Below are 56,577 nucleotides of genomic sequence, written 5' to 3' on the forward strand. Positions count from 1 at the left end.
GAGCAGCTTTCTGCTCGACTCGCTGGGCAAGATGGTCTTCCCCAAGCACATCGACATTCTGGAAGACCCCTTTGTGCCGCGCGGCAAGGGCAGCTCGCCCTTTGACGAAGAGGGCGTGCGCGTGGCGCCGCGCAAGGTGGTGCAGGGCGGGCGCGTGCAGGGCTATTTCCTCAGCAGCTACTCGGCGCGCAAGCTGGGCATGAAGACCACGGGCAACGCCGGTGGCTCGCACAACCTGGTGATGACCTCGCGCCTCACGCAAGCCAGCGACAACCTCGACGCCATGCTGCAAAAGCTGGGCACGGGCCTGTTTGTGGTGGAGCTGATGGGCCAGGGCGTGAACTATGTGACGGGCGACTACTCGCGCGGCGCCAGCGGTTTTTGGGTGGAAAACGGCCAAATCGCCTTCCCGGTGCACGAAATCACCATCGCTGGCAACCTCAAGGACATGCTCAAGGGCATTGAGGCCGTGGGCGCAGATGCCTACAACTACGGGGCCAAGACGGTGGGCTCCATCCTGGTCAACCGCATGAAGGTGGCGGGCAGCTGAGCCTTCGCTCTGCCACGCTCTTCACCGCAGAAGCAGCCTTTGGGCTGCTTTTGTTTTGATAGCTGTCAGCGCTTGATGGGTAAGCGCTAGAGCCCGATTTGGCTTGAATATTAGGTCGAAATCCCTGAGGCCGCAGCGCTACCGTGGCAGTGCGCCCCGCGCGCGGGCCTCTTGGCGGCACGCAACGCACGGGCTTTGTAAAGCATCGAACTGCCGCGCTCGCGTACCCCGGTAAAATGCACGGTTCGTCGAAAGAACCGTCATGGCCGCGGCCATGGAAGGCTTTCATTCTTGAAACCAAAGGTGGTGAAGATGAACAAGCCTTTCATTTCCCTGTGTCCCGAAATCACTCGGGCCAATGCGCTCACTCTGATGGACTGGTTGGAAGATGAGGAAGTTACCCGCTTCCTGAGCGATTCGCGCCATGTCTCCCGATTCATCGAGCAGGTCATCGGCCGGGTCCAGTTGCCGATCCTGACCCATCTGTTCAACCAGGGCGGCCGGTTCTTCATGGCCTACGACCGGCATGACGTGCCGATCGGCTTCGTGCGCCTCGTCAAGGCGGGGCCGGACTGCGAAATGGTCCTGGTCGTCGGCAACCGCGACAACTGGGGCCGCAAGCTCGGCGCCAGCACCATCCGTGAAGGCATGAAGCTCGCCTTCTTCGACATGCGGGCCGAGAAGCTCATCGCCAAAATCCACCCGGACAACGGGCGATCCATCAAGGCCTTCCTGCACAGCGGCTTTCTGCTGGAAAACGAAACGCCTGCGATGAAGTCGTTTGTCATGAGCTCGGAGCGCTATCTGCGGCTCTTGCGCGAAAGCCCTGCAGTTCATGCCTCGGATATCTACATCACCGAGATCGACAAGGCCCGGCTCAGGAGCCTGGTCGAGCTCGAACGGGGTTCGGATATTTTTGAGCTGGAGCATGAGATCGAGCGGGCCATCGTCGTCGATCCATGGAATGTGGCGGAGGATGTCGTGACGATGAACTCCAAGGCCTTGCTGCAGGTGGACGACGAGAAGGTGGAAGTTGCGCTGGTTTACCCAGAGGATGCGGACGAACGTGCCGGGAAACTGTCGGTGAGCTCCGGCATCGGCACCGCGATCCTGGGCTACAAGGAGGGCGATGCCTTCAGCTGGCGGATTCCGAACCGAACCTGCCATATCCGGATTGACAAAGTGCTTTATCAGCCGGAAGCCGCGGGTGATTTTCACCTCTAGCTTGGCACGCTGCGCAGACCCGGATCCGGCATGTGCGGCCTCGCTGTGATGGCGTTCGCAGACTGCGGCGGCGCAGGCGCTGCAGATCACGCGAAATGAAAGCGAAAATAGCCGCTAGCCCTTGTCTAGCAAGCGCTGGCAGCTATCAAAATAATACCGACCGTTGTGTGGCCAGCCGGGGTTATCTCCATCAATCAGCCCGCCAGCGCGGCCTTCACAGCCGCCGAGACCTGGCCCATGTCGGCCTTGCCGGCCAGGCGGGTCTTGACCACGCCCATCACCTTGCCCATGTCGCCGGGGCCCACACCGCGTCCAAGTTCAGCGCCCAGCTCGGCCACGATGGCTTTCACGGCGGTCAGGGTTTCATCGGCCGACATGCGCTCGGGCAGGTAGGCCTGCAGCACGGCCATTTCGGATTTTTCCTTGTCGGCCAGGTCCTGGCGGCCCGCGCCTTCAAAGGCGGTGATGCTGTCCTTGCGCTGCTTGATGAGCTTGTCCACGATGGCGACGATGGCCGCATCGTCCAGCACGACGCGTTCGTCCACTTCCTTTTGCTTCATCGCGGCCTGCAGCAGGCGGATGGTGCCCAGGCGCTCGCTGTCCTTGGCGCGCATGGCGGTTTTCATGTCTTCGGTGATCTGGTCTTTGAGGCTCATGGCGGCTTCCTTCAGAAAGAGGGTGGAAGGGACAGGGTTTGCCAAAAGGTTTTCTGGCTAGGCGCAACGCCGCAGACAGTAGTCCAGCTACGGCAAGGCGTTGCAACGACGCCAGAAAGCCTTTTGGCAAACCCGAAAAAACAAAAACCCGCGCTTGGCGTCCCTAGCGCGGGTTTTGGGACCCAAGCAGGCTTGGGGTCCGAAGATCAGTACATCTTCTTGGGCAGTTGCATGCTGCGAACGCGCTTGTAGTGGCGCTTCACGGCGGCGGCCTTCTTGCGCTTGCGCTCGGCGGTGGGCTTTTCATAGAACTCGCGGGCGCGCAGGTCGGTCAGCAGGCCGAGCTTTTCAATGGTGCGCTTGAAGCGGCGCAGTGCAACGTCAAAGGGTTCGTTTTCTTTTACGCGGATCGTAGTCATTAGCTAATGTTTTCCAAATGGTGCCTGCAGAGGGGCTTGGGGAGATCGGGCCTCAAGTCCGTACAAAGCGGTTTCCCCGTCTGTAACTAGTATTTGGCCGACGGGGCATTGCCAGCAAAGCCGGAGATTATAGCCTTTATCCGCGCCTGTACAAGGGCCGCCCGTCGGTCCGCAGACACCGCGCCAGGATGGCATCTCGCGGGCGGCGCTGCAATGGCGCGGAAGTTGCTTCATGCTGTAACACTCTTATTCATCGGTGGGGTGCCCTGGCCAGCTGCCCGGGCGGCTCCCGCCGCAGACACCATGGCATTCACGCACCGCGTATCGGGTTGGCTGGGCCGACTCAGTGTGGGCCGCAAGCTCATGCTCATCTATCTGCTGGATCTGACGGCGGTGATCTACGTCTCCAGCATCCTGATTCACGAAAAATACCTGGCCATTGACTTCACGCGCAAGGAAGTGGTGGGCACCACCTATGCCGCCGTGGTGCGCGACGGGCTGATGGGGCAGTTTCTGGACGCATCGCAGCAGCCACCGCTGGTGGCCGATGTACTGACCCGGCTGGACACTGTGCGTGCGGCACACGACGAGCAACTGCGCACGGCCGATGCCGGGCAGCGCTTTGGTTCGGCGTTGAAAGCGCTGGTGGGGCGCGCAGCCGAGGGTGGTGCGGGCGGTGATGGGCAGTCGCTCACCCACCTGCGCAGCCAGCTGCTGCGCGAGGGGCGCGAGCTGCTCACCACCGTGGGCAACCAGTCCAACCTGATCCTGGACCCAGACCTGGACAGCTACTACGTCATGTCGTTGGTGGTGCTGCGGTTTCCCGAGCTGCTGCAGGCGGTGCATGACACCGTCAGTTTTTTGAACGCGGCGCCGTCGCGGCGCGGGCCGCAGTGGTCATCGGAGCTGCTGACGCTGGTGGGGCGGCTGGATGCGGTGATGCTGGGCATCGAGTCGGACTACAACCAGGCCTTCATTGCCGGATCGCCCGAGATGCGCGCCGCGCTGGTACGCCAGCGCGAGGCGCTGAAGGCGGCACAAGAGGGCTTTCAGGCACTGCTGCAAGGTATTGCTTCGGGCGAGTCACGCCTGACGGTGGCGCAGGTGGGCGTGCAGGAGGCCCTGGTGCTGGGTGCGTTGCACGATGCCTGGTCGGTGGGCATTGTGGACCTGGAGCGTTTGCTGAACCAGCGCGTAGACAGCCTGTTTGCCCGCATGTGGCTGCACCTGGGCACGGCGCTGGTGCTGCTGGGCTGCATCCTGAGCCTGGTGACGCTGGTGGCCCGGCAGATTGCCAAGCCGCTGCAGCAGCTGGCCCGCGTGGCCGACGAGGTGCGCAAGAGCGGCGACCACACGCTGCGCGCGCACTGGGTCAGCCGTGACGAGATTGGCCGCCTGGTCACGGCCTTCAACGAAATGCTGGCCCAGCTCGACCGCGAACGCCTGCTGCAGCAGGAGCTGGCCGCCAGCGCCCGCGCGGCCGAGGCCCAGCGCGAGCTGGTGGAGGCCTTCCCTATCCCCATGGTCGTCACCTCGGTGCCCGAGCATGAGGTGTTGCACTTCAACGCGCCCGCCGCCCACTGGCTGGGCGGCCGAAAGACCGACCCCTGGGCCGTTGGGCTGGAGCCTGGCGTGCGTGCGCGCTTCTTCCAGCGCCTGGCGGACCATGGCTCGGTTGATGAATTTGAAGTGCGCTGGAAGGGCAGCCCCGAGCCATCGTGGGCCGTGCTGTCGGCGCGGCGCCTGCAGTTCCAGGGGCGCGACTCGGTGCTCACGGCGTTCACGCCCATCAACGTGCTCAAGGTGATGGAGCAGCGCCTGGAGCTGTGGGCCAAGGTGTTCGAGGCCTCGTCGGAGGGCATCATCATCATGAACGCCGAGCAGCAGATCATCAGCGTGAACAAGGCGTTCTGCCGCAGCACGCACTACGACTTCTACGAAGTCATCGGCGAGGACCTGGGCTTTTTGCTGGACGAGGCGGGCGCCGAGCCGCTGTCGGCGCAGATCCAGCGCACCATGCTCGACAAGGAGTCCTGGCAGGGCGAGGTGCGGTTTCGCCGCCGTTCGGGCGAGACCTATCCGGCCTGGCTCATGGTGTCGGCCGTGCGCGAGGGCAAGGGCCATGACAACAGTGCAGGCGTGGCCAACCACATCGGCATTGCCATCGACATCACCGACCGCAAGCGCAGCGAGGAGCGCATCCAGTTTCTGGCCCACCACGACGTGCTCACCGAGCTGCCCAACCGTTCACTGTGCGTGCAGCGCCTGCAGCTGGCGCTGGCGCAGGCGCCCATCACGGGCGAAAAGGTGGCCGTGCTGTTCATCGACCTGGACCGCTTCAAGGCCATCAACGATACGTTGGGCCACCACATTGGCGACGGCCTGCTGCGCTCGGTGGCGGCGCGCCTTACCCAGGCCGTGCGCAGCCGCGACACCGTGAGCCGCCTGGGGGGCGATGAGTTCGTGGTGGTGATGCGTGACGTGACAGGGCGCGAGGATGTGCAGCAGCTGGTGGAGCGGCGGCTGATCCCGCTCATCCGCCAGAGCCATCCGGTGGAAGGGCACGAGCTGAACGTGTCCTGCAGCGTGGGCATCGCCGTGTACCCCGAGGACGGCAGCGACATCGACGAACTCATGCGCCGCGCCGACGCCGCCATGTACGAGGCCAAGACCACCGGGCGCGACATGGCGCGGTTCTATTCGATGGAGACCGACCAGCGCGCCGTGGCCCGCCAGACCATGGAGCAGCACCTGCGCCGTGCGCTGGAGCGCAACGAACTGAGCCTGCACTACCAGCCCCGCCTGAGCGCCAAAGGCGCCCAGCTGCTGGGCGTGGAGGCCCTGCTGCGCTGGACCAGCCCGGTGCTGGGCGCCATCCCGCCCAGCGAATTCATCCCCATCGCCGAAGAGACCGGCATGATCCGCGCCATTGGCAGCTGGGTGCTGCAGCAGGCCTGCGAGCAGTGGGTGCGCTGGCAAAACCTGGCGCTAGACCCGGGCCCGGGCGACGCCGTGGCGCTACACCCCTTGGCCCAGGTGTCGATCTCGGTCAACCTGTCGGCCGCGCAGATGTCCGACCCATCGCTGGTGACCGACATCGAGGCGCTGCTGGCCCGCACCGGCATGCCCGCCCACCGGCTGGAGCTGGAGATCACCGAGTCCCAGTTGATGGACAACGCCCATGCGTCCGAGCTGCAGCTGGCGGCGCTCAAGCTGCTGGGCGTGCAGCTGTCCATCGACGACTTTGGCACGGGGTATTCCAGCCTGGCCTACCTCAAGCGTTTCGACGTCGACCGGCTCAAGGTGGACAAGTCCTTTGTGCACGACATGCTGACCAACCCCGCCGACATGGCCATCACCCGCGCCATCATCGCCCTGGGCCATACGTTGGGCCTCAAGATCGTGGCCGAGGGCGTCGAAGACCTGGCCACGGCCCAGGTGCTGAGCGCGCTGGACTGCGAGGAGCTGCAGGGCTACCACTTCAGCCGCCCGCTGCCGGTGCCAGAGCTTGAGGCCTGGGCCTGCCAGCACTGGCCGTCGGGAGTGCCGGTGCGCGAGGTGCTGGCGGCCGCTTGACGGAGCGTTGACTTGTCAGTGCGCCATGGCCTCCGCCATTGGCAGCGCCTGGGCGCATGCATGGGCGCTGGCCCAGGCCCACTGGAAGTTGTAGCCGCCCAGCCAGCCCGTCACGTCCACCACTTCGCCGATGAAGTACAGGCCCGGCTGCGTCTTGCACTCCATGGTCTGCTGCGACAGCACGCGCGTGTCCACGCCGCCCAGTGTGACCTCGGCCTTTTTGTAGCCCTCGGTGCCGGTGGGCGTCAGCTCCCAGCGCGCCAGCTGCTCGGCCAGACGGGCTAGCGCCTTGTCGCTGGCCTCGTTGATGGGCCGCTGCCAGTCGGCCTCGCGCCCCGCCCAGGCATCGGCCAGACGGCTGGGGACCAGCGTGGCCAGCTCGTTGGCAATCAGCTTCTTTGAGCGGGCCTTGCCTTGCGCCAACGCAGCGGGCAAATCGACCGTGGGCGCCAGGTTGATGGCCAGCGGTGTGCCCTCTTGCCAGTAGCTGGAGATTTGCAGCACCGCAGGGCCCGACAGCCCCCGGTGGGTGAACAGCAGGTCTTCGTCAAAGGCCATGCGATTTTTCTTGGCCCCCGTGCTGATCTGCACCGGCAGCGCCAGCCCGGCCAGCTGCGCATAGGGCGCCCAGCCCGCGCCGTCAAAGGTCAGCGGCACCAGGCCCGGACGGCGCTCGATGAGCGGGACGTTGAACTGCTGCGCGAGCCGGTAGCCAAAGTCGGTGGCGCCGATCTTGGGAATGGACAGCCCGCCCGTGGCAATCACCAGCGAGTGCGCCCGCACCGGGCCCCGGTCGGTATCAATTTGATAGCTGCCAGCGCTTGATGGATCTGCACTTGAGGCCAAAAACACTATATTTTTTACACCGCAAGGCTGCCAGCGGGTCACGCCACCCGCCGCGCACTCGGCCAGCAGCATGGCGATGATGTCCTCGGCCGAGCGGTCGGCAAACAGCTGGCCCTTGTGCTTTTCATGAAAGGCGATGCCGTGCTTTTGCACCAGCGCGATGAAGTCCGCAGGCGTGTAGCGCGACAGCGCCGAGCGGCAGAATTGCGGGTTTTGCCCCACGAAGTGTTTGTGCGGCGCCGAGGGGTCGAGGTCGCGGTTGGTGAAGTTGCAGCGCCCGCCGCCCGAGATGCGGATCTTCTCGGCCACCTTGTCGGCGTGGTCGATGAGCAAAACGTTCAGGCCGCGCTGGCCGGCCTGGGCGGCGCAGAACAGGCCGGCGGCGCCGGCGCCGATGACGATGGCGTCGTAAAAAGGAATGGGCACGGGGGTGATGGGGGTGGAAGCGGAAACGGCAATTTTGCCCGGTGAGCGCGGGCGGGCTTTTAAAATCAGAGCATGAACATCCCATCCCACCAGCTCAGCATGACCGTGCTGATGACCCCCGACATGGCCAATTTTTCGGGCAACGTGCACGGCGGCGCCATTCTCAAGCTGCTCGACCAGGTGGCGTATTCGTGCGCCAGCCGCTATTCGGCCTGCTACGTGGTCACGCTGAGCGTGGACCAGGTGATGTTTCTGCAGCCCATCCATGTGGGCGAGCTGGTGACGTTTCTGGCCAGCGTCAACTACACGGGCTCGTCGTCGATGGAGGTGGGCATCAAGGTGGTGGCCGAAGACATTCGCTCGCAGGTGGTGCGGCATGTGAACAGCTGCTTTTTCACGATGGTGGCGGTGGACGAGGCGCGCAAGCCCGTGCAGGTGCCCCGGCTGTCGCCGTCCACAACGGACGAGCACCGCCGCTGGAATGCGGCCGTCATGCGCAAGACCCTGCGCAAGGAGCTGGCCGCGCGCTTCGAGCAGGCCCGTTCGGCGCCAGTGCCTGCACCCTTGGGCTGACCTTGGGCTGAGGGCTTTCAGCCTGCGCGGCGGTCGGCGCTAAGCCGTGCGGGCAAAGTGCCTTGCCTTCAAAGCGGGCGCACCCGTTTCGCTATGGCGCCTTCTGTCGCCCAGACTCCAGGGGCAAACATTGCGCGGTACGTGAATTCGTCCAATGCCTGGCGCTGTCTGCCAGCTGCGCGGCGAGATCGGCCAGTGCGCTTTGCTGCGCCTGTACCACCTGGGGATAGGCGGGGCCGGCGGGCACCACTTGCCGCGTGCTGCACACCAAACGCGCGCCATTGGGCTCGTCCGCGAACCCCAGGCTCCAGTCCGCATCGAGTTGCACCTGTTGGCCAGGCCAGGCATCGAAGCGGCGGATCTGCACCTTGATGCGCAGGACCGGCCTGCCCTTGGGGGGCGCCAGCCCTGCGACGTCGGTCGTGCCAAGGCGTTGCGTCAACTGTGCCGACAGTGCGCTGCGCGCTTCGTCGGCAAACGGGCCGATCCAGCGCTCGTCATTCAGGGCGACGACGGTGCTGTCGCCCTGGCGCACCAGCAGTTGGGACGTATCCAGCTGCGCCGGTATGCCGACGGGCAGCACGTCGATGAGGAAGGGGGGCGATGCGGCGGAGGTCGCGGCCGGGGGCGCTGAGGCTGCCGGTTGGGCTGTCGAATGGACCGCCGGTTGGGCTATGGGCGATGCCAGCGTGTGAAAGCGTATGGGGGTCGGGGCCTGGCAACCCAGAAGGCCGCCCGTGAGCGCAAGCAGCCCGATGCCGAAAAAGCGGTTCATTGCGAAGATTCCCGAAGATTGGAGGGTGATGAAGCGCCTGGTGCGGGCTGGGGGTCGCTGGGGCGGCCGCGCAGCAGGGAGTCGGGATTGCGCCCCAGCAGGTCGGTCAGGGTGCGCAGCGACCTGGCCGCGCGCTGGGTTTCGAGCAGGGTTTGCTCCAGGTTTTGCTGCAGGGGGCCGTCCTCGGCGGTCAGGCCCTGTGCCGATTGCGTGAGACCCTGCACGGATTGCGCAGTCTGCTGGAACTCTTGGGCCATTTGCTGGAGCCGCTGCAGCGTGCGCGTGGTTTCGGGCAGCATCTGGGTGTTGACCTGTGTCAGCGTCTGGTTGAGCCCCGATAGCGAGGCGTCGAGGTTGCGGCCGATCGAATCCAGCGGCATTTTCTCGACCTTTGTGATGATGTTGGCCAGCTGCTCCTGCATCTTGTCGAAGCTGCCGTCGATCGTGGGGATGGAGATGGGCCGTGCGCTGGCATCAAATGCCACCTTGGGCGCATTGGGCACGAAATCCAGGGCGATGTAGAGCTGGCCCGTGAGCAGGTTCCCCGAGCGCGCCTGGGCGCGCAGGCCGTTATCCACCATGCCCTGCAGGAGCCGCGCTGACGTCTCGTCGGGGGAGTCCGTCTCGCGTTTCGGGAGCTTGTCCAGCACCCGTCCCAGCCGCTGGGGATAGATGAGCACACCGACGATGGTGGGAAAGCGGTGGGCGTCGGCGTCGTAGTCCACACTGATCGACACCACCCGGCCCAGGTCCACGCCGGCGAACTGCACGGGGGCGCCAGTTGACAGGCCGCGCAAAGGCTGGCGGAAACGCAACTGGATGAACTGGGCTGGCCCGTCCGGGGGCGCCATGGCTTCGGCCTGGTCCTTGGAGACGGTGAACTCCGTGTTCTCGGCAGCCGCTGGAGCGTCGCGGTACGCGGGCGTGGCAAACGCCAGGCCGCCGGCAACGATCGTGGCCACGGATTGGGTCTTGAGCTTCAGGCCATCGGCGCTGATCGACAGGTCGACGCCACTGGCATTCCAGAAGCGCGTGTCGGTGGTGACAAACGCGTCATAGGGCGCATCGACAAAGACCAGCAGCCTGACATGCTTGCCCGCTGGGTCCAGTTGGTACGAAGCGACACGGCCGACCGGGATGCGTCGGTAGTAGATGGGCGAGCCGACATCCAGGGAGCCGAGGTCGTCGACCAGCAGGGTGAAGGACTTGCCGGCCGCGCCGCCCACGATGGTGGGTGGGGTCTCCAGGCCGGCAAAGTCCGTGGCGGACTCTTGCTTGCTACCCGCGTCCGCCGAGATGTAGGCGCCGGAGAGCAGCGTGTCGATGCCCGATATGCCGCCCGTGCCGATGCGTGGCCGCACCACCCAGAAACGCGTGTCCTGGCGCGTCAGGCGTTCGGCGCTCTTGTCCAGCGCTACCGTGGCGACCACGTGCGAGTCGTCGTCGCTGAGCCGGATGGCCGTGACGGTGCCGACGGTGACGTCCTTGTACTTCACGGGCGTCTTGCCTGCCTCCAATCCCGCTGCGGTCCTGAACGTGATGGTGATTTCGGGCCCAGCGGACATCCAGGCATGCACCAGCATCGACACGCCGATCAGGGCCGCAACGGCCGGCACCAGCCAGACCAGCGATGGCCGCATGGTGCGCTGTTGAATGGTGGGTGTGGCGGGGGAGGGTGTTGCGCCGTGGGGATCATTCATCTTTATTACCGTCCCAGATCAACCGAGGATCAAAACTGATGGCCGACAGCATGGTGAGAATCACCACCATGCCAAAAAAGAGGATTCCAATGCGTGGCGCGATGTCGGCCAGACCCTGGAACTTCACGAGGGCCGCAATCACGGCGACGACCAGCACATCGAGCATCGACCAGTAGCCGATCACTTCCACCATGCGGTAGAGCTTGCTGCGCTCACGTCTGGCCCAGGAAGTGCCACGGCCCGTGGTCACGAGCAGCAGGCCGAGGGTGAGAAACTTGGCACAAGGCACGGCAACGCTGGCAATGAAAATCACCAGCGCGATGCCATAGGAGCCCGAATTCCAGAACGCCACCACGCCGCTCATGATGGTGCTGTCCATGCCGCTGCCGAGCAGGTTGGTGTACATGACGGGCAGCACGTTCGCGGGGATGTAGAGGATCAGGGCCGCGATCAGGAGCGCCCAGGTGCGCCCCAGGCTGTTGGGCTTGCGCCGGTGCAGCGGCGCACCGCATCGGGGGCAGTGGACGTGGCCTTGCCGATCCAGTACATCCTCGCAGACCAAGCCGCATGCATGACAGGACACCAGCCCCGTCTCCAGGGCGCGCGCATGCGTGCTCATGGCGCCACCTTGCCGCAGGGCCTGTCACTGTCGGTGAAGTCCCAGAGCCAGTGGACGTCGCGGTTGGCCACGAGCGTGATCAAGATCATCAATGCCGTCGTCGCCCAGATGCCCGCGCCAGGCACGACGTCCACCATGCTCAACAGCTTGATGACGGACACCAAAATGCCCAGCAGGGCCACTTCAACCATGCTCCAGGGGCGCAGTCCCACGAGCATGCGCATGGCCAGGGAAAAACCTGGGGCGCGGCGGCCGCCGCGCGCATGGCCCAGCACCCACAGCAAGAGGCTGATCTGCATGAACGGGATCACGATGATGGCGATGGCGGTGGGGACGGCGATCGGGGCCGCCTGGCCTTGGGCGAGTGCCGCAGCCGATTGCCACAAGGTGGCTTGGCTGTGCAGTCCCTGCAGGCTGATTTTCACCACCGGACAGACATTGGCGATCACGAAGGCGACCGCCGCGGCAACGGTAAGTGCCAGCCACCGGTCGATGTCGAGCCGGCTGGCGCGATAAAGAACCGCATCGCATTGTCCGCAGCGAGCCAATTCGCCGGGCGCCAAGGGCGCGCGCGCGTAGATGGTGTCGCAGTGCTCGCAGGCAACCAGATTCGTGAACGTTTTCATATTTAACGTGCCACTGTTGTCGGGATGTCGCGCCAAATCTCGCTTTCAGTCTTGAAGTTCGAACCATCGGGCCATGCGCGCATCGAAAAAATGGCTTCCATTTGTTGCGTCGCACATGGCGCAATATATTCTCTGTTCGCTTGACAGAAGTCATGTCCTTGCGCGGCAGGATGGTTCAGAGCCTGCAAGCATTGAGCGGCACGGATGCAGCTTGCCGATGGGCATGGGCAGCATTTCCACCGAATCGGCATCGAACGGACGCACAGGCGCACCAGGCGCGCTCCGTCTGGGCCTTGGTGCAGGCGCTCGATCTTCAAGCCCTGTACGCGCAGTTCCGCGCCGTTTTCAGGGGCAAGCGCAGTTGGCGGACTTGGGGGGCTCAGCCCGCGCGCAGCGCCATCGACGGCACATCGGACGACGCCAGCGCCACGCCCTGCACCACATCGCCCACCACGATCACCGAGGGGCTGGCCAGCTTTTCACGCGTGATGGTGGCGTGCAGCCGGCCCAGCGTGGTGATGGCATGGCGTTGCTGGGGCAGGCTGGCGTGCTGGATGATGGCCACGGGGGTGTCGGCCGGCAGGCCGGTGAGCAGCTCTTGCTCAATGTGCCCCGCGCCGCTGACACCCATGTAGATCACCAGCGTCAGCCGGGCGTTGCGCGCGGTGGCGGCCAGCTGGCGCCAGTCGGTGCCAGCGTCGCCGGGCTTGGCGTGGCCCGTGATGAAGACCACGCCATGCGCATGCGCGCGGTGCGTGAGCGGTGCGCCAAGCGAGGTCAGCCCCGCTAGCCCCGCCGTGATGCCGTTGACCACCGTGACCGGCACCCCGGCGGCACGCAGGTGCTCCACCTCTTCGCCGCCGCGGCCGAAGATGAACGGGTCGCCCCCTTTGAGGCGCACCACGTTTTCGCCTTCGTTCACGGCCATGAGCATCAGCTTTTCGATGAAGGCCTGCGGCGTGCTCTTGCAGCCGCCGCGTTTGCCCACATAGACGATGCGTGCCGTGGGCGATGCGTGCGCCACGATGGCATCGCTCACCAAGTCGTCCACCAGCAGCACGGTGGCCGCCTGGATGGCCTTGAGCGCCTTGATGGTCAGCAGTTCCGGGTCGCCAGGGCCTGCGCCGACCAGAGTGCAGCTGCCGCCGGTGCCCAGGTGGGGTTTGGCTGTGGGCGATGTGGTGGAAGGCGTGGGGCGGCTCATGGGGATGTCTCCGAAACGGTTTGATCAGCAAGTCGCAAGATATGTTCCACCTGCCGTTCGATGGCGGGCGGCACGGGCAATTCACCGGCCAGCACGCGCTGTGTGTAGGTGGCGGTAGTGGCCACGTCGATGTCGGTGGGCAGCCCGGTGACCTCGCTGGCCGTGCCCGGCTGTTGTTCTTCGAGCACGGTGTGCACGCCGTGCACAAAGCCGTCATAGCGGGGTGTGCGGCGCGGGTCGGTGGCCACTTCGCCTTCGAGCCCGCGCGAGAGCAGCGCGCTGGTGCCCAGCGTGCAAAAGGTGGTGCGCAGCATCTCGAAATATTCGGGGTGGGTGTAAGCCGTGACCACCACCGAAGGCCCCGCGCAGGGCGCCATCAGCTTGACGACGCTGTGCCCCGGGTTGCGCAGGCCCACCACTTCGCGCACCGACAGCAGCCGTGCCAGGCCCGCATGCAGGTGCTGCGTAGGGATATGGCGCACCGTTCCATTTGCTATCTTTTCGGGAGCTGCTAGCGCAAGTACATCAAGCGCTGCAAGCACATCCGATGCCAAAATTCGCCGCGCCTCGGTGCGCATGCCGTGCAGCAGCACGGGCAGGCCCTTGCGCGCCAGCAGCAGCGCCAGCAGCGGCGTCAGCACCGGCAGCTTGCGTGCGCCGTTGTAGCTGGGCAGCACGATCAGCGGCCGGTCGCTGGCGGGCAGCAGCGCCAGGCGCTGGTGGGTGGCATCCAGAAAGCCGCACATCTCCTCGGGTGTTTCGCCCTTGATGCGCATGGCGATGCAGAACGCACCGATCTCCAGGTCGCTCACCGTGCCGTCCAGCACCTGGCCGAACAGGTCGGCTGCCTGCTCGCGCGACAGCGGCTTGGCGCCGCGCGCGCCGCGCCCGATCTCTTTGATGTACTGGCTAATGCCCATGGTTTTGGTTGGCGGGATGGGTGCAACAGGGCTCCAGCGTCGTTATCTCGGCTTGCCGTACGCAAGTACTGTCTGCGCCGAGATGCCTAGGAGCCCTGTTGCACCCATCCTGATGCTGTGGGTGATTTGTTTGCTATTTTCCTTGAGTGCAGACAACTTTTGGTTATATGGTGGCCTGCGCCGTTGCAGGGGTTGCGAGCGGCCCGGTGGCGCGCACCATGCGCTTGAGCTCGGGCACGCACGAGCCGCAGTGGGTGCCGCAGCGCAGCTTGCCTTGCAACTGGGCCAGGCGGTCGTCGTCGGTGCCGTGGCAGTGCGCCAGTTCGGCGGTGATGGCGGCGTCCGTTACGTTCAGGCAGGTGCACACCGGCTTGCCGCGCGACTGCACGGCCACGGGGGCCTTGGCGCCGGGCACGAGCAGCAGGCGGCCGTAGGTCTGTGCGGGCAGTTCTTCCTGCAGCAGGGTCTTGAGCCATCCTTCGGCGCTGGTATCGCCTGCGAGCACGACGCCTTCGAGCGTGGTGTTGTCGCCCTGGCGCGCCAGCCGTGCGGCCCGGCGCTGGCCGCGCTTTTTGTCGGCATAACGCAGCGTGTCGGCGCCCGCCATGCCCAGCAGGGTTTCGATCTGGGCGATCAAGGCGTCGGGCGGTGCTTCGTGAGCGGCGGCGCGCAGCAGCACGCCGGTGCGCTCGCGGCCCGGCTCGTCCAGCGGGGTGTTGTTGCTGAAGGGCATGCAGCTCGTGAACTGGAATGCGGAGAACTGCGCCATCAGCGCAGACAGCGCCTCGCGCGTGGCCTGGGCGCTGTCGGCGGGCAGCCACGCCATGGCCAGCAGCGTCCACGGCAGTTCGGCCTTGAGCACCTTGACGGCGGCGTGTTTCAGCTCCGGCTGTTTGGAGGTGGGGCAGAACGCAGACGTGGTGAGCGCATTCACACCCGCCAGCCGCTCGCCGGTGGACGAGATGCCGCTCAAGAATTCGCTGCCCCAGTGCATCGCCATGAACACCTGCGACAGGCCCAGCGTGGTGTCGGCCTGCACGGGCACCACGATGGAGCCGCGCTTGCTGGTCACATGCACCAGGTCGCCGCTGGCCAGCTTGCGCCGCTCCATGTCCTGCGGGTGCATCTGCAGGCTGGGTTCGGCCACATGGCCAAACAGGCGGCCCAGCGTGCCGGTGCGGGTCATGCCGTGCCACTGGTCGCGCAGGCGGCCGGTGGTCAAGCTGAAGGGGTAGCGCGATTCGCGTTGTTCGGCCGTGGGCTGCCATGCATGCGCAGCAAAACGCGCGCGGCCGTCGGTGGTGGGGAAGATGCCGTCTTCGTACAGGCGGGCCTTGCCCGTGGCGGCGTCTGCAGCGAACGGCCACTGCTGCGGGCCTTGGGATTCGAGCATCTCCCACGACAGGCCGGTGATGTCCAGGTCGCGCCCGCGCGTGCTTTCGCGGTGTTCGTTCCACACGGCCTCGGCGCCCTGGTTGGCGTGGTCGGTGGTGTAGGGGAACAGCGTGGGCTGGCCGGGCCGCAGGCGTGCCTCCAGCTGGTGCGCAAACTGCACCGCGATGGCCCAGTCGTGGCGTGCCGCACCGGGCGCGGGCACGGCGGGGCGCACGCGCGAGATGCGGCGCTCGCTGTTGGTCACGGTGCCGGTCTTCTCGCCCCAGGTGGTGGCGGGCAGCAGCAGGTCGGCATAGGCACAGGTCTCGGCCGTGGCAAAGGCTTCCTGCACCACCACGAATTCGGCGCGCTGCAGCGCGCGGCGCACGGTGGCCTGGTCGGGCATGCTCTGCGCCGGGTTGGTGCAGGCAATCCACAGGGCCTTGATCTCGCCATCGGCGGCGGCCTGGAACATCTCCACCGCCGTCTTGCCCGGCTTGGATGGCACATCGGCCACGCCCCACAGTGCGGCCACTTCGGCGCGGTGCTGGGGAAGGCCCAAGTCGCGGTGGGCGCTGAGCAAGTTGGCCATGCCACCCACCTCGCGGCCGCCCATGGCGTTGGGCTGGCCGGTCAGGCTGAACGGGCCCGCGCCGGGTTTGCCGATCTGCGCAGTGGCCAGGTGCAGGTTGATGAGTGATGCGTTCTTGGCCGTGCCGCTGCTGCTCTGGTTCAGGCCTTGGCAGTACAGGCTCAGGGTCGCTTTGGAGGTCGCGAACCACTTTGCCGCCGTGGTCAGGTCGGCCACGCTGATGCCGCAGGTCTGCGCCACGCGCTCTGGAGTGCAGTCGCGCACCAACGCCTTGAGTTCGTCAAAGCCCGTGGTGTGCGCGGCGATGTAATTGGCGTCGATCCAGCCCTCCCACAGCATCAGGTGCAGCATGCCGTTGAACAGCATCACGTCGCTGCCGGGCTGGATGGGCAAGAACAGGTCGGCCATGCCGGCGGTGTCGGTGCGGCGCGGGTCGGCCACGATGACCTTCATGCCGGGGTTGGCGGCGCGTGCGTCTTCAATGCGCCGGAACAGGATGGGGTGCGCCCAGGCCGCATTGCTGCCCACGATGAACAGGCACTGCGCGTGGTTCACGTCGTCGTAGCAGGCGGGCGGTGCGTCGGCGCCCAGGGTCTGTTTGTAGCCCGCCACGGCGCTGCTCATGCACAGGCGCGAGTTGGTGTCGATGTTGTTGGTGCCGATCAGGCCCTTGGCGAGCTTGTTGAAGACGTAGTAGTCCTCGGTGAGCAACTGGCCGCTGACGTAAAAGCCCACGGCGTCGGGGCCGTGTTGGGCGATGGTTGCTGCGAATTTTTCGGCGGCCAGGGTGAGGGCTGCGTCCCAGGTCACGGGCAGGGCGGCCTCGTTGCGTTGTGCGCGGTGCAGGGGGTGCAGCAGGCGGGTTTGCAGGGTGATGGGGCTGGTGGCGGTGAGGTGCAGGGTGGAGCCCTTGGTGCACAGGCGGCCGAAGTTGGCGGGGTGGCTGGGGTCGCCGCGCACGCCGGTGATCTGGGGGCCTTCGGATTCGATGATCACGCCGCAGCCTACGCCGCAGTAGGGGCAGGTGGATTGGGTTTCTTGCATGGCGTGGGTTCTTCAGTGTTTTTGGGCTCTGGCGCTTTTGTGTCAAGCGTTGGTAGCTATTGTTTTGATGGTTTTTTGCGTGCTTTTTTGAGGGTGGGGGCCGGGTCTCGGCCCGGCGGCCGACTCACTTTCTTTTGCTTCGCCAAAAGAAAGTAAGCAAAGAAAAGGCGACCCACAGTCTGCGACCCCTTCGGGGCAAACCTGCGGCGGTGCGGTTGCGGGGTGCGCCGTGGAACTCGCTTTGCGCTGCGCGCGCCGCTCGGACAACCACGGCGAGTCAGATGACGAGGCATGCGCGCTTCGACGCGCATGCTCACCCCGCAACCGCACCGCCGCAGGCGCAGCCAGATGGGGGGAACCACCGGACAGCCGAACAGCCCAACATCCACACGGGCCTTTGCTGCGCTCGGCCCCGTCTCGCGGGCGCAAGTGCCACGCGCTGCGCAACCTGGGCCGAGCGCAGCGATGGCCCGTGTGGCTGTTGGCTCCCAAACCCTTCTGGATGCGCCTGGGGCGCGCAGGGCGCGGGGTGGCGGGTGTGCCGCAGGACACACCCGCTTCGTCATCTGACTCGCCGTGGTTGTCCGAGCGCAGCGCGCCAGCGCGCAGTGAGTTCCACGGCGCACCCCGCGCACGAGCACCCCANCATCTGACTCGCCGTGGTTGTCCGAGCGCAGCGCGCCAGCGCGCAGTGAGTTCCACGGCGCACCCCGCGCACGAGCACCCCAGGTTGCCCGCAGCGAAGCGGAGGGTCGCAGACAGCAGGGTCGCCTTTCTTTTGGGTACTTTTCTTTGGCGAAGCAAAGAAAAGTGCCTCGCCCGCCGGGGCGAGACCCGGCCCCCACCCTCAGCAAAGGCACACCACCAAAAATAGGCAAACCCGCAAACATCTCAAACCCCAGCCACCCGCCGCGCAGGCCCGGCCACAGGCCGCGTCAGATCGGTAGCCACAGACGCCAGCTCATCGGCATCCAGATACACCCCCCCATCCTCCACCTTCACCGCAAACTTCGGCGTACACCCCTCATCCGGCGCAGCCGCCTGCCCGTCGCACAAGCCAATCGTCCAGTTGTGCATGGGGCACGCCACCTGCGTGCCAAACACAATGCCCTGGCTCAGCGGGCCGCCCTTGTGGGGGCAGCGGTCCAGCAGGGCAAACACGCCGCCCGCATCGTTGCGGAACACCGCCACATCCAGGCCTTTGTCGCGGGCCACGCGGCGGGAGCCGAGCACGGGGATGTCGTCCACGCGGCAGATCAGTTTCCATTCGCTCATTGCTATTCCTTTGGTAGCTGTTAGCGCTTATCCATAAAGCGCTAGAGGCACTTTTGATTGAAAAGTTGGGGTCAAGCCACGGCGATCGGGATGAACTGGCGCGTGTCCACCGCTGCCTTGTCAAACTCGAACCACGGGTCGGGCTCGCCATCCAGCGCAAACTGCAGCTGCTCCCACAGCGCCTTGCGGCCTGCGTGGTCTTCGAGGATGCGTTTTTTCACATAGTCCAGGCCCACGCGGCTCACGTAGTGCACGGTGCGCTCCAGGTACCAGCCTTCCTGGCGGTACAGCTCGCAAAATGCGCCGGTGTACTCCAGCACTTCTTCAGCGGTTTTCAGCTTGGTGAAGAAGTGCGCCACCTCGGTCTTGATGCCGCCGTTGCCGGCCACGTACATCTCCCAGCCGCTGTCCACGCCGATGATGCCCACGTCCTTGATGCCGGCCTCGGCGCAGTTGCGCGGGCAGCCGCTCACCGCAAACTTGACCTTGTGCGGGGCATACATGCGCCACATGGCGCGCTCCAGGTCCTTGCCCATCTGCGTGCTGTCTTGGGTGCCCATGCGGCACCACTCGCTGCCCACGCAGGTCTTCACGGTGCGCAGCGCCTTGGCATAGGCGTGGCCGCTGGGCATGCCGATGTCCTTCCACACGTTGACCAGGTCTTCCTTCTTCACGCCCAGCAAATCGATGCGCTGGCCGCCCGTGACCTTGATGGTGGGGATGTGGTACTTGTCGGCCGCATCGGCAATGCGGCGCAGCTCGTCGGCCGTGGTCTCTCCCCCCCACATGCGGGGGATGACGCTGTAGGTGCCGTCTTTCTGGATGTTGGCGTGGCTGCGCTCGTTGATGGCGCGGCTTTGCGGGTCGTCCTTGGCGTCCTTGGGCCAAGTGCTGATGAGGTAGTAGTTGACGGCGGGGCGGCAGGTGGCGCAGCCGTTGGGCGTCTTCCACTCCATGAATCGGAACACGTCGCCAATGCTCAGCAGCTTGTTGGCGCGGATCGCGTCGCGCACGGCCTGGTGCCCATGGTCGGTGCAGCCGCACAGGGCCTTGGTCTTGGGTGTGGCGCTGTAGTCGCCACCGGCGGTGAACATGATGATCTGCTCAACCAGCCCGGTGCACGAACCGCAACTCGCGCTGGCCTTGGTGTGCTTGCGCACTTCATCGAGCGTGAACAGGCCCTTGTCCTTGATGGCCTTGCAGATGGCGCCCTTGGTCACGCCGTTGCAGCCGCAGACCTCGTCGGTGTCGGCCATGGCGGCGGCCTTGCTCTGGCCCTGGTGGCCGGTGTCACCCAGGTGCGATTCGCCAAACATCAGCTTGTCGCGGATGTCGGTCACGCTGCGGCCATCGCGCAGCAGCTTGAAGTACCAGCTGCCGTCCACGGTGTCGCCATACAGGCAGGCGCCCACCAGCTTGTCGTCCTTGATGACGAGCTTTTTGTACACGCCGCCAAAGGGGTCGCTCATCACGATCTCTTCGGTGTTCTCGCCGCCCTGGAAGTCGCCCGCGCTGAACAGATCGATGCCCGTCACCTTGAGCTTGGTGGACGTGAGCGAGCCCTGGTAGCGGCCAATGCCGAATTCGGCCAAATGGTTGGCCAGCACCTTGCCTTGCTCAAACAGCGGGGCTACCAGGCCATAGGCAATGCCCCGGTGCGCGGCGCATTCACCCACGGCGTAGATGCGGGCGTCGGTGGTGGTCTGCAGCGTGTCGCTCACCACAATGCCGCGGTTCACGTGCAGGCGCATTTTCTCGGCCAAGGCCGTGTTGGGGCGGATGCCCACGGCCATCACCACCAGGTCGGCGGGCACCTCGGTGCCGTCCTTGAACTTGACGCTGGCCACGCGGCCCTCGGCGTTGCCCACCAGCTCTTGGGTCTGCGCTTTCATCAAGAACTGCATGCCGCGCTCTTGCAGCGACTTTTGCAGCATCTTGCCGGCCACGTCGTCCAACTGGCGCTCCATCAGCCAGTCGCCCACATGCACCACGGTCACCGTCATGCCGCGCTTCATCAGGCCGTTGGCGGCCTCCAGGCCCAGCAGGCCGCCGCCGATCACCACGGCGTGCTTGTACGTGGCGGCGGCGTCGATCATGGCCTGGGTGTCGGCAATGTCGCGGTAGGCCAGCACGCCCTGCAGGTCTTTGCCGGGGATGGGCAGGATGAAGGGGTTGGAGCCGGTGGCGATGATGAGGCGGTCGTATTCGGCAGTAATGGTTTCGCCTGCTGCATTGGTGGCATGGACGATGCGGCGCACGCGGTCCACGTCGGTCACGGTGAAGCCGGTGTGCAGTGTGATGTGGTGGTCGGCATACCACTGCCAGTCGTTGAGGATGATCTCGTCGATGGTCTGCTCGCCCGCCAGCACGGGCGACAGCAGGATGCGGTTGTAGTTGGGGTGCGGCTCGGCGCCGAATACCGTGATGTCGTACAGGTCGGGCGCAATTTTGAGCAGCTCTTCGAGCGTGCGCACACCGGCCATGCCGTTCCCCACCATCACCAGCCTGGATTTTTTCATCGTGACCCCCGTAGGCGTTTCGGAAAAACAAAAAGGCGTCCGCACGGTGCGCTGGCTTGGTAGCCAACACTCGCAGGGACGCCATCGTCTTCGTCAGCCCAACACGCCATTGCACCGGGCCAACCATGTGGCCTACCTCGGCCACGCCCAGGGTGATGCAAGGCTTGTGCCAGCGATGGTGGAAATGGATGTTTTTGGTGAAATAGGGCTGTAGCGCTTATGTATAAAGCGCTAATAGCTATCAATAATGTAGCTAATGTGAAAAACGGGCATGCATTGCCGGTGCAAGGCCTGCGTGGCGGTTGGGCCAGCTTGGTGCATGTGCACCACGAGGCGCCAGAAACCTTCGCGCACCTGATTCAGGTGCCGGGCACCGGGGCGCTGTCATCCGTGGCGGTGTCGGTCCAGTTGCCTCCCAGCACCTTGTACAGCGTGATGCGGTTGGCCTGCTCGGCCAGCGCCAGTCCAATCAGGGTTTGCTGCGCGGTGTACAGCGAGCGCTGGGCGTCCAGCACGGGCAGGTAGCTGTCGGCGCCCAGGCGGTAGCGTGCTTCGGACAACTGCAGCGCTTTCAGCGTGGCCGCTTGCAGCGATTGCTGGGCCTGCAGGCGCTCGGCCAGCGTGGCGCGGTCGGCCAGGGCATCGGCCACTTCACGGAATGCGGTTTGCACGGCCTTGTCGTATTGGGCCAGGGCGGTGTCGCGCGCGGTTTCGGCGATCTGGAGGTTGGCGCGGTTGCGGCCCGCATCAAAGATGGGCAGGCGGATCTGCGGCGCAAAACTCCAGGTGCCGTTGCCGCCGTCGAACAGGCCCGACAGTGCGTTGCTGGCGGTGCCCGCCGACGCCGTGAGCGTGATGCTGGGGAAGAACGCGGCGCGGGCCGCGCCAATGCTGGCGTACGCGCCGCGCAGCGTGTACTCGGCGGCGCGCACGTCGGGGCGGTTGAGCAGCACCGACGAGGGCAGATCGGCCGGCACCGCCAGCAAAGTGGCGGCGGGCTCCGCGAGGCGGGGGGTGGATGCCGCCGACGTTGTTGCCGGCGCCGGCGTGGCCTGGGCGGGCGACGCCTCTGGCGCCACGGTTGCCGGGTTTGCGCCATCGGGCAGCAGGGCCGCAGGTACCGGCGCGCCGGCCAGCAGGGCCAGCGCATTGCGGTCGCGCGCCACCTGGCTGGTGAAGGTGGCCACATCGGCGCGGGCGGCGTCCACGGTGGTCTGGGTTTGCGCCAGCGTCAGGCCCGAGGCGGCGCCCAGTTCGTAGCTGCGCTCTGTCAGCTCGTACGACTTCTGGCGGCTGCGCAAGGTGTCTTGCGCCAGTTGCAGGCGCCGGCCATCGGCGTCCAGCGTGAGCCAGGCATTGGTCACCTCGGCCACCAGGCTCAGCTGCACGCTGCGGCGGTTTTCGGTGGTGCGCAAAAACTCTTGCAGCGCGGCCTCATTGAGGTTCTTCACCCGGCCAAACAGGTCGATCTCGTAGCTGCTGAACCCGAGCTGCGCGCTGTACTGGCTGCTGGTAGGCGAGCGGCCGCTGGTGGTCAGGTCCGCGGCCGTGCGCGTGCGGGTGCCGGCGCCGGTGGCGCCCACGGCAGGGAAACGGTTGGACTGCTCCACGCCGTATTGCGCGCGGGCCTTCTCGATGGCCAGCACCGCCACGCGCAGGTCGCGGTTGTTCTGCAGCGCCAGCGCCACCAACTCGCGCAGGCGCGGCTCCTGCAGAAATTCCTGCCAGCCCATGGGGCCGGTCTCGGGCGCCAGTGCGGTGCCTTCCGCTCCGTTCGTGGCGGCCAGCGTGGCTGGCACGGGCAGCGTGGGGCGCGCATAGTCTGGTGCCAGGCTGGTGCAGCCCGCCAGTGCCAGCATTGTCAGCAGGGTTAGCGCGCCTGCGGTGGTGGTGCGCACCAGGGCGCGGCCCGTCAGCAGGGTAGGGGTGCGGCTCATGCGGGGGCTCCGGGTTCGTTGGCAGGCTGCTTGGCCTTGCGGTCGGCAAAATAACCGCGAATCAGGACAAAGAACACCGGTACAAAAAAGATGCCCAGCACGGTGGCGGAAATCATGCCGCCCAGCACGGCCGTGCCAATGGCCTGGCGCCCGCCGGCCCCCGCGCCGCTGCCCAGGGCCAGGGGCAGCACGCCAAAACCAAACGCCAGCGAGGTCATCAAGATGGGCCGCAGCCGCAGGCGCACGGCCTCCAGCGTGGCGTCGACCACGCTTCTGCCCTGGGCCTGCAGCTGGGTGGCGAACTCGACGATCAAAATGGCGTTCTTGGATGAAAGCCCCACGGTGGTGAGCAGCCCCACCTGAAAGTACACGTCGTTCGACAGTCCCCGAAACCCGATGCCCAGCAGCGCTCCGACAATGCCCAGCGGCACCACCAAAATGACCGAGAACGGCACCGACCAGCTTTCGTACAGCGCCGCCAGGCACAGGAACACGAACAGAATCGACACCGCATACAGCAGCGGCGCCTGCGAGCCCGACAGCCGCTCCTGGAACGAGGCGCCGGTCCACTCGTAGCCAATGCCCGGGGGCATTTCCTTCATGATGTTTTCGACCGCCGCCATGGCTGCGCCCGAACTCACGCCCGCCGCCGCATTGCCCACGAACTCGTAGCTGGGGCTGCCGTTGTAGCGCTGCAGCTGGGGCGAGCCATAGGTCCAGCGGGTGCTCGAAAACGCCGAGAACGGCACCATCTGCCCCTGGTTGTTGCGCACCGTCCAGGGCGCCACGTCCTGCGGCAGCATGCGAAAGGGTGCGTCGCCCTGCATGTAAACCCGCTTGACGCGCCCCTTGTTCAGAAAGTCATTCACATAGGTGCCGCCCAGCGCGCTCGACAGGGTGTTGTTCACGTCCGCCGTGGCCAGGCCCAGGGCGCCGGCCTTGCTGTCGTCAATGTCCACGCCCAGCTGCGCGGTGTCATCGAGGTTGGTGCTGCGCGTGTTGCTCAGTTCGGGGCGCTGGGCTGCCAATTCGAGCACCTTGTCGCGCGCGGCCACCAACGCATCGTGGCCCAGGCCGTTCAAATCCTTGAGTTGGAAGTTGAAGCCCGCATTGGCCCCCAGCCCGCGCACGGCGGGCGGCAGCAGCACGAAAATGCGCGCATCGCGGATGGTGGCCAGGTCCTTGGTGGCCTTGCGGGCGATGGCGTCCGCGCTTTGGTCGGGGCGCGTGCGCTGGCTCCAGTTGGTCAGCCGCACAAAGCCGCGCGCCGAGCTCTGGTCGCCGCTGGAGCCGGTGATCGAGTTGAAGCTGATCACATCGGGCTGGGCGGCAAAGTACTTTTGCACCTGCGCCATCACGGCCTGCAGGCGGGCGTTGGACGAGCCCGGCGGCAAGGTGATCTGCACCGACACCGCGCCCTGGTCTTCATTGGGCAAAAACGAGGTGGGCAGGCGCAGGAACAGCACCGCCATGCCGGCGCAGATCAGCACATACACCAGCATCATGCGTTTGCCCCGGCGCACCACGCCACCCACGCCGCGCTGGTAGCGGTCGGCCGTGCGGTCAAAGCGGTGGTTGAAGCCGACAAAAAAGCGGTCGATCCAGCCTGCAATGCCCTTGCGCGGTGCGCCAAACGGGCTGTGCTGCCCCTTGGCAATGGGTTTGAGCAAGGTGGCGCACAGCGCGGGCGTGAGCGTCAGGGCCACCAGCACCGACAGCACCATGGCCGACACGATGGTGATGGAAAACTGCCGGTAGATGACGCCGGTGGAGCCGCCGAAGAACGCCATCGGGATGAACACCGCCGACAGCGTGAGCGCAATGCCCACCAGGGCCGGCGTGATCTCGGCCATCGATTTGCGCGTGGCCTCCTTGGGCGACAGGCCTTCCTCGCTCATCACGCGCTCGACGTTTTCCACCACCACGATGGCGTCGTCCACCAGCAGGCCAATGGCCAGCACCAGGCCGAACATGGTCAGGGTGTTGATCGAAAAGCCGGCCGCCGACAGCACGCCAAAGGTGCCCAGCAGCACCACGGGCACGGCAATCGCCGGGATCAGCGTGGCGCGGAAGTTCTGCAAAAAGACATACATCACCAGCACCACCAGCAGCATGGCCTCGATCAGGGCCTTGACCACCTCGTCGATGGAGGCGCTGACAAATGGCGTGGTGTCGTAACTGGTAAAGGGCTTGAGCTGGTAGGGGAAGAAGGGCTGCAGCTCGGCGATCTTGGCGTTCACGGCCTCGGCCACGGCCATGGCGTTGGCGCCATCAGCCAGCACCACCCCCATGCCGGCGCCGGGCTGGCCGTTCAGGCGCGAGGTGATGGTGAGGTTTTCTGCACCCAGCTCGATGCGCGCCACGTCTTTCAGGCGCACAGCGGCGCCGTCGGTGGTGGACTTGAGCACGATCTGCTCGAACTCTTCCTTGGTTTGCAGCTTGCTGCGCGCCGTGATGGTGGCGTTGAGTTGCTGCTCGCCCACGGCGGGCAGGGCACCGAGCTGGCCGGCCGACACCTGTGCGTTCTGCGCGTTGATGGCGCTGCCGATGTCGGACGGCATGAGTGCGTATTTTTCGAGCTTGCCCGGGTCGAGCCACACGCGCATGGCGTAGCCGGTGCCCAGCGTGAGCACGTCGCCCACGCCGTCAATGCGGCTGATCACGTCCACCAGATTGCTGGAAATATAGTCACCAATGTCCACCTGCGACACGCTGGGGTCGGGCGAGGTGAAGGTGATGATCATCAGGTAGTCGTTGCCGCCCTTGGTGACGGTGACCCCCCGGCTTTGCACGGCTGGCGGCAGGCGCGACATGGCCTGCTGCAGCTTGTTTTGCACCTGCACCTGGGCCACGTCGATGTTGGTCCCGGCGTTGAAGGTGAGCGTGGTGCGCGAGCTGCCCGAGGCGTCGCTGGTCGAGCCCATGTAGATCAGGTTATCGAGGCCCTTGAGCTGCTGCTCGATCACCTGCGTGACCGACTCTTCCACGGTCTTGGCCGACGCGCCGGTGTACAGGGCGCTGATCGACACCCGCGGCGGCGCGATGTCGGGGTATTGCTCCAGCGGCAATGTCTTGATGGACATGGCGCCGGCCAGCATGATGATGATGGCGATGACCCACGCGAAGATGGGCCGGTTGATGAAGAACTGTGCCATGGCGGACCGGCCCTTAGCGTGCGGCCGATGCGGCCGTGGCGGGGGCAGGCGCGGGCGCGGGCGCGGGCGTTGGCGTTGGCGTTGGCGTTGGCGTTGCGGTGGCAGCGCTGGTCGCCGCCATCGGCTTGGGTGCCACCTCGGTCGGCTTCACGGCATCGCCGGGCTTGATGCGCTGAAAGCCATCCACCACCACGCGATCGCCGGCCGCCAGCCCGCTGCCCACCAGCCAGCGGTTGCCCACCGCCGCTTCCACCGCAATCTTGCGCCGTTCGATCTTGTTGTCCGCATTGACCAGCAGCACGCTGGCATTGCCCGCCGTGTCGCGGTTCACGCCCTGCTGGGGCACCAGCAGCGCCTGTTCGTTGATGCCGGTTTCGAGCACCGCGCGCACATACATGCCAGGCATGAGCAGACCGTCGGGGTTGGGCACCACGGCGCGCAGCGTCACGGCGCCGGTGCCGGGGTTCACGCTCACGCCGGCAAACTGCAGCTTGCCGGGGTGGGGGTAGCGGCTGCCATCCTCCAGTTGCAGTGTGATGGCCGCCTCGGCCTGGCCGCTTTTTTGGATGCGCCCGCGCGCCAGGTCGCTTTTCAGGCGCAGCACCTCGGTGCTGGACTGGGTGACATCCACATACAGCGGATCGAGCTGCGAAATGGTGGTGAGTGCAGCAGCCTGGTTGGCAGTGACCAGTGCACCCGGCGTGACCGTGGAGGTGGTGGTGCGGCCTGAAATGGGCGCCTTGATGCGCGTGTAGCCCAGGTTGATGCGTGCGTTGTCCAGTGCGGCGCGGGCCACGGCCAGGTCGGAGCGGGCCTGCACCAGCGCGGCCTGGCTGTCGTCATACACCTGCCGGCTCACCGCGTCGATCTTCACCAGCTCGGCATTGCGCCGGGCGTTGACCTCGGCTGTGCCCACGCTGGCCTGCGCCTTGGCCACCGAAGCCTGGGCACTGGCCAGCGCCACTTCATACGGCGATGCATCGAGCTGGTACAGCACCTGGCCGGCCTTGACCTGCGCGCCTTCGGTGAACAGCCGCTGCTGCACGATGCCGCCCACCTGCGGGCGGATTTCGGCGCTGAGAAAGGCGCTGGTGCGGCCGGGCAGTTCGGTGGTGACGGTCTGGCGCTCGGGTTGCAGTGTGACCACGCCCACTTCGGCCGGTCCCTTGGGCGCCGCAGGCACTGTCTTGTCAGAGCAGGCGCCCACCAGCAATGCCAAGCCCGCCAAGGTGGCCACGGCCAGCCGGCGGGATGAGCGGGAGGTTTGCAGGGGCTTGGAGCAGGGGGACGGCTTTGGGGCAGGCAGGTGGTCTGTGAAAAGAGGGGTCATGGGCGCGCGCGGTCCTTGGTTGCGAAACATTCTGACGCAAAAAGTAGGAGGAACTTGGAAGTCTGCGGTGCCTGGGGATATGGCGCGCTCCGGGGCGCCGGCGGTGCTTTAATTCATGCGCTGCGCCCGCCGCCGTTGCTGCGGCCCATCTCCTTTCCAACGTGTCACCTGCCTTGCTCCGTCTCAAACCCGGCATCACGGCCAAGCTGTTTCTGGCCGTGCTGGCCACGGCCGTCTTTGTGGTCATGGCGATGACATTGGCGGCCCAGTGGAGTTTCAGCAGGGGGTTTCTGGGCTACATCAACGAGTTGGCCGGTGAGCGGCTGGAGGCTGCGCGTCCGCGCATCGTCCAGGCTTACCTGGCCCATGGCGCCAGCTGGGACTTCGTGCGCAATGACCGGCCCCGCTGGTTCCGGCTGTTCCGGCCTGCGGTGGGCGCCGACGAGCTGCAGTCCAGCCTTGCCAACCCGGGCGCGCGCCAACCCTCTGACCTGACCGGAGCCCTGTTGCGCGCCACGTTGCTCGATGCCGAAATGCAGTTCGTCGTGGGCCATCCCGATGTGCGGCCCCAGTCGCCGCGCTGGCCGCTGCAGGTAAACGGCACCACGGTCGGCTGGGTGGCCATCGCGCCGTTTGAAACCGTGAGCGCCGCCGGCGACGTACGGTTTGCGCAAAGCCAGTTCCGCGCCAGCTGGACCATGGGCGCGGTGTCGGTGTTGCTGGCGGCCCTGATCGCCCTGTGGGCCGCGCGCGCATTGCTGCGCCCGGTGCGGCAGGTGGCCGAGGCCACGCACCGGCTGGCGGCTGGCGACTACGCCACGCGCGTGGACATGGCCTCGCACGACGAGGTTGGCCAACTGGCCCGCGACTTCAACCGCCTGGCGGTCGCGCTGGAGCGCAACGAGCAGATGCGGCGCGATTTCATGGCCGACATCTCGCACGAGCTGCGTACGCCGCTCGGGGTGCTCAATGGCGAACTGGAAGCTCTGGAAGACGGGGTGCGCCCGATGACGCGGCAGTCGCTGCATTCGCTGCAGGCCGAAGTGGCTACGCTCAACAAGCTGGTCTGCGACCTGTATGACCTGTCGCTGGCCGACGCTGGCGCCATGACGCACCGGCCCGTGCCGGTGGACCTGGCCGGCGTGTTGCAGGCCAGCCTGGCATCGTTTCGTTCGCGCCTGGCCGAAGCCGGCATTGCGCTGGAGCTGCGGCTCGATGCCCGAGCGCTGGTGGTGGCCGCCGATGCGCGCCGGCTGGGGCAGCTCTTTGGCAACCTGCTCGAAAACGCGGTGCGCTACACCGATGCAGGCGGCACGCTGCGCGTGGCGGCCCGGTGCGAAGGCAGCGCCGTTGTGGTGGAGTTCTGCGACTCGGCCCCTGGCGTTGCGCCCGAGCACCTGCCGCGCCTTTTTGACCGCTTTTACCGCGTCGAGGCCTCGCGCAACCGCGCCAGCGGCGGGGCGGGCCTGGGCCTGGCCATTAGCCGCCGCATTGTTGAGGCGCACCATGGCGAGATCAGCGCCCACGCCTCGGTGCTGGGCGGGCTGTGCATCGCCATGCGGTTTGCGCTGCTGGCAGCGGATGCCTCGCAGCAAGGTGGCCCCGCGTGAATGCGTCCCTTGCCAGCGGCCTGCCATAGCCCGCCCATATCCCCGCCCATATCCTGGTGGTGGAAGACGAGCCCAAGATGGCGGCGCTGCTCATGGACTATCTGCACGCCGCCGGGCACCGGGCCGACTGGCTGGCCGATGGCCGCGAGGTCGCTGCGTTTGTGCAGGCCCGCCACCCCGACCTGGTGCTGCTGGACGTGATGCTGCCGGGGCGCGACGGCCTGCAGGTGTGCCGCGATCTGCGCGGCTTCAGCGATGTGCCCATCATCATGCTCACGGCCCGCGCCGACGAGGCCGATCGCCTGGCCGGTCTCGAGGGTGGCGCGGACGACTACATCTGCAAAACCCCCTTCAGCCCCCGCGAGATCGTGGCCCGGGTCAAGGCCATCCTGCGGCGCAGCCGGCGTGCGCAGGCCGACGTGGCGTCCGACGAGAAGGGGGCGGCATCCACGCTGCACATCGACGCGGCGGCCTATCGGGCCAGTTTTCATGGGGTGGCGCTGGAGCTGACGCCGGTCGAGTTCCGGCTGCTGCGGTCGCTGGCGGCCGTGCCGGGGCAGGTGCTGTCGCGCGAGGTGCTGCTCAACAAGCTGCACGATGACCGCCGCGCCGTCACCGACCGCGCCGTGGACGCCCACATCAAGAATCTGCGCCGCAAGCTGGAGCAGGCGGCGCCGGGCTGCGAGCCCATCCGGGCCGTCTATGGCGTGGGCTTTCGGCTGGAGCTGTAGCGGCCGCGCTGCAGGACCATGCCGGTCGGGGTGCCAAAATTCAAGTAAAAAATGCCTCTAGCGCTTATGGATAAAGCGCTAGAAGCTATCTAATTGATAGTGGTTTCCGGCCGCGTCGGCATCAGACTGGCTTGTTCGATGCGCTGGTGTCGTCCTCGTTGCGAAAGCGCTGGAACAGCGTGGCCACCAGCGGCCCCGAGATGTTGTGCCACACGCTGAAGATCGCGCTGGGCACGGCCGCCAGGGGCGAAAAATGCGCCGTGGCCAGCGCCACGCCCAGGCCCGAGTTCTGCATGCCCACCTCGATTGACAAGGCCTTGCGCTTGGAAACCTCCATGCCCGTCAGCTTGCCCAGCCAGTAGCCCAGCAACAGGCCCAGGCCGTTGTGCAACACCACCACGGCAAAGATCATCAGGCCGCTGGTGGCGATGCGGGCCTGGTTGCCCGCCACCACCGCCGCCACAATGGCCACGATGGCGGCCACCGACACCAGTGGCAGCACCGCAACGGCCGCTTTGACCTTGTCGCGCAGCAGCGACTGCGCCACCACGCCCAGGGCAATCGGCACCACCACCACCTGCACGATGGACCAGAACATGGCCGAGGCGCTCACCTCCAGCCACTGGCTGGCCAGCAGGTAGATGAGCGCGGGCGTCACCACCGGCGCCAGCAGCGTGGTCACCGAGGTGATGGCCACCGACAGCGCCACGTCGCCGCGGGCCAGAAAAGTCATCACATTCGACGCCGTGCCGCCGGGGCAGCAGCCCACCAGAATGACGCCCACGGCCACTTCGGGCGGCAGGTTCAGCACCTTGGAAAGCCCCCACGCCAGGCCCGGCATGATGATGAATTGGCCCAGCACGCCGATGGCCACGTCCAGGGGGCGCTTGGCGACTTCCTTGAAGTCGTCCTTCGAGAGCGTCAGCCCCATGCCGAACATGATGATGCCCAGCAGCGGCACGATGTAGGGACCGATCCATTTGAACTGGGCCGGTGCATAAAACGCCAGCACGGCGAACACAAGTACCCAAAGGGCAAACGTTTTGCCAACAAACTGGCTGAGGCGGGCAATGGCCTGCATGGTGCATATCCTTGTAAGGCGCGGCGGTCGCGGCAACGCGGGTGCTGGCGTGCAGCACGCGGGCAGCGCAACGGCTGCGAAAGCTCGAATGGGTGGAGGCCTGTGAACGCCGCGCGGTACGCGGCGATGGACATGCACAGTGCGCAGGTGTGGCGCGCACAGCGTGCAACTGCCTGCAACAACCGGGTGGGTTGTTGCAGCGGCTCTAGGGTTAACCCTGATTTTAGAGGGTGTTTAATCCCTTGTCCTGGGCTCGGTTGTTGGCCGGACAAGGAGGCGCAGCGGTGTTCGATGTCACTTATTGCGCCTACCATGTCTGCCGGGCCCGGTGGCCCGTGCATTTTTTGAAAGGATGCCTGTCATGAACTCCCCCGCTTCCCTTGTTGACGAATTGATGGCCCAGCTTCAGGGCGCCCCGCTGCAGCAGATGGCCCAGCAACTGGGCACCAGCCCGGAGCAAACCGAGGGCGCCGTGAGCGCGGCCCTGCCGCTGCTGCTGGGCACGCTGGGGCGCAATGCGGCCCAGCCCCAGGGCGCGATGGACCTGTTTGGCGCCTTGCAGCGCGACCACAGCGGCAGCCCCGATCTGGGCGGGTTGCTGGGTTCGCTGCTAGGTGGTGGTGGCAGTGCGGGCGGCGGCGCGCCTGACGGCGCGGCCATTCTGGGCCACATTTTTGGCGGCAACCAGCAGCGTGCCGAGGCCGGCTTGGGCCAGGCCACGGGGCTGGGTGCCAATGCCGGGCAGTTGCTGCAGATGCTGGCACCCATCGTGATGTCGTTTCTGGCGCAGCGCATGGGCTCTGGCGGCATGGACGCCGGCGGCCTGGGCCAGGTGCTGGGCCAGGAGCAGGCGCGGGTGCAGCAGCAGGGCGGCCTGGGCGGTGGTTTGCTGGGCGGCCTGCTCGACCAGGATGGTGACGGCCAGGTGGGGCTGGGCGACCTGCTCAAGATGGGCGGCAGCCTGCTGGGTGGACGGCGCTGAAGCGTCGTTGATTGCTCTGTTTTTGATAGCTTTTGGCGCTTTGTAGATAAGCGCTGGAAGCCAATTTGATCAAAAAATTAATGTGCGGCGCCAAGGGGCGATGCGGTGTTGCCAGATGCCGCCAAACGCAGGCCTTGGCAATGCCGGTGTTGCGCGCAGGGCAGGATGCGTTGAAACTCTTTCACGTCCGCCCACCATTTTTTATCGAGGCCCTTCATGACTGCCGTTGCTGAAATTCTCAAATCCAAGAACGACAACACCGTCCATGCCATCGCACCGGGAGGTTCGGTGCTGGATGCGCTGGAGCGCATGGCCGACAAGCACATCGGGGCCCTGCTGGTAATGGAGGGCGAAGCCATCGTGGGCATATTTACCGAGCGCGACTATGCCCGCAAGATTGCCCTGATGGGCCGCACCTCGGCGGTGACGCTGGTCAGCGATGTCATGACCGCCGAAGTGATGTATGTAAGCCCCACCCAGACCAGCCAGGAGTGCATGGCTCTCATGACCGAAAACCGCCTGCGCCATCTGCCCGTGGTCGATGGCGGCAAGCTGATGGGGCTGATCTCTATCGGCGATCTGGTCAAGGACATCATTTCCGAGCAGAAATTCATCATCGAGCAGCTGGAGCACTACATCACCGGCGGCGGGCGCTGAGGTCAATCCCCCCTGAGCCGCTTCGCGTCTTCCCCTCCCGGGGGGCGCCGCCAGTGCGGCGGGGCGGCCCTCGCACGGCGGCCGCTGGCTTTAGGCCGCGCCGGTATCGTGGCGCGGGTGATGTGCAGCGTTAAGAGCGTCTATGTGCACGAATGGCAGCCCGCAGACCTGGTGATCTGGGACAACCGCAGCACCTTGCACCGAGGCCGGCGCTAGGTACTCTCGCGTACCGTCAGCTCGAACCCCAGGTTCACCGAGTTGTGCTCGGGCGCCTCGCCGCGCATCAGCGCCAGCAGCATGCGCGCGCTGGCCTCGCCGATGGACGCGCGCGGTGTGCGCACGGTGGTCAGCGTGGGCAGCATCTGGTCGCTGCCCGCCAGGTCGTTGAAGCCCGCCACAGCCACCTGGCCCGGCACGGCAATGCGCAGGCGCTGCGCCGCCAGCAGGCCGCCCTGCGCCAGGTCGTCGTTGCAAAAGAAGATGGCGTTCACGTCGGGCCGGGTGCGCAGCAGCTGCTCGAACAGCTCGGCCCCCAGGCGGATGGAGGAGGGCTGGGCGCTGAGCAGTTCCAGGCGCGGGTCATACAGGCCTGCCTCTTTCAGGCAACGGCGGTAGCCCTCGGCGCGCTGCATGGTGCGCGGGTCCAGTTGCGCCGCCACAAAAGCCACGCGGCGGCGGCCGCGCTGCAGCAGGTGATCGGTGATGCGGTGACCCGCGTCCTGCTGCGAAAAGCCCACGCAGTACACGCCGGGCGCCGAAGTCATCTCCATCAGGTGCACGCAGGGCACACCGCTGGCGGCAATCATCTGCCGTGCGGATTCGGTGCGGTCGAAGCCTGTGACCAGCAGGCCAGCCGGGCGGTGCGCCAGGTAGGTGCGCAGCAACTGCTCCTCTTCATCGGGGTCGTAGTGGGTCACGCCGATCAGGGCCTGGTAGCCATGCGGGAACAAGGTGCGGTGCACGGCATCGAGGACGTCCACGAACAGCGCGTTGGATAGCAGCGGCACCAGCACCGGCACCTGCACACTGCGCTGCGAGGCCAGCGCGCGCGCAGCCGGGTCGGGCACATAACCCAGTTGCTCCACGGCAGCCTTCACGCGCTGCACCAGTTCGTCGGCCACCCCGCGCTCGCCGCGCAGCGCGCGCGAGGCGGTGATGGGGCTCACGCCGGCAGTTTCTGCCACATGGCTGAGCGTGACGCGGCCACTGGAGCGGCGCTTGGGTTCGGGTCTGGGCAAGGGTTTTCCCTTGGGTGGTTATGGTCTGATGGATTTAGGATAGCGCTGTCCAATAGCGAGGGCAAGGCCAGCACGCGAAGTTGTGTGGCCTTTCCTCCATGTGGCACCTGAATTTGCCCACCATCCCAGCGGGATGTTTTTTTGAGGTTTCTTGGATAGCGCTACCAATATGAGTTTTTTGCCCTTATCGCTGTCGTTACCGGTCTTTCTGGTTGTCATGGGCGTGGCCGGCTGCGGCAAGTCCAGCCTGGGCGTCGCCGTCGCCCACGCCCAGGGCCTGCCCCTGATCGAAGGGGACGACCACCACAGTGCCGCCAGCCGCGAGAAGATGAGCCAGGGCATTGCCTTGACCGACGCCGACCGCGATGGCTGGCTGGCCGCGCTCGGCCTGTTGCTGCAGAACCATCCCCAAGGCGCCGTGCTCACCTGTTCGGCCCTCAAGAAGGCTTATCGCGACCGCCTGCGCGCCGCCTGCCCTGGCGTACGCTTCGCCTTTCTTGAGATCGACCGGGTGCCTGCCGGCGAGCGCGTGGCGGCCCGGGTGAACACCCACTTCTTTTCCACCACGCTGGTGGACAGCCAGTTCGCCACGCTCGAGTCGCCCGTGGGCGAGCCCGGTGTGCTGCGCCTGGATGCGCTCCTTCCCATCCCCGCATTGCAAGCCCAGCTGTCCGCTTGGCTCGCCCACCAGGAAGTTACCCCATGAGTGCCGACACTTCCCTCAATGATCCCGGGCCTGGCCACAAGGTGCCCAGTCGTTTTGAAAAAGTGGCCCAGGTGCTGATGGCCAGCTGCCTGGGCGTGATGGCCGTGGCTGTCTTCGTCAACGTGGTACTGCGCTATGGCTTTGGCAGCGGCATCGCCGCCAGCGAGGAGCTGTCGCGCCTGCTGTTCGTCTGGATGGTGTTCATCGGCGCCGCTGCGGCATATCCCGCGGGCGAGCACATGGCCTTCACAAGCCTGGCCGGGCTGCTGGCGCGGCGGCCGCTGGCCTTCGGCCTGCTTACCGCGCTCATCCGCCTGCTGGTGATTGCCGCCTGCGTGATGCTGGCCTGGGGTGCCTGGCAGCAGGTGGTGGTGGGCCTGGGCAGCCATTCGGTGGTGCTTGGCTACTCGGCGGCGCTGCTGCCGCTGCCCGCCCTTTTGTGCGCGGCGGCCATCGCGGTGATGGCATTGATCGAATTGATTCAACGCGTGCCGCTGGACCTCGGTCACGGCGCGGAAGTGGAGTGATGGCCATGGATCCCGAAGCACAGGCATTCATTGTTTTTTCGCTGGGCATGCTGGTGTTCATGGGCACGGGCATGAACATGGGCCTGGCCCTGGTGCTCACCGGTGCCGGCATGGCCTGGGTGCTCGATTTCTTCGACACGCAGCTGCTGGCCCAGAACCTGGTGGCCGGGGTGGACAGCTTTCCGCTGCTTGCCGTGCCCTTCTTCATCCTGGCCGGCGAGCTCATGAACTCCGGCGGCATCAGCCGGCGCATCATCGACATGGCGCAGGCCTGGGTCGGCCACATCCGCGGTGGCCTGGGCTATGTGGCCATCGGTGCGGCCGTGCTCATGGCCAGCATGAGCGGCTCGGCCCTGGCCGACACGGCGGCGCTGGCCACCATCTTGCTGCCCATGATGCGCCAGCAGGGCTACCCGATGAACACCTCGGCCGGGCTGATCGCTTCGGGCGGCATCATTGCGCCCATCATCCCGCCGTCCATGCCCTTCGTGATCTACGGCGTGACGACCAATACCTCGATCTCGGCACTGTTCGTCTCGGGCATCGTGCCGGGGCTGATGATGGGGGCGGGCCTGATCTTCGCGTGGCGCTGGGTGCTGCGCGGCATCGACCTGCCGCCGAGCCGCGCACCGCTGCCCCTGCGCGAGCGCCTGCGCGCCACGGCCAAGGCCTTCTGGGCGCTGCTGATGCCGCTGATCATCATCGGCGGCATGAAGTCGGGCGTGTTCACGCCCACCGAGGCCGCCGTGGTCGCCGCCTTCTATGCGCTGGCCGTGGCCCTGTTCGTGCACCGCGAGATGCGGGTGCCCGAGATCTACGGCGTGCTGGTGCGCGCCGCCAAGACCACGGCCATCGTAATGTTCCTGTGCGCCGGCGCCCAGGTGGCCAGCTACATGATCACCCTGGCCGACCTGCCCACGGTGCTGACCGGCTGGCTCGGCCCGCTGGTGGAGAATCCGCGCCTGCTGATGGCCGTGATGATGATCGTGCTCGTGCTCATCGGCACGGCGCTGGACCTCACGCCCACCATCCTGATCTTCGCGCCGGTGATGCTGCCCATCGCCGTCAAGGCGGGGATCGACCCGGTGTACTTCGGCCTGATGTTCGTGCTCAACGGCGCCATCGGCCTCATCACTCCTCCCGTGGGCACCGTGCTCAACGTGGTGGCTGGCGTGGGCCGTATCTCGATGCACAGCGTCATCAAGGGCGTCAACCCTTTCCTGTTCACCTACGTGCTGATCCTGGCGCTGCTGGTGGTGTTTCCGCAGATCGTAACGGCACCGGTCCTCTGGATGCGGTGACAGCGTTGCGCCTTTCCTTTTCCGTGCCTTTCTTCCCTTGCCAATGGAGACAACCATGAAAACTTTCCGTCGTACCCTGCTGGCCGCCCTGTCGGTGGCCGCTGTTGCTGCCTCGTTCCAGGCTGCCGCCCAGGACTTCAAGCCGCGCATCATCCGCTTTGGCTATGGCCTCAACGAGGTCTCCAACCAGGGGCGCGCCACCAAGCTGTTCGCCCAAGAGGTCGAGAAGGCCTCGGGCGGCAAGATGAAGGTGCGCGCCATCGGTGCCGCCGCCCTGGGTTCGGACGTGCAGATGCAGCAGGCGCTGATCGGCGGCGCGCAGGAGATGATGGTGGGCTCCACCGCCACGCTGGTGGGCATCACCAAGGAAATGGCCATTTGGGACACGCCCTTCCTGTTCAACAATGCCAAGGAGGCCGATGTGGTGCTCGACGGCCCCGTGGGCCAGAAGGTCATGGACAAGCTGCAGGAAAAAGGCCTCGTGGGCCTGGTCTACTGGGAGAACGGCTTTCGCAACCTGACCAACAGCAAGCGCCCCGTGACCAAGCTGGAAGACATGAACGGCATCAAGCTGCGCGTGATGCAGAACAACGTGTTCCTGGACAGCTTCAAGACCCTGGGCGCGAATGCCGTGCCACTGCCGTTCTCGGAGCTGTTCACGGCGCTGGAAACCAACACGGTGGACGGTCAGGAGAACCCCTACAACACCATCCTGTCGAGCAAGTTCTATGAGGTGCAGAAGTACCTCACGGTCACCAACCACGTCTACGGCCCCTGGATCGTGCTGGTCAGCAAGAAATACTGGGATGGTCTCTCGAAGGCCGAACAGAAGGTGCTGCTCGATGCCGCCAAGAAGAGCCGCGAGTTCGAGCGCCAGGACACCCGTGAAGAGGCCAACAAGGCGCTGGCCGACTTGAAGGGCAAGGGCATGCAGGTCAACGAGCTGTCTGCTGCCGAAGCGGGCCGCATGCGCGACAAGCTTGCAGCCGTGAATGCCAGCATTGCCGCCAATGTGGGTGAAGACCTGTGGAAGGATGTGCAGGGCGCCGTGGCGGCGGCGCGCAAGTAAGCAAGCACTGCGGATATACCCGCAGCGCTAATGCGGGTGCAAGTCCCGCTGCGAGCTGGTCACAGTGAGCAAAGTGACCATCGCACACTTTGACGCACTGGGAGTGCCACGCCTGTCCTGACCTCAAACTCCTGAACCGCCCGGTGCGGACCCGCATGCCGGGTGGTGTGGCAGGGGGTGCCTCCGATCATGGAGGCACACTGTGCCGATGCCGCGCCTTGTAGCGTGGGAATTCAAGCCGCCTTTTCCACATGCCCTTGGCGCGTATACAAAAAGTCGATCACGGCCTTGCGGCAGTGCACGTAGCGCGGGTCTTCGGCCAGTGCCACGCGGTTGCGTGGGCGCGGCAGGTTGACCGCCAGCACCTCGCCAATGGTGGCGGCGGGGCCGTTGGTCATCATCACGATCTTGTCGGACAGCAGCACGGCCTCGTCCACATCGTGCGTCACCATCACCACCGTGCTCTGCGTGCGCGCCACGATCTCCAGCAACTCGTCTTGCAGCCGCGCGCGGGTGAGGGCGTCGAGCGCGCCAAAGGGCTCGTCCATCAGCAGCACCTGCGGCTGCATCGACAGCGCCCGCGCAATGCCCACGCGCTGCTTCATGCCGCCCGAGATCTCGCCAGGGCGCTTTTGCGCCGCGTGCGCAAGGCCCACCAGCGCCAGCGCCGCATCGGTGCGGGCCGCCAGCTGCGCCTTGCTTTCGGTTTTTCCGAACACGCGTTCCACCGCCAGATGCACGTTGTCAAAGCAGGTCAGCCAGGGCAGCAGCGAGTGGTTCTGGAACACCACGGCGCGCTCGGGCCCGGGGCCCTTGATCTCCTTGTTGGCGCACAGCAGGGCGCCGCTGGTGGGCGTGGTCAGCCCGGCGATCAGGTTCAGCAGGGTGGATTTGCCGCAGCCCGAGTGCCCGATGAGGGCCACGAACTCGCCCTTGGCGATCGAGAGGTGGATGTCCTTGAGCGCCGGGAACAGGCCCTTGGCGGTCTTGAAGGTCTGCTCGACGCCCTGGATCTCGATGAACTTGGTGGTGAGAGATGTATTCATGATGTTCTCCATTGCCGTTCGCCTTGAGCTTGTCGAAAGGCTTCGACAAGCTCAGCCCGAACGGCGTTGTCAGCTCTTGACTTCCTCGAACGTAAATGCCGTGGCCAGCTTGATGAGTGCATATTCAAGCACCAGCCCGACGATGCCAATCACGAAGATGGCGATGATGATGTTCTTGACGTTCAGGTTGTTCCACTCGTCCCACACCCAAAAGCCGATGCCCACGCCGCCGGTCAGCATCTCGGCGGCCACGATCACCAGCCAGGCCGTTCCCACGGCCAGGCGCACACCGGTCAGCATGTAGGGCAGCACGGCGGGGAACAAAATCTTGGTGGCGATCTTCCACTCGCTCAGGTTCAGCACGCGGGCCACGTTCATGTAGTCCTGGGGCACGCGCTGCACGCCCGTGGCGGTGTTGATGATCATGGGCCAGATCGAGCAGATGAAAATGGTCCAGATCGCCGCCGGGTTCGCGCCCTTGAACACCAACAAACCAATCGGCAGCCAGGCCAGCGGCGACACGGGGCGCAGCAGGCTGATGAGCGGGTTGAACATGCGTGACAGGAAGTTGAAGCGCCCGATCACAAAGCCCGCCGGAATGCCCACCACCGCGGCCAGCCCGAAGCCGATGGCTACGCGCTGCAGCGAGGCCAGCACGTTCCAGCCCACGCCCTGGTCGTTGGGGCCGTTGCTATAGAACGGGTTGCGGAACACTTCCAGCGCCTGCAGCCAGGTCTCGTGGGGGCCGGGAATGCTGTTGCCGGTGCTGGCCGACACCAGCGCCCACAGCCCCACCAGCAAGCCAAGGCCGCACAGTGGCGGCAGCACCGCCAGCCAGAAGCCACGCGAGCGGGCCGCCCAGTCACGCCCCGGCAGGGGGGCAGGCGGGGTCGCTGGTTTTAAGTGATTTTGGCCGCTAGCGCTTGCTGGTTGTGCGCTGGTAGCTATATTTATAATAGCATCATGCGGGGCTGGCGTGGGCTCCAGCGGGGAGTGGAATACGGCGCTGACCATGGTGGTCTCCTATTGCTCAGGCTTTGATCTTGAAACCGTCGGCGTACTTGGCGGGGTCCTTGCCGTCCCACACCACGCCGTCGATCAGCTTGCTGGTGCGCAGCACATCCTTGGGCACGTTCACCTTGAGGGCGCTGGCCACCGATTTGTAAAGCTCTACCTGGTTCACCTGCTTGGCCACGGCCAGGTAGTCGGGGTGGCTCTTGAGCAGGCCCCAGCGCTTGTGCTGGGTGAGGAACCACATGCCGTCCGACAGATAGGGAAAGTTCACCGCACCGTCGTTGAAGAACTTCATGTGGTTGGGGTCGTCCCAGGTCTTGCCCATGCCGTTCTGGTAGCGGCCCAGGATGCGTTGGTTGATCGCGTCCACGCCCGTGTTCACATAGGCCTTGCCGGCAATCGTCTCGGCCATTTTCATTTTGTTGGACAGGCTGGCGTCGATCCACTGGCTGGCTTCGAGCACCGCCATCATCACGGCGCGCGTGGTGTTGGGGTTCTTTTTGACGAACTCGGCCGTGGTGCCCAGCACCTTCTCGGGGTGGTCCTTCCAGATGTCCTGCGTGGTGTTGGCCGTGATGCCGATGCCGTCCATGATGGCGCGGTGGTTCCAGGGCTCGCCCACGCAAAAACCGTCCATGTTGCCCACGCGCATGTTGGCCACCATCTGCGGCGGCGGCACGGTAATCAGCTTGGCGCCCGACAGCGGGTTGATGCCCGCCGCCGCCAGCCAGTAGTGCATCCACATCGCGTGCGTGCCGGTGGGGAAGGTGCCGGCAAAGGTGTATTCGCGCTTTTCCTTGGCCATCAGCGCCGCCAGCGACGGGCCGTCCACCGCGCCCTTGTCGGCCAAGGCCTTGGACAGCGTGATGGCCTGGCCGTTGTGGTTCAGGTTCATCAGCACCGCCATGTCTTTCTTGGGGCCGGCCGTGCCCAGGTGCACGCCATACACCAGGCCATACAGCACATGGGCAAAGTCCAACTCGCCGTTCACCAGCTTGTCGCGCACGCCGGCCCAGCTGGCCTCTTTGGTGGGAATGATGGTCACGCCGTACTTCTTGTCAAAGCCCAGCACCGAGGCCATCACCACGCTGGCGCAGTCGGTCAGCGGGATGAAGCCGATCTTCACTTCCTTTTTTTCCGGGGCGTCCGAGCCCTGGGCGTGGACGAGCGCACGCAGCGCGGGGCTGATGCCTACCGCACCCACGGTGGCGGCTTGCAGCACGGTGCGGCGGTTGAGGCTGGTTTTCAACAGATCGGTCATGGGGCTTCCCTTGGGCGTGGCAAAACAAAAAAGGCGTCCTCACACCGCGCCGGCTGCATGGGGCAGCGGTGCGCGGGTGGGGACGCCTTTGTCCGGGTTCTGACCACATCCGCCCGCCGTTGGGCGGAGTGGCCAATGCAGACCTGTGAGGGTCTGACCCTGTCAATGCAAGCCCTGTGCCAGCTTGCGGAAATTGTGTTTGCTATTTATTTAGGAGCTGTATGCGTAATAAATACGGGCGCTTTACAGCTATTTGATGCAGAAATCCTGTGAACGCCAGCGCACCGCTGTTGTGCGATGCACCATCAGGGCGCGGGAAAGTCGCTGTGTTGTGAGGCGAGCGCGGCGGCAGACAGAAACAGAAACGGCAAAAACCACAGCGCACCGTTGCGCCCAGTGAGTGCAAACGACAGTGATTTCAGAGAATTGCATATAAAACACTATTTTTATATCAACAATTAGCTAAAGAGTCATCTTCAGATCGTTTTCGTCGTTACACTTGCCGCCAAGCGTCAGGGTTATCCCGCATTTTTGACCCTGCCGTGCCTTCATTCATCGAAAGAGCCTGTCATGTTGAAAAAGACCCTGTCCGCACTCGCCCTCGCAGTCTTGGCCGTCAGCACCCATGCAGCCGACGTGCTGAAAGTGGCCGCAACGGCCGTGCCCCATGCCGAAATCCTGAACTTTGTGAAGCCCCAGCTCAAGGCCCAGGGCGTGGATCTGCAGGTCAAGGAGTTCAGCGACTACATTCAGCCCAACGCGGCGGTCGAAGACAAGCAGCTGGACGCCAACTTCTTCCAGCACCAGCCCTACCTGGACAGCTACAACAAGGACCGCAAGAGCAGCCTGGTGCAGGTGCCCAATGGCAAGGTGCATGTGGAGCCCTTCGGCGCTTACTCCAGCAAGATCAAGAACGTGAAGGACCTGAAGGATGGCGCCACGGTGGCGATTCCGAACGACCCCTCCAACGGTGGCCGCGCGCTGATCTTGCTGGCCAAGCAAGGGCTGATCGAGCTCAAGGACCCCAAGAGCCTCACGCCCACGCCCCTGGACGTGGCCAAGAACCCCAAGAAGCTGAAGTTCAAGGAACTTGAGGCGCCCCTGCTGCCCCGTGCACTGGCCGATGTGGATCTGGCCCTGATCAACACCAACTACGCCATCGAAGCCAAGCTCAACCCCACCAAGGATGCGCTGTTCATCGAAGGCGCAGATTCGCCCTACACCAACATCGTTGCGGCCCGCGCGGACCGTGCCAACGACGCCAACATCGCCAAGCTGATCAAGGCCTTGCACACGCCGGAAGTGAAGAAGTTCATCCAGGACAAGTACAAGGGGGCCGTGGTTCCTGCGTTCTGAGTGCCCCTCGGCCTCGTTGCATACCATCCAAAACGCTGCTTTCGGGCAGCGTTTTTTTGTCAGGACGGATGCCTGTTCAATCCGCTGGGTCGGCCAACGCGCCCATGGGCCCACGCCTCAACCCAGCAAGTCCATCACATCCAGCATGCGCTGCGCCACATCGACCAGCTTGAGGCCCTTGTCCATGGCGGTCTTGCGCAGTTTTTCGTAGGCGGCCTGTTCGCTCAGCCCCTGGCGCTGCATGAGCAGGCCCTTGGCGCGGTCGATGGTCTTGCGGTCTTTGAGCTCTGTGCGCGCGTCGGCCAGTTCGGTGCGCAGGGCCTGTTCGTGCTGAAAGCGCGCCATGGCCACATCCAGGATGGGGCGGATGCGCTGGGGCGCCAGCCCTGCCACGATGTAGGCAGACACGCCCGCAGCCACGGCGTCCTTTACATGCGTGGTGTCTTCATCGTTGGTGAACATGACGATGGGGCGGCGGGCGTCGCGCGTGGCCATCACCACATGTTCCAGCGCGTCGCGGGCCTCGCTTTCTGCGTCCACGATGATCAGGTCGGGCTGCAGCTGGGCCAGCCGCTCGCTCAAAAAAACATCGGCCGGCAGCGTGGCGATGAGGTTGAAATTGTTTTCCAGCAGGCCAATGCGCAGCGCCCGCGAGCGCTCGGCCTGGGTGGCGGCGTGTTCGTCGTCGGGGTCGGCAATGGCCAGGTCGGGGGCCACCACCACAATGCGCAGGGCGTCGGTCATACCAGATGGTAAGCAAAATTTACGCCACAAGTTGGTGCGCCGGGATGGTGCACAGCGCTGGTGCGGGCGGTGAATCTGGTGGTCGCCACGCCGGGCGTTGCGCCCGCATTCAGGCTGCAGGCGTGGCCGCGATGGCCCCGGGTTTTACACTTGGGGCATGAGCTTGCTGATCCTGGGTATTGAATCTTCGTGCGATGAAACCGGCGTGGCGCTGGTCCGCTCTACGGGCGGGGTGGCTGTGCCCGCCTTGCTGGCGCATGCCTTGCACAGCCAGATCGAGATGCACCAGGCCTATGGCGGCGTGGTGCCCGAGCTGGCCAGCCGCGACCATATCCGTCGCGTGCTGCCGCTCACCGAGGCCGTCATGGCTGAAGCGGGCCAGCGCCTTGCCGATGTGGACGTGGTGGCCTACACCCGGGGGCCGGGCCTGGCGGGTGCGCTGTTGGTGGGCGCGGGTGTGGCTTGCGCGCTGGGTGCGGCACTGGGCAAGCCGGTGCTGGGCGTGCACCACCTTGAAGGGCATTTGCTGTCGCCGTTTTTAAGTGCCGACCCGCCGGAGTTCCCCTTCGTCGCCTTGCTGGTGTCGGGCGGCCACACCCAGCTGATGCGGGTGGACGGCGTGGGCCGCTACGAACTGCTGGGCGAAACCATCGACGATGCGGCGGGCGAGGCGTTTGACAAGTCGGCCAAGCTGATGGGCCTGGGCTACCCGGGCGGGCCGGCCCTGTCGCGCCTGGCCGAGCAGGGCGACGCCACGGCCTTCAAGCTGCCGCGCCCGCTGCTGCACAGCGGCAACCTCGATTTTTCGTTTGCAGGCCTCAAGACCGCCGTGCTGACGCAGGCCAAAAAACTCGGCGATGCGCTGGAGGCGCGCAAAGCCGATTTGGCCGCGAGCACCGAGGCAGCGATTGTGGAGGTGCTGGTCAAGAAGACGCTGGCCGCGCTCAGGCAGACGGGCCTGCAGCGCGTGGTGGTGGCTGGTGGCGTGGGTGCCAACCGCCATTTGCGCGCCCAGCTCAATGCCGCCTGCGCGCAGAACAAGGTGCGTGTGCATTACCCCGAACTGCATTTGTGCACCGACAACGGCGCCATGATTGCCATGGCAGCGGCCATGCGGCTGCAGGCCGGCCAGCAGCAGGCCAACCGCGACTATGCGTTTGACGTCAAGCCCCGCTGGCCACTCGACGCGCTGGCGTCCTGAGTTGCGGGGGCGTTGAACAGCGCCGCCCGGCCCCAACGCTTGGGTGCCATGTGCGCGGCAATGTGCGGCAGCTTTACGCGGGCTTCACTTTTCTGTATCGGGCAGGACATGACCGCACCGCACAATGGGGCATGCCATGTACACCGCCTCTTTCCCATGAATGACTGTTCTCTTGCCGCCGCAGGGCACCCTGCGCCGCGCGCGCGCTTTCGTCTGACTGCTTTTGCCGGGCTTTGGGTGCTGACGCCGGCCGTGGCGCTGCTGGCCGGTTGTGCCAGCCTGGTGCCGCCCGACGGCAGCCTGCCGCAAACCCCGGTTCCGGCAGCCTGGTCCGCGCCAACGCCAGCGGGCGTGCCCGCCACGTCGCTGGCGCAATGGTGGCAGCGGTTCAACGACCCGCAGCTCACGCGGCTGCTCACCCAGGCCCTGCAGGCCAACACCAGCCTGCGCAGCGCGCAAGCCGCCTTGCAGCAGGCGCGCGCACAGGTGGATGTGCAGGCCGCCGGCCTGCTGCCCAGCGTGGGGGCTTCGGCGTCGGCGCAGCGCAGCCGGGCATCGAACAGCACCGGCAACAGTTTTCAGGCGGGCTTTGATGCCAGCTGGGAGCCCGATGTGTTTGGCCGCCTGCGCAGTGGCGTGAATGCCAGCCAGGCCGATGCCCAGGCCGCCGAGGCCAGCCTGGCCGACGTGCAGGTGTCGCTGGCCGCCGAAACGGCCGTCAACTACATCGAGCTGCGGGGCCTGCAGCAGCGGCTGGCCATTGCGCGCAGCAATCTGGCCAGCCAGCAGGAAACCTTGCAGATCACCCAGTGGCGGCTGCAGGCCGGGCTGACCACCTCGCTGGTGGCCGAGCAGGCCCGCGCGGCGGCCGAGCAGACGGCCGCGCAGATTCCGGCGCTCGAATCCAGCCTGGCCCAGTCGCGCCACAGCCTGGCTGTGCTCACCGGGCAGGCCCCGCTGGCGCTGGATGCGCAGCTGGCCGACGCGGTTGCCGTGCCGCAACCCGCGCAAGACCTGGCGCTGGCCATTCCTGCCGAAACCCTGCGCCAGCGGCCCGATGTGCGCGCGGCCGAGCAGCGCATTGCCGCTGCGCTGGCCCGGGTGTCGCAGGCCGATGCCGCGCGCTACCCCGACTTCAGTATCTCGGGCTCGCTGGGCCTGCGCGCCCTCACGCTGGGCGCCCTCACCAATGGCGGCTCGGTTGCCAGCGCCTTGCTGGCGAGCGTGTCGATGCCGGTGTTCGATGGCGGCGCGGCGCGCGCCCAGGTGCGCGTGCAGGAGGCGGCACTGGCGCAGGCTCGTGTGGCCTACGAGGCCTCGGTGCTCACGGCGCTCAAGGATGTGGAAGACGCCCTGGTGGCCCTGCGCGGTGATCGCGAGCGCCTGGTGCGGCTGCAGGCGGCGGCCGATGCCGCCGGTAATGCGGCCTTGCTGGCGCAGCAGCGCTACAGCAGCGGTCTGATTGATTTTCAGTCGGTGCTGGAAACCCAGCGCACGCTGCTGTCCACCCAGGACAGCGTGGCCACCACCGTGGCCAGCGTTTCTGCCGACCATGTGCGGCTGTACAAGGCGCTGGGCGGCGGATGGCAATAGCCCGTGCCCGCCACCCCGAACGCCCCTAACCACCTCCGAATCCGATGTCCATGACTTCTCCTGAAAAAAACACCCCTCCCGCCAGCCCGTCCACCACCGCCGCTGACCTGCAAGCGCTGATCGGTGGTGGCAAGCCGCGCCGCTGGTGGCAGCGCTCGACCCTGTGGCTGGGCGTGGCGGCGCTGGCGCTGGCGGGCGGCGGCATTTATTACTGGCAAAGCCAGCAGCGCGCCAGCGCAGCCCCGGTGTATGTGACCGAGGAGGTGCGCCGGGGCAACCTGACGCTCAACGTGTCGGCCAACGGCACCTTGCAGCCCACGCGGGCGGTCACCATTGGCAGCGAGCTGTCGGGCACGGTCAAAAATGTGCTGGCGGACGTGAACGACAAGGTCAAAAAGGGCCAGGTGCTGGTCGAACTCGACACCGCCAAGCTCGATGCGCAGGTGCTGCGCTCGCGCGCCTCGCTGGCGGCCGCGCAGGCCAAGCTGGCACAGGCGGTGGCTACCACCAAAGAGGCACTCGCCGCCTTGGGGCGGCTGGAAGAAGTGGCGCGGCTGTCGGGCGGCAAGGTGCCGTCGGCCGCCGAGCTGGACAGCGGCCGGGCCACGCTCGACCGCGCCCGGGCCGACGAAGCCAGTGCCCGTGCCTCGGTGGACGACGCCCGCGCGGCGCTGTCCACTGATGTCACCAACCTCTCCAAGGCCTCGATCCGCTCGCCGATTGACGGCGTGGTGCTGACCCGGTCGGTCGAGCCCGGCAACGCCGTGGCCGCGTCGCTGCAGGCCGTGACGCTGTTCACGCTGGCCGAAGACCTCACGCGGCTGCGGCTGGATGTGAGCGTGGACGAGGCCGACGTGGGCTCGGTCAAACTCGACCAGAAGGCCAGTTTCACGGTCAGCGCCTATCCCACGCGCCGATATCCGGCCAAGGTCACGCGGGTGTCGTTTGGCTCCACCAAGACCGACAACGTGGTCACCTACATCACCTGGCTGGAGGTGGACAACTCCGACCTGAGCCTGCGCCCCGGCATGACGGCGGCGGCCACCATCACCTCCACCGAGCGCAACGATGTGCTGCTGGTGCCCAACACGGCGCTGCGTTTTACCCCGGCCATTGCTTCAGGTGGCACGGCCGGGGCGGCGGCGAAGCCGGCGTCGTCGGGCGGCATCCTGTCGCAGCTGATGCCGCGCATGCCGCGCTCGGGCACGCGCCGGGCGGGCGGCAGCGGCGATGCGGCCGACAGCGCGGGCCGTGCGCGCCAGGTGTGGGTGCTCAAGGACGGCGCTGCGCACGCCGTGACGGTGCAGGTGGGCATCAGCGATGGCCGGCGCACCGAGGTCAGCGGCGACGGTCTGGCCGAGGGCATGGCCGTCATCACCGACCAGCGCTCCGCCGGGGCGGCACCATGAGCGATGCACCACCCCTCATCCGCCTGCGCGGCGTGACCAAGGTGTATGGCGAGGGCGCGCTGGCGTTTCAGGCGCTCAAGGGCGTGGATCTGGACATCACGCAGGGCGACTTCGTGGCCATCATGGGCCCCAGCGGTTCTGGCAAATCGACCGCCATGAACACCCTGGGCTGCCTGGACCGGCCGACCACGGGCGAATATCTTTTTAAGGGCGTGCATGTGGAGTCGCTCTCGCGCGACGAGCGCGCGCGCCTGCGCCGGCAATACTTTGGCTTTGTGTTTCAGGGCTTCAACCTGCTGGCACGCACCTCGGCGCAGGAAAACGTCGAGCTGCCCCTGCTGTACCGGGGCGAATCAGCCAGCGCGCGCCACGCCGCTGCGGCCCGCGCGCTCGATGCCGTGGGCCTCAAGGGCTGGGAGCACCACACACCGTCCGAGCTATCGGGCGGCCAGCAGCAGCGCGTGGCCATTGCGCGCGCCATCGTCACCCAGCCGGCCGTGCTGCTGGCCGACGAGCCCACCGGCAATCTCGACACCCAGCGCAGCCAGGAAATCATGGAGCTTTTGTGGCGGCTCAATGCCGATCAGGGCATCACCGTGCTGATGGTCACCCACGAACCCGACATGGCCGCCTATGCGCGGCGCATCGTGCGCTTTGTCGATGGCAAGGTGGACAGCGACGCGCCCAACCCGCACCCCGTGGGCTTGCGCGCTGCGGTGCCTGCCATTCCCGTGCCCGAGGTTTCGTAATGCTTTTGAACACCCTCTTGCTCGCGCTGCGTTCGATCCGGCGCAACCTGATGCGCTCGTTTCTCACCATCCTGGGCATCGTGATCGGGGTCAGCGCTGTTATCACCATGGTCACGCTGGGCAACGGCGCCACCATGGCGGTGCAAAACCAGATCTCGGGCCTGGGCACCAACCTGCTGCAGGTGCGCCCCGGCCAGCGCATGGGCCCGGGCGGCGGCTCGGGCGCGCCGGCCTTCAAGGACACCGACGCCGACACCATCGCCCAGCAGATCGGCGGCATTCTGGCCGTGGCTCCCGAGGCGCGGGCCAGCGCCACCGTGGTGGCCGGGGGACGCAACTGGACCACCAGCATCATCGGCAGCACCAATGCCTGGCTGCAGACGGGCAACTGGGCCGTGCGCACCGGGCGGGTGTTCTCGGATGCCGAGCTGCGCGCCGGCGCCGCCGTGTGCCTGATTGGCGAAACCGTGCGCCGCGAGCTCTATGGCACGGGCGATGCCGTGGGCGAGCAGCTGCGCGTGAAGGCGTTTTCGTGCGAGGTGGTGGGCGTGCTGGCTTCCAAGGGGCAGGGCGCCTTTGGCAACGACCAGGACGACACCGTGCTGGTGCCGCTGCGCACGCTGCAGCGCCGCGTGACCGGCAACACCCGCGTCAACACGCTGCTGGTCTCGATGCAGGACGGCAGCGACCCCGAGCGGGTGAAGGCCAGCCTGACCCAGCTGCTGCGCGAGCTGCGCAAGCTCGCCGACACCGACGAAGACAATTTCAACGTGCTCGACACCAAGCAGCTGGCCGACACGCTTTCGGGCACCACCAAGGTCATGACCATGCTGCTGGGCGCGGTGGCGGCGGTGAGCCTGCTGGTGGGTGGCATCGGCATCATGAACATCATGCTGGTCAGCGTGACCGAGCGCACGCGCGAGATCGGCCTGCGCCTGGCCATTGGCGCCCTGGAGCGCGAGGTGCTGCTGCAGTTCCTGATCGAGGCTGTGGTGCTGGCCGCCCTGGGCGGGTTGATTGGCATCGTGCTGGCCACGGGGGCATCCATCGGCCTGTCGGCCCTGATGGATGTGCCCTACCTCTTCAACCCGGGCGTCAACCTCCTGTCGTTCGTGTTCTCGGCCGGGATCGGGGTGGTGTTTGGCTATTTTCCGGCGCGGCGCGCGGCGCGGATGGACCCGATTGATGCCCTGCGGCATGAGTGAAAATTGCCAGCACATGCAGCTTCTGCGTCAGTCTTTCGCCACCACGGTGTCATACAGCCCGTAGTGGGTCAGTCCATCGTGGCTCTCGATGCCGGTGTAACGCAGGGAAGCATCTTCATAGCGCCGAAACGCGAACACCGCCTGGTTCATCTGCTCGGTGTTGAACACCTTGAGGCGCACCAGCAGGTGAAAGTCCTGCACCGTCAGGCCAGTTACCGTCAGGAACAGTTCTGGCTCCAGCTTGGTGATGACGTCCTGCAAGGTGTTCTCCCGAAAATCCGTCAGGTACATGAACGCCGGGATGCGCGTCGCAAACTTGATCAGCTTTTCTTGCACCAGTTTGCGTTTGGACTTGTATTCCTTTTCTTCTGCCGAAAGCTCTTTCTTCTCTTGCGCTGATAGCTCGCTCTCTTTGGCCTTCTTCTTGAGGTCTTTGACGTTCTCGCTCTTGTTGATGATGGTCTCGATGACCTTGTCGCCCAGCGCGCGCCAGCCCTCGATGCGCTCCACCGCTGCCATTGCCTCGGGGCTGTCCAAGATGCGGCGCAGCGTGCCGTTGTCCACGTTCACCAGCAGCGCGCTTTCCCACTTGCGCGCCAGCAGCGTGGCCGAGGTGCCCGCCATGGCGATGTCGAGAATGCCGCCCGCGTCAATCTGCGTCATGTTGGCGCCATCAAACGCCAGCACCGGCAGAAAGGCCACCAAATCGCGCACCGCGTTTTCGGGGTTGGACTCGCCCGGCGACAGCCCAATGCCGTATTCCGACAACTGGCGCAGCGCGCGCGTGGGCGCAAAGTCAAACACAAAGCACACCGGCTTGAGAATTTCCTCCTCGTTCGGGTTGTCGCCGTTGGGATTCTTGATAGACCACGGCGACTGCACCCGAAACGCCGCCTGAAAATAGCTCTCGGGCGATTTCAGATTGCGTAGCATCAGGATGGACGACCACTGCGCCACCGTCACGCCTGTGGTGAGCTTGCCGCACGACAGCGTGATGGTCTGGCTGTCAAACCCGCTGCCAATGGCCTTGCGCACCGGTGGCAACGCCGCCAGCCCAATACCCGCCGCGCTGCCTGCGGCCACTATGACGTGGTAGCCGTGCCAAAACGTGTTGTGCCGCTCGGCCAGCAGGTTTGCCATAGCGTGGCAAGCCGCCACATCGGGCAAATACCAGAACGAATGCTGCAAATATGGCAGCAGCCGCACATCCGAATACGGAAACGGTGGCCGCGTGCCCGCTTTGAGCAGCTCGGCAGACTGGGCCAGGTTGCCGCCCCGAACGATGTCCAGCCATTTCTGCACATCGCCCTTGTGCTTGAACTGCGCCCCGGCCCCGCTGCCGCTGGCCTCAAAAAACGCATTCAGATCGAACTCGTCAAACTCGCCGCCGCTGGCCACCGCCAGCAACTCGTCGGGCATTTGGTAGGTCAGCAGGCGCATCTGCGGCAAGGCGCCATACGGGTTGCGCTGGCCGGGGTGCGCTGCGGCAAATGCTGCTTTGGCGCGCTGCTCGTCGGTGTAGGTCCAGTTGAAGATTTGCTCCTCAATGAACTCGCCCGTGGCCAGCGCCTTGAACGGCGTGCCCGACAGGTACAAATAAGCCCGCGTGGTGATGGGCAGAAAGTCGGTCTCCAGCGTGGCGCGCATGCCCAGCTCTTCGTTCACCTGCTCCAGCGCGCCCTCCAGCTCTTTTTCTTTTTTTACGGTCGCGTCGTCTTCGCCCTCGAACAGCTCTTTGGCCGTGTCGCGCCAGGCCCCAAAGTGGTATTCGTCAAACACCACCAAATCCCAGTTCACCGCGTGCAGCCACTCGTTGCGTGCTTTGATGTTGCCCGCCGCATCGCGCCCCAACAGGTCTTGGAACGAGCCGAAATACACCACCGGCTTGGCACGGTCGATCTGCGTCGGGTCGCTGCCCGAGTTGCGCGAAAGGTATTGCCAGCCCGCAAAGTCCACATGGTTTTCCAGGTCGGTCTGCCACGCGTCTTCGACTGCCGGTTTGAAGGTCAGCACCAGCACGCGCCGGGCTTGCAGCTTCTTCGCCAGTTGGTAGGCGGCGAAGGTTTTGCCAAAGCGCATCTTGGCGTTCCACAAAAAACGCGGCGCGGCATTCTGGTTCTCTGTCCAGATCGACTGGTAGTAGTCGAAGGTCTTGTCCACCGCCTCGGCCTGCTCGCGGCGCATCGGAAAAGTTTCGTGGTGCGTGCCGCCCAAGCGCTGGCCAGTGCGCAGCTCGGCCAGCACGGTTTTGACATCGGCCAGCGTGCAGCGCACCCACTCCAGCCGGGTGTTTTCAAAGCTCTTGCGGGCCAGTGCGGCGCGCACTTCGTGGTCAGAAAACAGGGTGCCATCGTCGCGCTCTGCCGGTTCGTCCAGTTCGATGCAGAAGTTCTGAATGGCAGCGGTTTTGAGCTGTTCGGCCACGCGCTGGCGCACATTGCGCGTGGTCTGGCCCACCTTGAGCTGGCCGTGGTGCGCGGCATCGGCAATCGAATAGGCGTAGATGCGCGGGCGGGCGTCGGGTTTGGGCGGGAGGACTTCGTCGATGGTGGGTTTATTCATCGTCACTTTCGTCCACTTTGACATCACCCAGCAAATCACTGCTCAGATCCATCGGGCGCACGACTTTTTCAATAAACTCGATTTCGTGCGGTGCAATGCCGTATTTGGCGTAGAGGTCTTCGTCCGTCCAGCGTTTCGTCCAGTCTTGCGTGGGCACGAAGGTGTAAACCTTGCGCGTGGTGTCTTGCGATGGTTTGTGCAGAAGAATCAACAGGCGCGTCAGTCGGCAAGTGAGATAGGACAGGGCACTTTCCGCCTCAGTTTGGGTGTCAAACGGGCCAATGCACAAATAGGTTTCAGAGCAAATGCTGCCCGGCTCGCCAATGAACGGTGTGCTCAGAATGCGGTGCGGGTAGGTATCACGGTTGCCGGTGCCCGGGGCGGCACGGCCCACGTAAATCTTCCATTTGTCGATGAGTTCGGTGTTGGCAGTAATCGAGTCTCTGGCGACGTAACCCGTCCCGCCGTTCTGGAAGATGAGCAAATCACCTGCCTTTTTTATCGCTCTTCCCTTGAAAGTTGTTTCGAGTGCAAACGGTTTTCTGGAGCTGACCAGCAGATCAAAACGCTTGCTTTCAGGCAGTTTCAGTGCATGCTCTGACTGACTGACTGACTGACTGACTGACTGCTCAGCAGCCATTACCTTCTTCAAAATTGACAGTCCTTCATTGAAGCGGATGAAAATGTCGGCCCCGTTTTCCATCAGCGGACGGGTGGCGGTGGAAATGGGCCAGTCCTTGAAATGGGTGTTCACGTCGCAAAGGCCGGGGTGGTCGCGGTTCCAGAGGAAATAGCAAACCCCGCCCTTGAGGCCAACCCCGGGAAAAACATCCGACGCGCTGAGAAAGTCATCAATCGAGCGCAAGCGATCGTCGGCAAGCATCGACTCCCGGAACTCATCCAGGCCCTTGCCGCCAGCAAACCAGCGCGCTGGAATCACCATCGACAAATAACGCGGCTCCAGCTTTTTTGCCTGTTCCACGAACAATTGGTAAATCGGCGCGGCGCTGGTGCCATAGCCACCATCGTTCAGTTGGTACGGCGGGTTGCCAATGATTACGTCGAACTGCATGTGTGCTCCAAACAACTCGGCCATCCGAGTCTTGATGTGGTCGGTATGAATGAATGCGTAGGCGTGGGTTTCCAAGCCCTCGCCACGGTCCAGCGCCGTCTGGCTGGCACCGCAAAACGTGCATTTGCCGTTGGCCCAGCGGTGCTCCGTCCGCTCAAACCAGATATTGCCCGCCTCGCTGGTAAAGCCTTGGGCAATCGAATGCGTGCCGTTGGCGTATTTAGAGCAATACACGCTGCGCCGCGCCAGCAAGCTGGTCAGGCGTGTGATGCCGATGCCAAACACCTGCTGCGTCAGGATGTGGTTCACGCGCGTTGGCAGGTCTGGGATGGCTTGCGCCAGCCCCACGGTCAGGCGGCTGGTGATCTCGCGCAAAAACACGCCCGATTTGGTGAAGGGGTCCAAAAAGCGCACGGTTTTGTCCGCCCACAGGCTGGCGCCGCAGTGGTCTGCGGCCCAGGCCTCGGCCAGCAAGTCCAGCATGCGGCCTGCCAGTTCGGGTGGGGTGAACACTTCGTCGTTGGACAGGTTGGCAATGCAGGTCAGCACATCGGGGTTGCGGCCATGCAGGGCGAAGGGGGCTTGCAAAGTGATGCTCATGCGGTGCTCATACGTTCTGGCTCTCAGGCCCTGGCAGCTTGCCCGATTGCTTTTCGATTTTCTTGTCCTCGGCTTTTACCCGGCGCTCCAGCTTTTTGATGTCTTCTTCCGCTGGCAACTGTTCGGGTGCAATCCCACGCTGACCCAGCATGGCGCGCACGCTCTGGTTGTTTTGCACATGCTCCTGGGTGATGGAGCGCTCGCCCAGCAGGTTGGCCTGCTGCACGTTGTGGTTGGTCATTTCCGTCGCCAAGTTCTTGGCGGCAATGGTGAGTGTGGGCAAGAAGTCAGCCAGCGGACGGGTCTGCACGATGCCGTATTTGTCTTTCATCATCTGCGTGGTGTGGCCGCCAAACAGCGCCGCATCGCCCTGGGCACGGATACGGCCAAAACCGGCATCGTCCACGCCGCGTTCGTAGATGTTTTGCGATAGCGCTTTTTCCGATTCGCGCAGGCGGTCGCGCGCCTCCAGCCGGGCTTGCAGGCGCATGCGGTCTTCAATCAGTTCCTGCTTGCGCGTCTGCACCGCAAAGTAACTTTGGGCAAAGGCAATGGCCTGCTTGCGCGGGTCGCCGTTTTGGGCGATGAGGTAGCAGGCGTAGCGGGTGAGCATGAAGTCTTCGACGGGACGCTTGGCACCCTTAGCCGTATCGATCATTTTCGTGACGCCACGAAAATGATCCGATTCGTTGTAACCCGTTGATTTGCAAGAATCTATGGCCCGATGGATGGCAGTGGTGAAGTTCTCCCAGCGGGCGTAGCCCAGGGGCTCCATCAGGTCACGGGCAAACCAGAATTCGATGCCCTCATCGGGCAGTTGCTGGCTGAGTTCGTCAAAGCGTGCGGTGAGCTGGGGAACGATGGTGTCAGTCATATGCAGTCTTTTGGCAGGGCGGCCAGTTCGCCCACGGTCATGGGCGGATGGGTGGTGACCGGGGTAAAGATTTCGTGCTTGCCCAGGTCAGCAAAAAGTGAGCCCTCTTCACTGAACTTTGATGCGCCGGTGAGCGTGTCAAACCTAAAGTCGCGCCGCTGGTATTTGCCTTTGCCCAGGTAGCCCCATTCGGCAAAGGTGATGGCCTGGCCGTTGTGGTCGCGCATGGTCAGGGCGTCGCCATGCACCAGGTTGTGCCGCAGCACCTGCGTTGCCGCGCGGTACAGCTCGTCGGCTTCTTCCAGTTGCAGATAGTCGGCAAAGACTTCCAGCACATTGGCGCGGCATTCGGCAATGTTGTCGGCCAGCAGCTCGATGCCGTAGATGCACATCAGCCCCAGCAGGGCGTAATGCCGCCGCTCGAAGTCAGACTTGCCGTATTTGCGTTCGACTGCAGCGAGCTTGCGCCGCAGGATTTGCACGATGAAGTTGCCGCTGCCGCAGGCGGGCTCCAGAAAGCGGGAGTCGATGCGCTCGCTTTCATCCTTCACCAGATCGAGCATGGCCTCGACCATCCACGGCGGGGTGAAGACCTCACCGTGGTCGGCAACGCGTTGTTTGGATTTGACGAGGTTCATGGGGGGCTTCACTGGCTGGCGTTGAAAACGCTCAGGTTGTAACACTTGGCTGTGCGTGATTGCCGGAACCTTATTGGGGGCTTTGTGCCAGTGAGGGCTTTGGGAGCGGTTTTATTACATGCCTGCAACGGGTGAGCCATCAACAAAAACCGCCTGAGGCGCATGCGCTTCAGGCGGTTTTTGCTATTGAATGCGTAGCATTCGTGCACTGCCCACTCAGCCTTTCAATGCACGACCAGCTGCACCGACTTGTCGGCCGGTACCAGCCGGGCTAGCGTCAGCGTCAGCACACCGTTTTCCAGCTTGGCCGTGCTGGCAGCGGCGTCAATGTCTTCGGCCAGCTCCCAGGCGCGCTGCACCTGGCGGGGGGCGCCTTCCACGCTTTGCAGTTTGACTACATTGCCTTCAATGCTGATCTGCAGCTGATCGCGCGCCAGGCCGGGCACGTCCAGTTGCAGCGTGGTGGACTTGTCGTCGTGCGTCACGGTGCAGCCGGCGGTGGTGCCGGCGCGGGCTGGTGTTTCGAGGGCGCCCATCAGGAAGCGTTGCAGCGCCAGATCGGCAGGACGGGGTGCGTTGGCGTAGGCGGCGCGGCGGATCACGGGGGCGAAAATCATGGGGTGGCTCCTATACACTGCGCGGCTCTCGGAGTGGTCGCCGCATGCTAAAGAGGTGTGTACAGCCACACCGCATTTCAAGGGAAAAATGGCATGAATAAATTGCAGTCGGCGGGCTTGAAATCAGGCGCGGCGGTATTACGTCAATCCGTTTTGGCTGTTGTGGCCGCAGTGGCTGGCACGCTGACCTTGGCGTCGGCCAGCTGGGCGCAGACCCTCGCACCCAAGGCGGCAGTGTCGCAAGCCCAGCCGGTGAAGCTGGCTTTGATCGAGAGCCTGTCGGGCCCTTTTGCCAACACGGGCGAGGCGGTTTTTCGCAACATTTTCTGGGCCATCGAGCGCGTGAATGCGCGCGGCGGCGTGCGTCTGCCAGCCACTGCGGGCGGTGCGCGCCCGCTGGCGCTGGAGCGCTACGACAGCAAGGGCCAGAACGAAGAGGCCCTGTCGGCGCTGCGCGCGGCCATCGACGATGGCGCGCAGGTCATTTTGCAAGGCAATTCGTCGGCCACGGCGGCGGTGCTGATCGAGGCCATCCACAAGCACAATGAGCGCGAGCCGGGCAAACGCGTGCTGTTCCTCAACTATTCGGCGGTGGACCCCATCCTCACCAACGAGAAATGCAGCTTCTGGCATTTCCGCTTTGATGCCCATGCCGACATGCGCATGGCCGCGCTGATGGAGGTGGTGCGCGAGGACAAGGCGCTCAAGAGCGTGTACCTCATCGGCCAGGACTACAGCTTTGGCCAGGCCGTGCTGCGCGAGGCCAAGCGGCAGTTGGCCGCCCAGCGTCCCGATGTGGCGGTGGTGGGCGACGAACTGCACCCCGTGGGCCGCGTGAAAGACTTTGCACCCTACGCCGTCAAGATCAAGGCCAGCGGCGCGCAGGCGGTGGTTACCGGCAACTGGGGCAACGATCTGACGCTGCTGGTCAAGGCCGCGCGCGAGGTAGGTTTTGACGGCAATTTCTACACCTTCTATGGCAACGCGCTGGGCGCCCCCGCCGCTTTGGGCGATGCCGGCGTGGGCAAGGTGGTGGCCGTGGCCGACTGGCTGCCCAACGTGCCGGGCGCGCAAAGCGAGGCGTTTTACCAGTCGTTCCGCGCACGCTTTCCCAAGCCGGAGGATGACTATGTGCACATGCGCATGCAGCTCATGGTGGAGGCGCTGGCCCAGTCCATCGAGCGCGCGCGCAGCACCGATGTGGTGGCCGTGGCCCGGCAGATGGAAAAAGCCAGCGTGCAGCTGGCCGGCCAGGGCGGCGCCATGCGCGCGGCCGACCACCAGTTCCAGCAGGCCCTGGCCGTGGGCGTGATGGACAAAAAGGGCGCACCTGGCGTGAAGTTCGACGTGGAAGGCTCGGGCTACGGCTTTCGCGTGGTGCGGCAGATTGCCGC

Annotated in this window: 47 protein-coding genes (2 of these 47 running past the window's edge); 21 read left to right on the forward strand and 26 right to left on the reverse strand. The window is 65.3% G+C overall.

What is annotated here, in order from left to right; genetic code table 11:
• On the forward strand, positions 1-550 hold the 3' portion of the coding sequence (pmbA, locus tag J8G26_RS10115; RefSeq protein WP_210568826.1) for a metalloprotease PmbA. The gene continues 893 nt to the left of window position 1, outside the view; 550 of the gene's 1,443 nt are visible here — the last part of the coding sequence; the start codon falls outside the window, past its left edge; it ends in the stop codon at positions 548-550.
• Between the two features lie 312 nt (positions 551-862).
• Positions 863-1,774: a bifunctional GNAT family N-acetyltransferase/nucleoside diphosphate kinase regulator gene (locus tag J8G26_RS10120; protein WP_087748328.1), complete on the forward strand. Its 912-nt coding sequence runs from the start codon at positions 863-865 to the stop codon at positions 1,772-1,774.
• A gap of 194 nt (positions 1,775-1,968) precedes the next feature.
• On the opposite strand, the gene J8G26_RS10125 is transcribed toward J8G26_RS10120, so the two are convergent.
• A complete protein-coding gene (locus J8G26_RS10125) occupies positions 1,969-2,430 on the reverse strand; it encodes a GatB/YqeY domain-containing protein (RefSeq protein ID WP_087746876.1) in 462 nt (153 codons plus the stop codon).
• A gap of 206 nt (positions 2,431-2,636) precedes the next feature.
• Positions 2,637-2,849: a 30S ribosomal protein S21 gene (gene rpsU / locus J8G26_RS10130; protein WP_005799779.1), complete on the reverse strand. Its 213-nt coding sequence runs from the start codon at positions 2,847-2,849 to the stop codon at positions 2,637-2,639.
• 303 nt (positions 2,850-3,152) lie between these two features.
• Here rpsU and J8G26_RS10135 point away from each other — a divergent pair, with 303 nt between their 5' ends.
• A complete protein-coding gene (locus tag J8G26_RS10135; protein WP_210568827.1) occupies positions 3,153-6,425 on the forward strand; it encodes an EAL domain-containing protein in 3,273 nt (1,090 codons plus the stop codon).
• Between the two features lie 15 nt (positions 6,426-6,440).
• On the opposite strand, the gene J8G26_RS10140 is transcribed toward J8G26_RS10135, so the two are convergent.
• A complete protein-coding gene (locus tag J8G26_RS10140; RefSeq protein ID WP_210568828.1) occupies positions 6,441-7,697 on the reverse strand; it encodes an NAD(P)/FAD-dependent oxidoreductase in 1,257 nt (418 codons plus the stop codon).
• Between the two features lie 72 nt (positions 7,698-7,769).
• Between J8G26_RS10140 and J8G26_RS10145 the strand changes: the two genes are divergently transcribed.
• Complete coding sequence (locus tag J8G26_RS10145; protein ID WP_087746867.1) at positions 7,770-8,270, forward strand: acyl-CoA thioesterase; 501 nt, start codon at positions 7,770-7,772, stop codon at positions 8,268-8,270.
• 91 nt (positions 8,271-8,361) lie between these two features.
• Here J8G26_RS10145 and J8G26_RS10150 read toward each other — a convergent pair whose 3' ends face one another.
• The 9 genes from J8G26_RS10150 to nirB form a co-directional block, all read right to left on the reverse strand.
• Positions 8,362-9,045 (reverse strand): PqiC family protein, encoded by a 684-nt coding sequence (locus tag J8G26_RS10150; protein ID WP_210568829.1) that lies wholly within the window; start codon positions 9,043-9,045, stop codon positions 8,362-8,364.
• On the reverse strand, positions 9,042-10,745 hold the full coding sequence (locus tag J8G26_RS10155; protein ID WP_210568830.1) for an MlaD family protein: 1,704 nt from the start codon (positions 10,743-10,745) through the stop codon (positions 9,042-9,044). The genes J8G26_RS10150 and J8G26_RS10155 overlap by 4 nt, the downstream gene beginning before the upstream one ends.
• Entirely contained in the window at positions 10,738-11,364 is a 627-nt protein-coding gene (locus tag J8G26_RS10160) for a paraquat-inducible protein A (RefSeq protein WP_087746858.1), read from the reverse strand. Before J8G26_RS10160 ends, J8G26_RS10155 begins: the two co-directional genes overlap by 8 nt.
• On the reverse strand, positions 11,361-12,026 hold the full coding sequence (locus tag J8G26_RS10165; RefSeq protein ID WP_246881334.1) for a paraquat-inducible protein A: 666 nt from the start codon (positions 12,024-12,026) through the stop codon (positions 11,361-11,363). The genes J8G26_RS10160 and J8G26_RS10165 overlap by 4 nt, the downstream gene beginning before the upstream one ends.
• Before the next feature lie 343 nt (positions 12,027-12,369).
• Positions 12,370-13,194, reverse strand: a complete 825-nt coding sequence (cobA, locus tag J8G26_RS10170) for a uroporphyrinogen-III C-methyltransferase (RefSeq protein WP_087746852.1) — start codon at positions 13,192-13,194, stop codon at positions 12,370-12,372.
• Positions 13,191-14,114: a DNA-binding protein YbiB gene (ybiB, locus tag J8G26_RS10175; RefSeq protein ID WP_210568831.1), complete on the reverse strand. Its 924-nt coding sequence runs from the start codon at positions 14,112-14,114 to the stop codon at positions 13,191-13,193. The genes cobA and ybiB overlap by 4 nt, the downstream gene beginning before the upstream one ends.
• Positions 14,115-14,277: 163 nt before the next feature.
• Positions 14,278-17,124 carry a nitrate reductase gene (locus J8G26_RS10180; protein WP_210568832.1) on the reverse strand — a complete coding sequence of 949 codons (2,847 nt, stop codon included), beginning with the start codon at positions 17,122-17,124 and terminating at the stop codon, positions 14,278-14,280.
• A gap of 891 nt (positions 17,125-18,015) precedes the next feature.
• Positions 18,016-18,399, reverse strand: coding sequence for a nitrite reductase small subunit NirD (gene nirD, locus J8G26_RS10185; RefSeq protein WP_210568833.1), 384 nt, complete (start codon positions 18,397-18,399; stop codon positions 18,016-18,018).
• Positions 18,400-18,470: 71 nt separating this feature from the next.
• The gene (gene nirB, locus J8G26_RS10190) at positions 18,471-20,918 is read right to left on the reverse strand and encodes a nitrite reductase large subunit NirB (RefSeq protein WP_210568834.1); all 2,448 of its coding nucleotides are present in this window, start codon (positions 20,916-20,918) and stop codon (positions 18,471-18,473) included.
• Between nirB and J8G26_RS10195 the strand changes: the two genes are divergently transcribed.
• Positions 20,881-21,132 (forward strand): hypothetical protein, encoded by a 252-nt coding sequence (locus J8G26_RS10195; RefSeq protein ID WP_143218454.1) that lies wholly within the window; start codon positions 20,881-20,883, stop codon positions 21,130-21,132. The genes nirB and J8G26_RS10195 overlap by 38 nt on opposite strands.
• A gap of 145 nt (positions 21,133-21,277) precedes the next feature.
• On the opposite strand, the gene J8G26_RS10200 is transcribed toward J8G26_RS10195, so the two are convergent.
• The 3 genes from J8G26_RS10200 to J8G26_RS10210 form a co-directional block, all read right to left on the reverse strand.
• Positions 21,278-22,777, reverse strand: coding sequence for an efflux transporter outer membrane subunit (locus J8G26_RS10200; RefSeq protein ID WP_246881342.1), 1,500 nt, complete (start codon positions 22,775-22,777; stop codon positions 21,278-21,280).
• Between the two features lie 74 nt (positions 22,778-22,851).
• Positions 22,852-26,010 (reverse strand): efflux RND transporter permease subunit, encoded by a 3,159-nt coding sequence (locus J8G26_RS10205; protein ID WP_210568836.1) that lies wholly within the window; start codon positions 26,008-26,010, stop codon positions 22,852-22,854.
• A 13-nt stretch (positions 26,011-26,023) separates the two neighbouring features.
• Positions 26,024-27,340, reverse strand: coding sequence for an efflux RND transporter periplasmic adaptor subunit (locus tag J8G26_RS10210; RefSeq protein ID WP_210568837.1), 1,317 nt, complete (start codon positions 27,338-27,340; stop codon positions 26,024-26,026).
• Between the two features lie 173 nt (positions 27,341-27,513).
• Here J8G26_RS10210 and baeS point away from each other — a divergent pair, with 173 nt between their 5' ends.
• A complete protein-coding gene (gene baeS / locus J8G26_RS10215) occupies positions 27,514-28,950 on the forward strand; it encodes a sensor histidine kinase efflux regulator BaeS (protein ID WP_210568838.1) in 1,437 nt (478 codons plus the stop codon).
• Between the two features lie 50 nt (positions 28,951-29,000).
• On the forward strand, positions 29,001-29,681 hold the full coding sequence (locus tag J8G26_RS10220) for a response regulator (protein WP_349238318.1): 681 nt from the start codon (positions 29,001-29,003) through the stop codon (positions 29,679-29,681).
• A gap of 121 nt (positions 29,682-29,802) precedes the next feature.
• On the opposite strand, the gene J8G26_RS10225 is transcribed toward J8G26_RS10220, so the two are convergent.
• Complete coding sequence (locus J8G26_RS10225; protein ID WP_210568839.1) at positions 29,803-30,762, reverse strand: bile acid:sodium symporter family protein; 960 nt, start codon at positions 30,760-30,762, stop codon at positions 29,803-29,805.
• A 361-nt stretch (positions 30,763-31,123) separates the two neighbouring features.
• On the opposite strand from J8G26_RS10225, the gene J8G26_RS10230 reads away from it, so the two are divergent.
• The 3 genes from J8G26_RS10230 to J8G26_RS10240 all read left to right on the forward strand — a co-directional run bounded on the left by J8G26_RS10230 (position 31,124) and on the right by J8G26_RS10240 (position 32,617).
• A complete protein-coding gene (locus tag J8G26_RS10230) occupies positions 31,124-31,744 on the forward strand; it encodes a DUF937 domain-containing protein (RefSeq protein WP_087746834.1) in 621 nt (206 codons plus the stop codon).
• Positions 31,745-31,960: 216 nt separating this feature from the next.
• Positions 31,961-32,401, forward strand: a complete 441-nt coding sequence (locus J8G26_RS10235) for a CBS domain-containing protein (protein ID WP_210568840.1) — start codon at positions 31,961-31,963, stop codon at positions 32,399-32,401.
• Positions 32,402-32,521: 120 nt separating this feature from the next.
• Complete coding sequence (locus J8G26_RS10240) at positions 32,522-32,617, forward strand: TauD/TfdA family dioxygenase (RefSeq protein ID WP_246881335.1); 96 nt, start codon at positions 32,522-32,524, stop codon at positions 32,615-32,617.
• On the opposite strand, the gene J8G26_RS10245 is transcribed toward J8G26_RS10240, so the two are convergent.
• Entirely contained in the window at positions 32,614-33,639 is a 1,026-nt protein-coding gene (locus J8G26_RS10245) for a LacI family DNA-binding transcriptional regulator (RefSeq protein WP_087746830.1), read from the reverse strand. The two genes, J8G26_RS10240 and J8G26_RS10245, sit on opposite strands and share 4 nt — an antisense overlap.
• A gap of 169 nt (positions 33,640-33,808) precedes the next feature.
• Here J8G26_RS10245 and J8G26_RS10250 point away from each other — a divergent pair, with 169 nt between their 5' ends.
• From J8G26_RS10250 to J8G26_RS10265, 4 genes are read left to right on the forward strand one after another with little or no spacing between them, the layout of a single operon-like run.
• Positions 33,809-34,345, forward strand: a complete 537-nt coding sequence (locus J8G26_RS10250; RefSeq protein ID WP_232476393.1) for a gluconokinase, GntK/IdnK-type — start codon at positions 33,809-33,811, stop codon at positions 34,343-34,345.
• Positions 34,342-34,872, forward strand: coding sequence for a TRAP transporter small permease subunit (locus tag J8G26_RS10255; protein ID WP_087746828.1), 531 nt, complete (start codon positions 34,342-34,344; stop codon positions 34,870-34,872). Before J8G26_RS10250 ends, J8G26_RS10255 begins: the two co-directional genes overlap by 4 nt.
• 5 nt (positions 34,873-34,877) lie before the next feature.
• Positions 34,878-36,173 carry a TRAP transporter large permease subunit gene (locus J8G26_RS10260; protein ID WP_232476392.1) on the forward strand — a complete coding sequence of 432 codons (1,296 nt, stop codon included), beginning with the start codon at positions 34,878-34,880 and terminating at the stop codon, positions 36,171-36,173.
• Between the two features lie 55 nt (positions 36,174-36,228).
• Complete coding sequence (locus J8G26_RS10265) at positions 36,229-37,242, forward strand: TRAP transporter substrate-binding protein (RefSeq protein WP_087746825.1); 1,014 nt, start codon at positions 36,229-36,231, stop codon at positions 37,240-37,242.
• A 233-nt stretch (positions 37,243-37,475) separates the two neighbouring features.
• Here the strand turns inward: J8G26_RS10265 and J8G26_RS10270 are convergent, their stop codons facing one another.
• From J8G26_RS10270 to J8G26_RS10280, 3 genes are all read right to left on the reverse strand, one after another.
• Positions 37,476-38,288, reverse strand: coding sequence for an ABC transporter ATP-binding protein (locus J8G26_RS10270; protein WP_087748323.1), 813 nt, complete (start codon positions 38,286-38,288; stop codon positions 37,476-37,478).
• 69 nt (positions 38,289-38,357) lie between these two features.
• Positions 38,358-39,302, reverse strand: a complete 945-nt coding sequence (gene ntrB / locus J8G26_RS10275; RefSeq protein WP_210568841.1) for a nitrate ABC transporter permease — start codon at positions 39,300-39,302, stop codon at positions 38,358-38,360.
• A 16-nt stretch (positions 39,303-39,318) separates the two neighbouring features.
• Positions 39,319-40,563 carry a CmpA/NrtA family ABC transporter substrate-binding protein gene (locus J8G26_RS10280; protein WP_210568842.1) on the reverse strand — a complete coding sequence of 415 codons (1,245 nt, stop codon included), beginning with the start codon at positions 40,561-40,563 and terminating at the stop codon, positions 39,319-39,321.
• A 570-nt stretch (positions 40,564-41,133) separates the two neighbouring features.
• Between J8G26_RS10280 and J8G26_RS10285 the strand changes: the two genes are divergently transcribed.
• Positions 41,134-41,919 (forward strand): MetQ/NlpA family ABC transporter substrate-binding protein, encoded by a 786-nt coding sequence (locus tag J8G26_RS10285; RefSeq protein WP_087746819.1) that lies wholly within the window; start codon positions 41,134-41,136, stop codon positions 41,917-41,919.
• Between the two features lie 117 nt (positions 41,920-42,036).
• On the opposite strand, the gene J8G26_RS10290 is transcribed toward J8G26_RS10285, so the two are convergent.
• Positions 42,037-42,663, reverse strand: coding sequence for an ANTAR domain-containing protein (locus J8G26_RS10290; protein WP_087746817.1), 627 nt, complete (start codon positions 42,661-42,663; stop codon positions 42,037-42,039).
• 157 nt (positions 42,664-42,820) lie between these two features.
• Between J8G26_RS10290 and tsaD the strand changes: the two genes are divergently transcribed.
• The 5 genes from tsaD to J8G26_RS10315 all read left to right on the forward strand — a co-directional run bounded on the left by tsaD (position 42,821) and on the right by J8G26_RS10315 (position 48,820).
• Positions 42,821-43,864, forward strand: coding sequence for a tRNA (adenosine(37)-N6)-threonylcarbamoyltransferase complex transferase subunit TsaD (gene tsaD / locus J8G26_RS10295; RefSeq protein WP_087746816.1), 1,044 nt, complete (start codon positions 42,821-42,823; stop codon positions 43,862-43,864).
• Positions 43,865-44,020: 156 nt separating this feature from the next.
• Positions 44,021-45,457, forward strand: coding sequence for an efflux transporter outer membrane subunit (locus tag J8G26_RS10300; RefSeq protein ID WP_210568843.1), 1,437 nt, complete (start codon positions 44,021-44,023; stop codon positions 45,455-45,457).
• A gap of 50 nt (positions 45,458-45,507) precedes the next feature.
• Complete coding sequence (locus tag J8G26_RS10305) at positions 45,508-46,866, forward strand: efflux RND transporter periplasmic adaptor subunit (protein WP_210568844.1); 1,359 nt, start codon at positions 45,508-45,510, stop codon at positions 46,864-46,866.
• Positions 46,863-47,615 carry an ABC transporter ATP-binding protein gene (locus tag J8G26_RS10310; RefSeq protein WP_210568845.1) on the forward strand — a complete coding sequence of 251 codons (753 nt, stop codon included), beginning with the start codon at positions 46,863-46,865 and terminating at the stop codon, positions 47,613-47,615. The genes J8G26_RS10305 and J8G26_RS10310 overlap by 4 nt, the downstream gene beginning before the upstream one ends.
• On the forward strand, positions 47,615-48,820 hold the full coding sequence (locus J8G26_RS10315; RefSeq protein ID WP_210568846.1) for an ABC transporter permease: 1,206 nt from the start codon (positions 47,615-47,617) through the stop codon (positions 48,818-48,820). Before J8G26_RS10310 ends, J8G26_RS10315 begins: the two co-directional genes overlap by 1 nt.
• Positions 48,821-48,847: 27 nt before the next feature.
• Here J8G26_RS10315 and J8G26_RS10320 read toward each other — a convergent pair whose 3' ends face one another.
• The 5 genes from J8G26_RS10320 to J8G26_RS10340 form a co-directional block, all read right to left on the reverse strand.
• Positions 48,848-51,382 carry a DEAD/DEAH box helicase family protein gene (locus tag J8G26_RS10320; RefSeq protein ID WP_210568847.1) on the reverse strand — a complete coding sequence of 845 codons (2,535 nt, stop codon included), beginning with the start codon at positions 51,380-51,382 and terminating at the stop codon, positions 48,848-48,850.
• A complete protein-coding gene (locus J8G26_RS10325) occupies positions 51,375-53,054 on the reverse strand; it encodes an Eco57I restriction-modification methylase domain-containing protein (RefSeq protein ID WP_210568848.1) in 1,680 nt (559 codons plus the stop codon). Before J8G26_RS10325 ends, J8G26_RS10320 begins: the two co-directional genes overlap by 8 nt.
• Positions 53,055-53,061: 7 nt before the next feature.
• Positions 53,062-53,928, reverse strand: a complete 867-nt coding sequence (gene dinD / locus J8G26_RS10330) for a DNA damage-inducible protein D (RefSeq protein ID WP_210568849.1) — start codon at positions 53,926-53,928, stop codon at positions 53,062-53,064.
• A complete protein-coding gene (locus tag J8G26_RS10335) occupies positions 53,925-54,566 on the reverse strand; it encodes an N-6 DNA methylase (RefSeq protein WP_210568850.1) in 642 nt (213 codons plus the stop codon). The genes dinD and J8G26_RS10335 overlap by 4 nt, the downstream gene beginning before the upstream one ends.
• A 224-nt stretch (positions 54,567-54,790) precedes the next feature.
• Entirely contained in the window at positions 54,791-55,183 is a 393-nt protein-coding gene (locus J8G26_RS10340) for an Hsp20/alpha crystallin family protein (RefSeq protein ID WP_210568851.1), read from the reverse strand.
• Positions 55,184-55,276: 93 nt separating this feature from the next.
• Here J8G26_RS10340 and J8G26_RS10345 point away from each other — a divergent pair, with 93 nt between their 5' ends.
• Positions 55,277-56,577: the 5' portion of a branched-chain amino acid ABC transporter substrate-binding protein gene (locus tag J8G26_RS10345; RefSeq protein ID WP_210568852.1), read on the forward strand. Its footprint extends 46 nt past the window's final position; only the first 1,301 of its 1,347 coding nucleotides appear in the window; it begins with the start codon at positions 55,277-55,279; the stop codon falls past the right edge of the window.

The organism is Acidovorax sp. JG5 (genome assembly GCF_017939685.1).
Taxonomy (GTDB): Bacteria; Pseudomonadota; Gammaproteobacteria; order Burkholderiales; family Burkholderiaceae_C; genus Acidovorax.

Bases quoted from the DNA above. Each gene is read 5' to 3' on its own strand.
- J8G26_RS10135 (WP_210568827.1), top strand. From the start codon at position 3,153: ATGGCATTCACGCACCGCGTATCGGGTTGGCTGGGCCGACTCAGTGTG.
- J8G26_RS10340 (WP_210568851.1), bottom strand. From the start codon at position 55,183: ATGATTTTCGCCCCCGTGATCCGCCGCGCCGCCTACGCCAACGCACCC.
- J8G26_RS10255 (WP_087746828.1), top strand. From the start codon at position 34,342: ATGAGTGCCGACACTTCCCTCAATGATCCCGGGCCTGGCCACAAGGTG.
- J8G26_RS10210 (WP_210568837.1), bottom strand. From the start codon at position 27,340: ATGACCCCTCTTTTCACAGACCACCTGCCTGCCCCAAAGCCGTCCCCC.
- J8G26_RS10120 (WP_087748328.1), top strand. From the start codon at position 863: ATGAACAAGCCTTTCATTTCCCTGTGTCCCGAAATCACTCGGGCCAAT.
- J8G26_RS10200 (WP_246881342.1), bottom strand. From the start codon at position 22,777: ATGCTGGCACTGGCGGGCTGCACCAGCCTGGCACCAGACTATGCGCGC.
- nirD (WP_210568833.1), bottom strand. From the start codon at position 18,399: ATGAGCGAATGGAAACTGATCTGCCGCGTGGACGACATCCCCGTGCTC.
- J8G26_RS10310 (WP_210568845.1), top strand. From the start codon at position 46,863: ATGAGCGATGCACCACCCCTCATCCGCCTGCGCGGCGTGACCAAGGTG.
- tsaD (WP_087746816.1), top strand. From the start codon at position 42,821: ATGAGCTTGCTGATCCTGGGTATTGAATCTTCGTGCGATGAAACCGGC.
- nirB (WP_210568834.1), bottom strand. From the start codon at position 20,918: ATGAAAAAATCCAGGCTGGTGATGGTGGGGAACGGCATGGCCGGTGTG.
- J8G26_RS10240 (WP_246881335.1), top strand. From the start codon at position 32,522: ATGTGCAGCGTTAAGAGCGTCTATGTGCACGAATGGCAGCCCGCAGAC.
- J8G26_RS10235 (WP_210568840.1), top strand. From the start codon at position 31,961: ATGACTGCCGTTGCTGAAATTCTCAAATCCAAGAACGACAACACCGTC.
- J8G26_RS10145 (WP_087746867.1), top strand. From the start codon at position 7,770: ATGAACATCCCATCCCACCAGCTCAGCATGACCGTGCTGATGACCCCC.
- J8G26_RS10335 (WP_210568850.1), bottom strand. From the start codon at position 54,566: ATGAACCTCGTCAAATCCAAACAACGCGTTGCCGACCACGGTGAGGTC.
- J8G26_RS10265 (WP_087746825.1), top strand. From the start codon at position 36,229: ATGAAAACTTTCCGTCGTACCCTGCTGGCCGCCCTGTCGGTGGCCGCT.
- J8G26_RS10230 (WP_087746834.1), top strand. From the start codon at position 31,124: ATGAACTCCCCCGCTTCCCTTGTTGACGAATTGATGGCCCAGCTTCAG.
- J8G26_RS10320 (WP_210568847.1), bottom strand. From the start codon at position 51,382: ATGAATAAACCCACCATCGACGAAGTCCTCCCGCCCAAACCCGACGCC.
- dinD (WP_210568849.1), bottom strand. From the start codon at position 53,928: ATGACTGACACCATCGTTCCCCAGCTCACCGCACGCTTTGACGAACTC.
- J8G26_RS10250 (WP_232476393.1), top strand. From the start codon at position 33,809: ATGAGTTTTTTGCCCTTATCGCTGTCGTTACCGGTCTTTCTGGTTGTC.
- J8G26_RS10260 (WP_232476392.1), top strand. From the start codon at position 34,878: ATGGATCCCGAAGCACAGGCATTCATTGTTTTTTCGCTGGGCATGCTG.
- J8G26_RS10285 (WP_087746819.1), top strand. From the start codon at position 41,134: ATGTTGAAAAAGACCCTGTCCGCACTCGCCCTCGCAGTCTTGGCCGTC.
- J8G26_RS10325 (WP_210568848.1), bottom strand. From the start codon at position 53,054: ATGAGCATCACTTTGCAAGCCCCCTTCGCCCTGCATGGCCGCAACCCC.
- J8G26_RS10300 (WP_210568843.1), top strand. From the start codon at position 44,021: ATGAATGACTGTTCTCTTGCCGCCGCAGGGCACCCTGCGCCGCGCGCG.
- J8G26_RS10280 (WP_210568842.1), bottom strand. From the start codon at position 40,563: ATGACCGATCTGTTGAAAACCAGCCTCAACCGCCGCACCGTGCTGCAA.
- J8G26_RS10205 (WP_210568836.1), bottom strand. From the start codon at position 26,010: ATGGCACAGTTCTTCATCAACCGGCCCATCTTCGCGTGGGTCATCGCC.
- rpsU (WP_005799779.1), bottom strand. From the start codon at position 2,849: ATGACTACGATCCGCGTAAAAGAAAACGAACCCTTTGACGTTGCACTG.
- ybiB (WP_210568831.1), bottom strand. From the start codon at position 14,114: ATGGGCATTAGCCAGTACATCAAAGAGATCGGGCGCGGCGCGCGCGGC.
- J8G26_RS10195 (WP_143218454.1), top strand. From the start codon at position 20,881: ATGCCGTTCCCCACCATCACCAGCCTGGATTTTTTCATCGTGACCCCC.
- J8G26_RS10305 (WP_210568844.1), top strand. From the start codon at position 45,508: ATGACTTCTCCTGAAAAAAACACCCCTCCCGCCAGCCCGTCCACCACC.
- J8G26_RS10155 (WP_210568830.1), bottom strand. From the start codon at position 10,745: ATGAATGATCCCCACGGCGCAACACCCTCCCCCGCCACACCCACCATT.
- J8G26_RS10315 (WP_210568846.1), top strand. From the start codon at position 47,615: ATGCTTTTGAACACCCTCTTGCTCGCGCTGCGTTCGATCCGGCGCAAC.
- J8G26_RS10225 (WP_210568839.1), bottom strand. From the start codon at position 30,762: ATGCAGGCCATTGCCCGCCTCAGCCAGTTTGTTGGCAAAACGTTTGCC.
- J8G26_RS10125 (WP_087746876.1), bottom strand. From the start codon at position 2,430: ATGAGCCTCAAAGACCAGATCACCGAAGACATGAAAACCGCCATGCGC.
- J8G26_RS10290 (WP_087746817.1), bottom strand. From the start codon at position 42,663: ATGACCGACGCCCTGCGCATTGTGGTGGTGGCCCCCGACCTGGCCATT.
- cobA (WP_087746852.1), bottom strand. From the start codon at position 13,194: ATGAGCCGCCCCACGCCTTCCACCACATCGCCCACAGCCAAACCCCAC.
- J8G26_RS10160 (WP_087746858.1), bottom strand. From the start codon at position 11,364: ATGAGCACGCATGCGCGCGCCCTGGAGACGGGGCTGGTGTCCTGTCAT.
- J8G26_RS10150 (WP_210568829.1), bottom strand. From the start codon at position 9,045: ATGAACCGCTTTTTCGGCATCGGGCTGCTTGCGCTCACGGGCGGCCTT.
- J8G26_RS10180 (WP_210568832.1), bottom strand. From the start codon at position 17,124: ATGCAAGAAACCCAATCCACCTGCCCCTACTGCGGCGTAGGCTGCGGC.
- ntrB (WP_210568841.1), bottom strand. From the start codon at position 39,302: ATGGTCAGCGCCGTATTCCACTCCCCGCTGGAGCCCACGCCAGCCCCG.
- J8G26_RS10270 (WP_087748323.1), bottom strand. From the start codon at position 38,288: ATGAATACATCTCTCACCACCAAGTTCATCGAGATCCAGGGCGTCGAG.